Annotated in this window: 54 protein-coding genes; 33 read left to right on the forward strand and 21 right to left on the reverse strand. The window is 33.1% G+C overall.

The genetic code is table 11. The features are described from left to right. Window positions 1–710, forward strand: a 710-nt coding sequence (locus ACN6NE_RS19375) for a pyridoxal-phosphate dependent enzyme (RefSeq protein WP_474326680.1), incomplete at its 5' end; no start/stop codon positions are given. A 544-nt stretch (window positions 711–1,254) separates the two neighbouring features. On the opposite strand, the gene ACN6NE_RS19380 is transcribed toward ACN6NE_RS19375, so the two are convergent. From ACN6NE_RS19380 to ACN6NE_RS19400, 5 genes are all read right to left on the reverse strand, one after another. Then, window positions 1,255–1,491, reverse strand: a complete 237-nt coding sequence (locus ACN6NE_RS19380) for a hypothetical protein (RefSeq protein ID WP_336122871.1) — start codon at window positions 1,489–1,491, stop codon at window positions 1,255–1,257. Window positions 1,492–1,593: 102 nt separating this feature from the next. Beyond that, window positions 1,594–2,289 (reverse strand): hypothetical protein, encoded by a 696-nt coding sequence (locus ACN6NE_RS19385; protein WP_474326683.1) that lies wholly within the window; start codon window positions 2,287–2,289, stop codon window positions 1,594–1,596. After that, the gene (locus ACN6NE_RS19390) at window positions 2,286–3,419 is read right to left on the reverse strand and encodes an FtsK/SpoIIIE domain-containing protein (protein WP_474326686.1); all 1,134 of its coding nucleotides are present in this window, start codon (window positions 3,417–3,419) and stop codon (window positions 2,286–2,288) included. Before ACN6NE_RS19390 ends, ACN6NE_RS19385 begins: the two co-directional genes overlap by 4 nt. Window positions 3,420–3,430: 11 nt before the next feature. Continuing rightward, window positions 3,431–3,730 carry a hypothetical protein gene (locus tag ACN6NE_RS19395; protein ID WP_474326689.1) on the reverse strand — a complete coding sequence of 100 codons (300 nt, stop codon included), beginning with the start codon at window positions 3,728–3,730 and terminating at the stop codon, window positions 3,431–3,433. 731 nt (window positions 3,731–4,461) lie between these two features. Further along, complete coding sequence (locus ACN6NE_RS19400) at window positions 4,462–4,671, reverse strand: alpha/beta-type small acid-soluble spore protein (RefSeq protein WP_047934289.1); 210 nt, start codon at window positions 4,669–4,671, stop codon at window positions 4,462–4,464. 488 nt (window positions 4,672–5,159) lie between these two features. Here ACN6NE_RS19400 and ACN6NE_RS19405 point away from each other — a divergent pair, with 488 nt between their 5' ends. The 3 genes from ACN6NE_RS19405 (at window position 5,160) to ACN6NE_RS19415 (ending at window position 7,479) form a co-directional block, all read left to right on the forward strand. Beyond that, window positions 5,160–6,296: a YibE/F family protein gene (locus tag ACN6NE_RS19405; protein WP_474326755.1), complete on the forward strand. Its 1,137-nt coding sequence runs from the start codon at window positions 5,160–5,162 to the stop codon at window positions 6,294–6,296. Beyond that, the gene (locus tag ACN6NE_RS19410) at window positions 6,293–7,078 is read left to right on the forward strand and encodes a YibE/F family protein (protein ID WP_164798451.1); all 786 of its coding nucleotides are present in this window, start codon (window positions 6,293–6,295) and stop codon (window positions 7,076–7,078) included. The genes ACN6NE_RS19405 and ACN6NE_RS19410 overlap by 4 nt, the downstream gene beginning before the upstream one ends. A 119-nt stretch (window positions 7,079–7,197) precedes the next feature. Beyond that, window positions 7,198–7,479 carry an AbrB/MazE/SpoVT family DNA-binding domain-containing protein gene (locus ACN6NE_RS19415; protein WP_474326693.1) on the forward strand — a complete coding sequence of 94 codons (282 nt, stop codon included), beginning with the start codon at window positions 7,198–7,200 and terminating at the stop codon, window positions 7,477–7,479. 34 nt (window positions 7,480–7,513) lie between these two features. On the opposite strand, the gene ACN6NE_RS19420 is transcribed toward ACN6NE_RS19415, so the two are convergent. Beyond that, complete coding sequence (locus ACN6NE_RS19420) at window positions 7,514–7,825, reverse strand: VOC family protein (RefSeq protein ID WP_474326696.1); 312 nt, start codon at window positions 7,823–7,825, stop codon at window positions 7,514–7,516. 191 nt (window positions 7,826–8,016) lie between these two features. On the opposite strand from ACN6NE_RS19420, the gene ACN6NE_RS19425 reads away from it, so the two are divergent. From ACN6NE_RS19425 to ACN6NE_RS19445, 5 genes are all read left to right on the forward strand, one after another. After that, a complete protein-coding gene (locus ACN6NE_RS19425; protein ID WP_088568044.1) occupies window positions 8,017–8,220 on the forward strand; it encodes a helix-turn-helix transcriptional regulator in 204 nt (67 codons plus the stop codon). Further along, window positions 8,221–8,652: a branched-chain amino acid ABC transporter substrate-binding protein gene (locus ACN6NE_RS19430; RefSeq protein ID WP_328262111.1), complete on the forward strand. Its 432-nt coding sequence runs from the start codon at window positions 8,221–8,223 to the stop codon at window positions 8,650–8,652. It begins immediately after the preceding gene. A 135-nt stretch (window positions 8,653–8,787) separates the two neighbouring features. After that, the gene (locus tag ACN6NE_RS19435; protein ID WP_474326700.1) at window positions 8,788–9,579 is read left to right on the forward strand and encodes a hypothetical protein; all 792 of its coding nucleotides are present in this window, start codon (window positions 8,788–8,790) and stop codon (window positions 9,577–9,579) included. A gap of 13 nt (window positions 9,580–9,592) precedes the next feature. After that, window positions 9,593–9,745: a hypothetical protein gene (locus ACN6NE_RS19440; protein ID WP_427599253.1), complete on the forward strand. Its 153-nt coding sequence runs from the start codon at window positions 9,593–9,595 to the stop codon at window positions 9,743–9,745. A gap of 479 nt (window positions 9,746–10,224) precedes the next feature. Next, window positions 10,225–12,813: a Spaf_1101 family AAA-like ATPase gene (locus tag ACN6NE_RS19445; RefSeq protein WP_474326703.1), complete on the forward strand. Its 2,589-nt coding sequence runs from the start codon at window positions 10,225–10,227 to the stop codon at window positions 12,811–12,813. Window positions 12,814–12,969: 156 nt separating this feature from the next. On the opposite strand, the gene ACN6NE_RS19450 is transcribed toward ACN6NE_RS19445, so the two are convergent. Both ACN6NE_RS19450 and ACN6NE_RS19455 read right to left on the reverse strand, forming a co-directional pair. Further along, on the reverse strand, window positions 12,970–14,100 hold the full coding sequence (locus ACN6NE_RS19450) for a DUF6602 domain-containing protein (protein ID WP_310331733.1): 1,131 nt from the start codon (window positions 14,098–14,100) through the stop codon (window positions 12,970–12,972). Between the two features lie 758 nt (window positions 14,101–14,858). Beyond that, window positions 14,859–15,014, reverse strand: coding sequence for a hypothetical protein (locus ACN6NE_RS19455; protein ID WP_474326707.1), 156 nt, complete (start codon window positions 15,012–15,014; stop codon window positions 14,859–14,861). 516 nt (window positions 15,015–15,530) lie between these two features. Here ACN6NE_RS19455 and ACN6NE_RS19460 point away from each other — a divergent pair. The 10 genes from ACN6NE_RS19460 (at window position 15,531) to ACN6NE_RS19505 (ending at window position 25,749) form a co-directional block, all read left to right on the forward strand. Continuing rightward, a complete protein-coding gene (locus tag ACN6NE_RS19460; RefSeq protein WP_474326710.1) occupies window positions 15,531–16,244 on the forward strand; it encodes a response regulator transcription factor in 714 nt (237 codons plus the stop codon). Next, window positions 16,234–17,271, forward strand: a complete 1,038-nt coding sequence (locus tag ACN6NE_RS19465; RefSeq protein ID WP_474326713.1) for a sensor histidine kinase — start codon at window positions 16,234–16,236, stop codon at window positions 17,269–17,271. Before ACN6NE_RS19460 ends, ACN6NE_RS19465 begins: the two co-directional genes overlap by 11 nt. Window positions 17,272–17,347: 76 nt before the next feature. Continuing rightward, a complete protein-coding gene (locus tag ACN6NE_RS19470; protein WP_474326716.1) occupies window positions 17,348–18,268 on the forward strand; it encodes an ABC transporter ATP-binding protein in 921 nt (306 codons plus the stop codon). Continuing rightward, the gene (locus ACN6NE_RS19475; protein WP_474326719.1) at window positions 18,261–18,998 is read left to right on the forward strand and encodes an ABC transporter permease; all 738 of its coding nucleotides are present in this window, start codon (window positions 18,261–18,263) and stop codon (window positions 18,996–18,998) included. The genes ACN6NE_RS19470 and ACN6NE_RS19475 overlap by 8 nt, the downstream gene beginning before the upstream one ends. 30 nt (window positions 18,999–19,028) lie before the next feature. Beyond that, a complete protein-coding gene (gene bacA, locus ACN6NE_RS19480) occupies window positions 19,029–19,826 on the forward strand; it encodes an undecaprenyl-diphosphate phosphatase (protein ID WP_474326722.1) in 798 nt (265 codons plus the stop codon). A 1,130-nt stretch (window positions 19,827–20,956) separates the two neighbouring features. Further along, a complete protein-coding gene (locus ACN6NE_RS19485) occupies window positions 20,957–21,118 on the forward strand; it encodes a hypothetical protein (protein WP_171843289.1) in 162 nt (53 codons plus the stop codon). Window positions 21,119–21,356: 238 nt separating this feature from the next. Continuing rightward, window positions 21,357–22,046, forward strand: a complete 690-nt coding sequence (locus tag ACN6NE_RS19490) for a response regulator transcription factor (RefSeq protein WP_061859955.1) — start codon at window positions 21,357–21,359, stop codon at window positions 22,044–22,046. A 13-nt stretch (window positions 22,047–22,059) separates the two neighbouring features. Then, window positions 22,060–23,061 carry a sensor histidine kinase gene (locus ACN6NE_RS19495; protein WP_061859956.1) on the forward strand — a complete coding sequence of 334 codons (1,002 nt, stop codon included), beginning with the start codon at window positions 22,060–22,062 and terminating at the stop codon, window positions 23,059–23,061. Window positions 23,062–23,147: 86 nt separating this feature from the next. Next, window positions 23,148–23,912 carry an ABC transporter ATP-binding protein gene (locus ACN6NE_RS19500; RefSeq protein WP_061859993.1) on the forward strand — a complete coding sequence of 255 codons (765 nt, stop codon included), beginning with the start codon at window positions 23,148–23,150 and terminating at the stop codon, window positions 23,910–23,912. Further along, window positions 23,887–25,749 (forward strand): ABC transporter permease, encoded by a 1,863-nt coding sequence (locus ACN6NE_RS19505; protein ID WP_474326725.1) that lies wholly within the window; start codon window positions 23,887–23,889, stop codon window positions 25,747–25,749. The genes ACN6NE_RS19500 and ACN6NE_RS19505 overlap by 26 nt, the downstream gene beginning before the upstream one ends. Window positions 25,750–26,432: 683 nt before the next feature. Here the strand turns inward: ACN6NE_RS19505 and ACN6NE_RS19510 are convergent. The 9 genes from ACN6NE_RS19510 to ACN6NE_RS19550 all read right to left on the reverse strand — a co-directional run bounded on the left by ACN6NE_RS19510 (window position 26,433) and on the right by ACN6NE_RS19550 (window position 37,155). Continuing rightward, window positions 26,433–26,846: a vitamin K epoxide reductase family protein gene (locus ACN6NE_RS19510; protein ID WP_061859958.1), complete on the reverse strand. Its 414-nt coding sequence runs from the start codon at window positions 26,844–26,846 to the stop codon at window positions 26,433–26,435. Beyond that, window positions 26,846–27,367, reverse strand: a complete 522-nt coding sequence (locus ACN6NE_RS19515) for a TlpA family protein disulfide reductase (protein WP_061859959.1) — start codon at window positions 27,365–27,367, stop codon at window positions 26,846–26,848. The genes ACN6NE_RS19510 and ACN6NE_RS19515 overlap by 1 nt, the downstream gene beginning before the upstream one ends. Then, window positions 27,364–29,538 carry a peptidase domain-containing ABC transporter gene (locus tag ACN6NE_RS19520; protein WP_061859960.1) on the reverse strand — a complete coding sequence of 725 codons (2,175 nt, stop codon included), beginning with the start codon at window positions 29,536–29,538 and terminating at the stop codon, window positions 27,364–27,366. Before ACN6NE_RS19520 ends, ACN6NE_RS19515 begins: the two co-directional genes overlap by 4 nt. After that, window positions 29,535–32,756 (reverse strand): type 2 lanthipeptide synthetase LanM family protein, encoded by a 3,222-nt coding sequence (locus ACN6NE_RS19525; protein WP_474326728.1) that lies wholly within the window; start codon window positions 32,754–32,756, stop codon window positions 29,535–29,537. The genes ACN6NE_RS19520 and ACN6NE_RS19525 overlap by 4 nt, the downstream gene beginning before the upstream one ends. A gap of 99 nt (window positions 32,757–32,855) precedes the next feature. After that, window positions 32,856–32,987 (reverse strand): type A2 lanthipeptide, encoded by a 132-nt coding sequence (locus ACN6NE_RS19530; RefSeq protein WP_061859962.1) that lies wholly within the window; start codon window positions 32,985–32,987, stop codon window positions 32,856–32,858. Window positions 32,988–33,196: 209 nt separating this feature from the next. Beyond that, window positions 33,197–34,522: an FtsX-like permease family protein gene (locus ACN6NE_RS19535; RefSeq protein ID WP_474326730.1), complete on the reverse strand. Its 1,326-nt coding sequence runs from the start codon at window positions 34,520–34,522 to the stop codon at window positions 33,197–33,199. Window positions 34,523–34,735: 213 nt separating this feature from the next. Beyond that, entirely contained in the window at window positions 34,736–35,476 is a 741-nt protein-coding gene (locus ACN6NE_RS19540) for an ABC transporter permease (protein WP_061859964.1), read from the reverse strand. A gap of 23 nt (window positions 35,477–35,499) precedes the next feature. Next, a complete protein-coding gene (locus ACN6NE_RS19545) occupies window positions 35,500–36,231 on the reverse strand; it encodes an ABC transporter permease (RefSeq protein WP_474326732.1) in 732 nt (243 codons plus the stop codon). Next, window positions 36,232–37,155: an ABC transporter ATP-binding protein gene (locus tag ACN6NE_RS19550; RefSeq protein WP_061859966.1), complete on the reverse strand. Its 924-nt coding sequence runs from the start codon at window positions 37,153–37,155 to the stop codon at window positions 36,232–36,234. Between the two features lie 323 nt (window positions 37,156–37,478). On the opposite strand from ACN6NE_RS19550, the gene ACN6NE_RS19555 reads away from it, so the two are divergent. The 11 genes from ACN6NE_RS19555 (at window position 37,479) to ACN6NE_RS19605 (ending at window position 47,115) form a co-directional block, all read left to right on the forward strand. Beyond that, window positions 37,479–38,225: an ABC transporter ATP-binding protein gene (locus tag ACN6NE_RS19555; protein WP_061859967.1), complete on the forward strand. Its 747-nt coding sequence runs from the start codon at window positions 37,479–37,481 to the stop codon at window positions 38,223–38,225. Window positions 38,226–38,303: 78 nt separating this feature from the next. Next, a complete protein-coding gene (locus tag ACN6NE_RS19560; protein ID WP_061859968.1) occupies window positions 38,304–38,690 on the forward strand; it encodes a GntR family transcriptional regulator in 387 nt (128 codons plus the stop codon). Window positions 38,691–38,922: 232 nt separating this feature from the next. After that, window positions 38,923–39,672 (forward strand): ABC transporter ATP-binding protein, encoded by a 750-nt coding sequence (locus ACN6NE_RS19565; protein ID WP_061859969.1) that lies wholly within the window; start codon window positions 38,923–38,925, stop codon window positions 39,670–39,672. A 283-nt stretch (window positions 39,673–39,955) separates the two neighbouring features. Continuing rightward, window positions 39,956–40,114 (forward strand): hypothetical protein, encoded by a 159-nt coding sequence (locus tag ACN6NE_RS19570; protein ID WP_171843290.1) that lies wholly within the window; start codon window positions 39,956–39,958, stop codon window positions 40,112–40,114. A 113-nt stretch (window positions 40,115–40,227) separates the two neighbouring features. Further along, window positions 40,228–40,578, forward strand: a complete 351-nt coding sequence (locus ACN6NE_RS19575) for a MalT transcriptional regulator family protein (protein ID WP_061859970.1) — start codon at window positions 40,228–40,230, stop codon at window positions 40,576–40,578. Between the two features lie 259 nt (window positions 40,579–40,837). Next, entirely contained in the window at window positions 40,838–41,095 is a 258-nt protein-coding gene (locus tag ACN6NE_RS19580; protein WP_061859971.1) for a hypothetical protein, read from the forward strand. Then, the gene (locus ACN6NE_RS19585) at window positions 41,095–41,586 is read left to right on the forward strand and encodes a hypothetical protein (RefSeq protein WP_061859972.1); all 492 of its coding nucleotides are present in this window, start codon (window positions 41,095–41,097) and stop codon (window positions 41,584–41,586) included. Before ACN6NE_RS19580 ends, ACN6NE_RS19585 begins: the two co-directional genes overlap by 1 nt. A gap of 1,134 nt (window positions 41,587–42,720) precedes the next feature. Continuing rightward, on the forward strand, window positions 42,721–44,007 hold the full coding sequence (locus ACN6NE_RS19590; protein ID WP_474326735.1) for a replication protein: 1,287 nt from the start codon (window positions 42,721–42,723) through the stop codon (window positions 44,005–44,007). A gap of 107 nt (window positions 44,008–44,114) precedes the next feature. Then, entirely contained in the window at window positions 44,115–44,885 is a 771-nt protein-coding gene (locus ACN6NE_RS19595; RefSeq protein ID WP_474326737.1) for a ParB N-terminal domain-containing protein, read from the forward strand. A 1,060-nt stretch (window positions 44,886–45,945) separates the two neighbouring features. Beyond that, window positions 45,946–46,551: a winged helix-turn-helix domain-containing protein gene (locus ACN6NE_RS19600; RefSeq protein ID WP_474326739.1), complete on the forward strand. Its 606-nt coding sequence runs from the start codon at window positions 45,946–45,948 to the stop codon at window positions 46,549–46,551. Between the two features lie 342 nt (window positions 46,552–46,893). Beyond that, complete coding sequence (locus ACN6NE_RS19605; RefSeq protein WP_078082474.1) at window positions 46,894–47,115, forward strand: helix-turn-helix domain-containing protein; 222 nt, start codon at window positions 46,894–46,896, stop codon at window positions 47,113–47,115. A 1,090-nt stretch (window positions 47,116–48,205) separates the two neighbouring features. Here ACN6NE_RS19605 and ACN6NE_RS19610 read toward each other — a convergent pair. Further along, window positions 48,206–48,790: a DJ-1/PfpI family protein gene (locus tag ACN6NE_RS19610; RefSeq protein WP_474326741.1), complete on the reverse strand. Its 585-nt coding sequence runs from the start codon at window positions 48,788–48,790 to the stop codon at window positions 48,206–48,208. 137 nt (window positions 48,791–48,927) lie between these two features. Between ACN6NE_RS19610 and ACN6NE_RS19615 the strand changes: the two genes are divergently transcribed. Beyond that, window positions 48,928–49,371: an Lrp/AsnC family transcriptional regulator gene (locus tag ACN6NE_RS19615; protein ID WP_474326743.1), complete on the forward strand. Its 444-nt coding sequence runs from the start codon at window positions 48,928–48,930 to the stop codon at window positions 49,369–49,371. A 178-nt stretch (window positions 49,372–49,549) separates the two neighbouring features. Then, on the forward strand, window positions 49,550–50,134 hold the full coding sequence (locus ACN6NE_RS19620) for a DJ-1/PfpI family protein (protein WP_474326745.1): 585 nt from the start codon (window positions 49,550–49,552) through the stop codon (window positions 50,132–50,134). Window positions 50,135–50,242: 108 nt separating this feature from the next. On the opposite strand, the gene ACN6NE_RS19625 is transcribed toward ACN6NE_RS19620, so the two are convergent. From ACN6NE_RS19625 to ACN6NE_RS19635, 3 genes are all read right to left on the reverse strand, one after another. Then, window positions 50,243–50,950 (reverse strand): class I SAM-dependent methyltransferase, encoded by a 708-nt coding sequence (locus tag ACN6NE_RS19625; RefSeq protein ID WP_474326747.1) that lies wholly within the window; start codon window positions 50,948–50,950, stop codon window positions 50,243–50,245. Window positions 50,951–51,092: 142 nt separating this feature from the next. Then, on the reverse strand, window positions 51,093–51,914 hold the full coding sequence (gene pheA / locus ACN6NE_RS19630) for a prephenate dehydratase (protein ID WP_474326749.1): 822 nt from the start codon (window positions 51,912–51,914) through the stop codon (window positions 51,093–51,095). Between the two features lie 172 nt (window positions 51,915–52,086). Beyond that, complete coding sequence (locus ACN6NE_RS19635) at window positions 52,087–52,974, reverse strand: LysR family transcriptional regulator (RefSeq protein WP_474326751.1); 888 nt, start codon at window positions 52,972–52,974, stop codon at window positions 52,087–52,089. Between the two features lie 158 nt (window positions 52,975–53,132). Here ACN6NE_RS19635 and ACN6NE_RS19640 point away from each other — a divergent pair. Continuing rightward, window positions 53,133–53,713 (forward strand): threonine synthase (locus ACN6NE_RS19640; RefSeq protein ID WP_474326753.1); only part of this gene is annotated, 581 nt, incomplete at its 3' end.

The raw sequence follows: 53,713 nt of genomic DNA on the forward strand, positions 1-53,713 counted from the left end.
CTGGAACGTATGATGATGGGATTGAATTTTTAGAGAAATATAGTGAAGATTTAGGTTTATATGTTTGTAATTCAATTAATCCGTTTAGAATAGAAGGTCAAAAAAGCATTATTTATGAGATTGCTCACTACCTAAATTGGAACCTACCAGATTGGATTGTTGTACCTGGTGGAGCTTTAAGTAACGCAACAGCATTAGGTAAAGGATTACAGGATTTATTGAAGCTTGGATTCATAAACAAACTACCAAGGATTGCAATTGTACAGGCAGAAGGGGCGAGTCCATTTCACCAAATGATAGATCAGAAAATGAAAGAACTTATACCTAATGGATCTCCATACACCAGAGCTTCTGCATTGAATATTGGAAATCCACCAAGCTGGAAGAAGGCCAAACATGCTTTAAAAGAAACAGATGGAATTACAGCTTCAGTATCAGACACTGAAATTCTTAATGCAAAAGCTATTATAGATAGAAGTGGGATCGGATGTGAGCCAGCCTCTGCAGCTACAGTTGCCGGGTTGAAAAAGCTAGTTGATGAGAAAAAGATTGATAAGGATGAGACCGCATTATGCATTCTAACAGGGAATATTTTAAAAGATACTGATGCTTTAAAGGAATATCATTCTGAAGATAATATGGCCGCAGCTTTTAAAAATACACTACAAGCAATTTCCTTAGATTACAAAACTATTCAAAGCTATATATAAATCCTTGTAATAGTTCAGAAACCTCCTGTTACTTTGTCAGGAGGTTTCCCTTTTTATGCTGTATACCATATATAATCTTAGTTAACATAAAACGGCTTATCGGTACTAACCTCTAATAAACTCTTCTTTGAGAATACTAAACCTATAACGATCTACAAATTCACTTCTTTTAATCTTACAATAAATTAAATTTAATAGCTTAGCTATAAGTGTATATTATATTCATCCCTAGTTTACATAAACACTCTTAAAGGAAGCAAGAAAACAAAAGAACCCTTACAGGAAAAGGGTTCTCTCGTGGGTGCCTTTAATCGGATATACAGTCTTTTATACACCTTTAATATGACGGTGATCTCTCTAAGTGTATGTGAAGAAAAGGCGTATACAAAGACTACCTTTTATACATATGATAGTTTACCTAGCAATTAGTCCTTATGGCAAAAATGTGCTATTGTTTACTTGCGGTTATATTTTGGTACTTTATAATTAGCAGTCCTAATAAAAAGCTATCTCATTCTACGAGATAGCTTTTTACTTTTATCTTTTACAGCATGCTTTCGGGTAAGAAATCCAAAGAAAAAATTAGAATAATAAGAGCTAAAAGAAAAGAAATAAGATTAATCCACCATTTATTTTTTGATTTAATACCCCAAATGCCAACTGGTATTACAAATAAATATTTTGCAACAGTCTCATTTACATTCATTACTTCAGGGAGAAAAACACTTGCTAAATAAAGACAAACAGCTATTATTAAAGAATTTCTAATTACGATTAACAAAATAAGTATCCTCCGTAAAACCTATCTTTTGTAATATTTTACCGTATCTTTAATAATAACTGAATTAGAAATTTTGCATACCCTAGAATAGCTTATGTTAGCTTATGTTAAGTTAATTCTAATCCCACCAGAAGAATGAGCTGTTTTTGTTCTTGCTTCTTTTTGAGAGTTTGCTGAACTCTTGTATTTCTCCATAAGTTCATGAATACTGGCTACTTGTATAATGCGGATATGGTCAGAATTAACAGCATAACGAACAGGTGTAATCAAAATGACAGAAGGGAAGATAGGTGCCCGTTCTTCTGGTTGCCAGTGCAAGGATTTCCATTCATCTGAAAAGAAAAACTCCTCATAGAAATTGATCTTCGCTTGCATTTTCTGCTCCGAATACTGATTACGTTGAATTTCAATCCAAAACGGAGATCCTTTAAAAATACAAAACAGATCCGGTTCAATTCCTCCTTTTCGTCCGGTAGGCTTATCTTCCACAATGACCTGTTTAGGTACACTATACGTACACATTTGCTTATAGACATCCAAGATAGAAAGGAAGTGTAATATTTTTTGAGAGTTCTTTTTGATCTTGGCATCCACAGGTAAGTAGACAGTCGGAGAATACTGCTGTGTACGTTCAATTAGTTCTAATCGATATAAACGTACCATCACACTATTGCATGCATTTATAGGCGATTTAAGCTGTTTAAAGAAGAGGTCAACTAAAGAGTCACGATCCACGGCTCTAAATTGATTAATAAACGCTATGATGTCTTTATCACGTTGAGATAAACGGAAACTCATCGCTGCTCCTCCTTCTCTAATAACCCAAAGATGGACTGTGATACCACTTCTAGTTCTGGTTCAGGATCTTTCACGAGCGTTTTATAAGGTGAAAGTATTTCCTTACAAGCTCCTTCATCTAAGAAATAGGCTTGAAACTCTTTGACCTCATCAATTTTAATTTTCATGCGTCCCCTGGCTGCGGCATCGATTTCTTCGGCACCGATTACTCCAGCTACTTTTGCATTTATCGCATCGGCCTGCCTTCCAGAGATCCGAACCCGCAAGTTTGCTTTTAGTGCTGAATTCAACAAATCGGCATCTGGACGCTGCATGGCAATAATCGTATGAACACCTAGCGCACGACCTTGACTCGCAAACTGTTGAATCATCTCTACGAGATCCGTTTCTCTCTTCACTATGGACATTTCATCAATTACTACAACGATACGAGGCAGCTTAAAAGGTAGCCTGCTGATGTGTGTCACACCATGCTCTAACAATAAATCACCTCTTCGATACATTTCAGCTCGCAATAAAGCAAAAGGTTTTCTCATATCCTTTGCTTCAAAGCAAAGCGCATCTACATGCTCAATCCCATGAAACAGCCCTAAATCAGCTCGTTTGAGATCGACTAATACTAATCGCAGATCATCAGACGACGTATATTTCACCCATGTTGTGAGGATCACACGCATCAGGCTGCTTTTTCCAGCTCCAATTTCGCCAGATATCAATAAGGTTTCTAAATCAGCAAAATCCCATGAAACGGGACTTCCATAGATATCTTGACCAATGCATATCGGAAGCTCCATTTTTTCAATATAAGAATGAATACCTTCATAACTATAATTAAGCACCTTAGGTAGGCTTTTGTGATGAACGGTAATACTAAAGTTCTTTAAGCTGCCATTCACTTCAATATTGCTGCCTAATACTTGTCGTAATGCCCATCTTTTTTTATTTAAAAGTTCAGGATCAATGCCATTAAGTAAAGAAAAGGCATACCGAGTATAGTTATTCTGGTGATCGATCTTATGAATTTTAGGAAATTGGTAGGAGGTACGATCCCCATGCTTTATGACCCTATAAATTTCTGCTGTACGAAACGCTTTAATTAATTGACCACGCAATTTTAGTTTTTCAAACATAAAAACCCTCCTCAAAACATAAATGTCGCAAAAAAGTAAAATAAGGCCCCATAAAAGGTGACAGGCAAAATAAAGCGCATTATCTTTGAAAACTGATCGACCAGATCAATCACACCCCACCGTTCTAATATTCGTTCGATGATCGCAATCCCTAAGACAATGCCTCCTAGAGTCAGAATAGTGGGGTCAAGCATAGCAAATGGACTAAAAGGGACAAAGGAATAAGCCTTGAAGGGACGAGGTCTCGTAAGAGCTAATTTGAGGGTTAAGGGGAAGATATTTCGAAAGGTTAATTCTGTTGTTTTTCTCATGTTGGTACCTACTTTCATTTTTTTTATTTTTTCGCTTTTCATGTCTCATTTATTTCAGCTCAACGCATCCGGTCGCCCCCTTCGCCTCTTCGGCTCAGCTCCCTTACAGATTCCATCAAGGGCCTCGCTAGGCGTATACAGCTTGTATAACCGAGGTAACGATACTGAACCAGATACTGATTAGCGAATGGAGTTACAATTCTTTAGATACTATGTAGCTACTGCGGTAAGCTTGCCTGTCCAATCCAAAAATAACAAAGAACCCTTAACGAAGTAGGTAAAGGTTAGCTAATTATGTAAGAAGTGATGGTTTTTTATATGCTAATGCCTGTCCTAGTTACGAATATTTAATACAGAAAGGACGGCAAGTTAGAATTGTTTCAGAGGATGGGGGGAATGGATCTGAGGATCAGCAAGAAATTAAAGAGTATATTGTGTTAATATTTATACCTTATTTTTATTATCTGTTAAGGTGGTATATGATGAGTACAGAGCTAAAGCAGACTTCGATAGTTTGTATGGCTACTGCAAATGGTTTAGGTTTAATGAAATAAACCGGGATACATAAAGGTAAGGTCTCACAAGGGCAAAAAAGTTATGTTCTACTGAAAAAGCCTCCATCAATATTGATGGAGGCTTTCTCATATTATGCACATGTCTTTTGTTATTTAAATTATAGAAAAGAGAAGAACGATGTTCCTTCTTCCCTTAGTCACTATTATAAGACTATTTTAGAAGCGTCCGCCGCCAAGTTGTTGCTCAGCCATTTGTACCAGACGTTTTGTAATCTCTCCACCTACAGATCCGTTTGCACGAGCAGTTGCGTCAGGCCCTAGGTTAACACCAAACTCACTAGCAATTTCATATTTCATTTGGTCGATTGCTTGTTGAGCACCATATACTAATAATTCATTTGTGTTGCTATTTTTATTGTTTGCCATTTTATCCATCTCCTTCATTTGTGATAACGTTAATATGTGTAGAAAGAGAATTAGTTATTCATAAAATAAAAAAATATAACGAAAATGTGGGTTTTATAAATCTTATATTGAGTATACAAACTTATTTTCTATCTTAGTTTGTATGCAACGACGGTGAAGCATAGACAAGCTGCCTAGCGAAAAAATTGCGTTTTAATAAGTTTCTTTGGCATGCCTATCGTTCCATCACTCGTTAGTTTTGAGACAAGGATCTTTTCGTATTTAGTCATTTACGTTGTTAGCTTGATGGGCATGTGGTGGAATCCCTTACTGTACTTTCGCTAAAGAAATTCTGTTCCCTTTTTTAAAGCTATCAATCTTATAAAATTTTGTTTCGACCCTTCATCCATGATACAATGCATTGTTCTCTCTTTTTTCACTAAGTAAATATAGGCTATAACAATTCTGATGAGTATAGAACAGACCCCTTCCGAACGGAGGAATTCGAGATTAAAATGATCATTAATAAATTGAAAAAGATGTCTAGAAAACAATGGGTGGTTTATTCCCTTATCGTGTTTTGTTTTGTCCTCTCCATCATTTTTGTGAATCATAATAGCTCATTCTACAAGCAGCCGATCGCTGAAGTGTTGAGCACCCATTTGCAAAGTAAAGAGAAAGTGACCGATCAGCATAACAATAAGGACCAAACCTATAAACAAAGTATCAAAGCCGAAATAAAAAACGGCAAAGACAAAGGGAAAGTTATTTATTTAGAAAATGAGTACTCCTCATCTGGCGCTTATGATCAAAAGTATAAACCCGGTAATGAAATCTTCGTTATAATTGATAAACATTCAAAAGAAAAGCACTTAACCGGATCCATTAAGAATGCCAAGCGAGACAAGTACGTTCTGCTTGTCGGATGGCTTTTCATCTTCACGCTCCTTTTTGTCGGTAAGGAACGGGGATTCCTTGCCTTAATCAGCTTGGTGGTTAATGCTGCTCTGATGTCCTTCGCATTGGATATTTACGTGAACAGTTCATACAAAAGCTTAGTTTTCATCTGCAGTATATTGGTCATCTTGTTTACAGTCATTTCGTTGCTGCTCCTCAATGGTGTAAATGAAATGACGTACGCTTCGATCACATCCACACTGCTGGGCATCTTCCTAACGTTAGGAGTTATGTATGCCGTGGTCCATTTTACAAATGGAAACGGATTAAGATATGAAGGAATGCAATTTTTGACTCGTCCGTATGAAATTGTCTTTGTGGCTGGCTTGTTGATTGGATCATTAGGGGCGGTCATGGATGTTTCAATCACCATTTCCTCTTCCCTCTTTGGGCTTTATGAAAAGAATAAAAAGATAAGCTTAACGGTACTTCGAAAATCAGGAATGGACATTGGGAGAGACGTCATGGGCGCATTAACCAACATCTTGTTTTTTGTTTATGCGGCGGGATCCATTCCGTCCATGATTCTGTATTTAAAGAATGCTTCACCATTAGGGTTTACCCTTTCCATGAATCTTTCTTTAGAGATTGCACGTGCACTGGCAGGAGGAATTGGTATTATGCTAACCATCCCAATCGCCGTGTACACATCTATCTATTTTATTAACCAAAAGAGGAAAAGAATATGAATGCATTAGTCATCCTGTCACTGATCCTACTTGTTTTAATGATTTTAATTGGCGGATATAGAGGAATGCGCTCTTTTATATCTTTGTTTTTGAACTTTGGTGTGCTTATGTTTACCATTTTTCTTATGCTCGGCCCGCAAATGAATCCAGTCATCATCACTTTAATTTCGTGTGCAATCATTAGTTGTATTAATCTCTTTTTCATTAATAACGTAGATCGAAAAACAGGAACTGCTTTTCTTTCTACAATTGTCACGATTGTTCTTTTGATTGTATTAATTGAGGTGATCGTGAACGTATCTATGATTCAAGGGTACGGTGAAGAAGAGACTGAAGAGCTTGCTGTCTTCTCCCTTTTTGTAGGCATTGATTTTGTTAAAATAGGAGCTTCTGTCATGATCATCAGTACAATCGGTGCGATTACGGAGGTTGCCATATCAATCACTTCATCAATGGGCGAAACAATGAAGCATCACCCTTCAATCAGCAGAAAAGACTTATTCTTGTCCGGAATGAGGATCGGAAAGGATATTCTTGGCACTGATACGAACACGCTGTTCTTTGCCTTTTTTGGAGGCTATCTCGCACTTCTCATCTGGTTTAAGGATTTACATTATTCCATCGGTGCGATCGTGAACTCCAAAATCTTTGGTGCGGAAATGATGACCATTTTCTTTGCGGGGATTGGAGTAGCTCTCATTATTCCGATTACAGCTTGGATCAATACCTATTTTTCTGTGAAAGCGAGAGAAAAAGCATTGAAAGAAAGCAAGGAGAACTAAATAGAAGAAACAAAAAAACCTCTTCGAATGATACGAAGAGGGTTTTACTCATATTATTAACCGATTGAACCTTCCATCTCAAACTTTAATAAGCGAATAAATAGGAAGGAAGATGGACGATGAAGAGTACAGGTATTGTAAGAAAGATAGATGAGTTAAGTCGTGTCGTTATTCTAAAAGAATTAAGAAAAGTTCTTTCTATCCAGGAAAAAGATCCTGTAGAAATTTTTGTAGACGATAATCAAATTATTTTGCAAAAGTATAAGCCTTACAATGAATGCATTATCACAGGCCAAGTGAGCCCGCAGAATCGAGAATATGCAAAAGGGATCATATTAAGCCCAGGCGGTGCGGAGATTCTAAAGCATGAGATTGAATTTAGATATGGTATGAAGGCTTAATTGATGAAGTTTTTTATTAAGTAAGACTTATTTGTCAAAGTGTAAAAAACTTCCTAAACGATAAAATAAATGCATAAACGTAAATTTTGATGTTACGCCATCCCTTGAGCGCCAAGGGATAGCGTTTTTGTCTGATTCCTCGACCATATGGATGTTTAAGTTCCCAAGTTTGCCAATGACCATTACATTCTTCAATCATTATTTGAGCTCCATCAAGTGAAATAAATGCGAATTTTTCTGTTACGCGCTCATATATAAGTTGAAGTTCAAGAATTTCTAAATAAAATTCTTTTGATCTGGTTATATCTTTTACTGATAGTTCTAGTATTAGTTTATTAAACTTCATATACTTTCCCCTTTTATACATAAATCTGCTTTTATATTAATGATACATTAGATACAGGTTAGATTCTGGTTTTTAAAGAATAAGGTACCTATAAATCGTAGTAGATAAATTCAATTTGAGCACAATGTAATATATATATTGAATAATGTAATGTATATGTTACACTTAAATTAGGAAGGAATTGGTTTATATTGAAGAACAATGTAAAGATATTTCGTGTACAGGCTGATTTAACCCAGCATCAATTAGCTGAAAAAGTTGGTGTTACTCGTCAAACCATTAGTTTAATTGAAAAAGGCAAATATAATCCTACATTAAAACTTTGCTTAGAAATATGTTATGCAGTTAATAAAAACCTAAATGAAATTTTTTGGGTTGATCGGGAGGAAATTTAAATGAAAGTAATAACAGACGAAAGGCTTGTTATTAAAAATTTAAAAAATATTCGTTTTGCGTTTGCTTTTCAAACTTTGGCACTGGTAGGAATTTTACTATACGATGGGATTACTAAGGGGTTTAATCATATTACCGATAACCCTTTATGGTTAGTCTTAATACTTACTAGTGTTATATTAGGGTATTTGAACTTAAGTATTTCTGTTGACTCATACGAAAATGAGAAACAAATTAGAAAAATGCCTTATTACTTACTAGTATTATGTTGTTTAGCTGTCGGAGTTATCTTTGGCTTACTAACAAAAATAACGTCTAATACTAGCTTGGCTGATAGTGTTATAATCGGTCTAGTTATATTCATATGTTTTTTAGGAACTTTTTCATTTGGTTATTTTTTAATAAAAAAACGTTCTAAAGATGAAGAAGAATAAGTCTATAAATATTTACACGGACTAGGTAGAAGCCTAGTCTTTTTTATTTTTTATCCATAAATTGTTACAAGAATAATTATTACAATCTATAATCGAGTTAAGGGTTTGGTGAAAAAAGTAACATAGGGGGATTTTATGAAAAAAATATGTTTGTTGCTTTTATGTACTGTATTTTTGGCTTTGGGAGCATGTAGCAGTAAGGATACTGCTACCACTAATGGTGACGAGTCGAAGGCTGATGAAACAAAACAAACAGTTACAGAAGGTACTGAAAACAGCGCAGTGAAAAAGAAAGAAGAAGCCACCGGAACGCCTGAACAAGAAGAAACAGCAAATAATGAGGATGCTTATGGTCCAGCAGAAAATTTTTTGACGGAAGCAGAGAAAAAGGAAGGGTTCAAATATCGTGATGATTTTGGAGGTACTAGAGACTATGGGTTTGGTTACAATGATGAAGTTGGTATTGATGGGACTGATAATCCGTTAAAACCTGTGAAATTTGGTCCTGTTAACATGACGATTGAAAACGTCACAGTAGCCGACATTATTCCGAATAGCGATGTAGCTTCCTTTTTTGATGATCGCGACCGGGTGCGTGCTGTTATTATGACTGTGAAAATTGAAAATACCTCTGAACAAGATGTCTCTTTTTTCCCAGATAGTTCAGTTATGACAACTGATACAGGAGAACAAGTAGATGCCGACTCTTGGATGTCCAATGAAACCGGTGGAGATATGCTGGGGAAAGTTAAAAAAGAAGGACAGATTTGGTATGTGTTAAAGAATGAGAAAGCAGATATTAAAAAAGTAAAGTTTGTTATAGACCCACCTTATTTAACTGATAGCATGGATGATTTAGGGCAACAAAAACGATTAGAGTTTGATATTTTAGATCCTAAAGCTGCTAAAAAGAAGGATACTCAATAGGGGGGATAGGTAAATGGATAAAGCGAAAATATTATACTGGTTAGAAATTGTCGGAGAGGTGTTTATTCTTATTGCTAGAGGACTTACTAAAGATAAAGCAGTAGGTATAGTGGCTAGAAAACATTCTGTAGCTCCTGAAGAGATATATAAGCAAATGAATCAATAATTTTGAGCAGAAAGAACCAGATGTTAACTGGTTCTTTTTTTATTCAAAAAATTATACCCTTGGAGCACCGGGTATACCATAGATACATGAAAATACCATATATATTTTCCAACTTAAAACCACCTATATATGAAATGATATTATTTAAAAACGTTCGTAAAAGTGGTGTGTCAATATAAAGTCGTTCGTATAGTGTTTTTATACTTTTTCGAACGCTGAAAAGCGTTCGCTAATTGAATTTCATTTTTGTTCGTAAAGGTATACTTTTGCAAACACTATTATTTTCCAGATGTTTAATATTAAATGTTTAGTTAGAAATAAAGTGATAACAAATAAAATTACAATTATTTGTCTTTATCTCAAGATTTATTAACTCTAAATATAATATAATGGTAATACAAAATTTTGGATTAAATCCATTTTTGAGTAATGATAATGGCATTAATCATATTATATTTTAAATTAGTGGGTGTACTTATATGGAAAATAATAAACATGATTATATTCAGAAAATATATGAGAGAATGAATACCTCTCGAAGAAAATATGGAACATTAAAAAAGTGTGAATTTCACTTACATACGCCAGCCTCATATGACTATAATTTCTACAAAAACTCTTCATATTCTCAGTTAAGTACAAGGGATATCATTAACATTGCTGAAGAGGTTAATTACATAAATTCTACTGTGAAAGAGCAGCTAATGAGTAATCTTGAATTCTATGAAAGTGAAAAATACAGTGAGGAGCTTTCTAAAGAAAACAAGCCCTTCACAAGTTTTAAAGAATATTTTTCTTATATGCTAGTAGCACATAAATTATATGAAAGTGACATTGAAGTAGCTGTAGTATGTGATCACAACACGGTTAAAGGTTATAAAAAATTAAATTACGCCGTAGATGAATATTTTAAAATAAGACTTAAAAAGTATAGTCGCACCAAGCAATGTGTAAGAATTTTTCTTGGAGTAGAAATATCATGTTCAGAAAGAAATCATTTAATTGCTATCTTTAATGAAAATAACGAGCGTCAGGTAAACAGTTTACTGGACGAAATTATAAGTTCCGAGAGTGGAGGAACGTACCACACTAGCCAAGCTGTTATTGACATAATTGCAAGTAAAAATTTAGAGGCAATAACATATATAGCGCATCTCAACTCATCGAATTTTATAGGAACCTTAACTTACAATAAAACTTTGTTTTCATCAAAATCTCTAAATGTATTTGGCCTAACTGAACTAAACGAAAATGTTCGACAACGAGTCTACAAAAAACTTAAAGATTATGACAAGAACAATTTTGAAAGGTATGGAATAATACACGAGGGAGATTCACATGCAATAGACACAATAGGAAAAAAGAACACATGGGTAAAATTCAGTAGAATTGATTTCTCTTCTTTGCGAAAAGCCTTTAACGATCATAAAATAAATATATATACTGAGAAACCTGAAAAATCCGATAAGTTCATTAAAGGTTTGTTGATATACCCTGGAAAAGAAGGATTTCTAGGACAGGACCCTTCTAAAAATGATAAGGATTTCTTCATTGACTTTTCAAGAGATTTAAATTGCATAATTGGTGGAAGAGGTACAGGAAAGAGTACCATTCTTAATATAATAGAAACAGCGTTCACACTTGAAACTCAAAATATACAAGCATTAGAGATGCTTTCCAAGCATGAGAGAATGTATATACTTTTTTTTATGAATAGTCAAAACTATATCCTAGAGTTTGTTCCTCAAGTAAAGGATAAAGATAAGCATTATTACATTGAAAATGTCTTTCATGATAAGGCAATAAAGAAGAGTGAAACTACGGGAAAATATGAATTAAGTCAAAACTGGATTCAATTATTTAGAATAGATAAAGATAAAATTGAAAAAATTAATTATAATAATGCTCATAAAACTTTGACACGTTTTTATAAAAGAGGATATTCCGTAAATAGAATAATAAATCAGATCGAGAATAGCCAAGAGGGAGAATTTATTAAGGCCTCTATATTATCCAGTATTAATAACCAAACGATAGATACTTATATTAGTAACATTAGAGATAAACGTAGAAACTTGTCAAAGTATATCAAAGAAAATGCGAACCGAATTATTGACACAATGAATACAAGAGAGTCTGACTTGAAATCTTCTTTAAAGAAATTTAATGAGGAATATAAGAATCATTTAGAAATAGTCTACGCACCTAATGCAAAGTTTAGCGATTTATATCTTAAGGAACTTTTAGAGAATATAAGTAGTAAAGGTCACATTCTAAAAACAGAATTAACTTGGGATGATGTTGCAAGTTTTATTCAAAGTGCGTCTAATAAATTAGGCTATATTGATTTTTTACAGTTACTCTTTTCTTCTAAATATAAAGAGATTGAAACTCAAATAAATATAGCTTCCTTTGTAAACCTTACAAAAGGAGAGTATAAAAGAGACGGGTATTCTGTTATAGAAAGAGAATTTAAAAAAATAGATCATAATAATATTAGAGCTATTTATGAGGAAATAAAAAGTGAATTGATCCGAAAAAGGTATTTCTTAGAAAACAGTTTAATTAACTGGTTTAAGATTATGGATGATTTCACTTTAAACTTTAACATCAACTTAAAAGAAAATTCGTTACAAGAAAAACCTTTAATGAAAAATATAAAAGAAATGTCCTTGGGACAAAAAGTTGCAGCTATTTTATTTTTTGTATTCAATTACGGATATTTTGTTAAGGATAATACTCCACTAATTATAGATCAACCAGAAGACAATTTAGATAATCAATATATATATAAAAACCTTGTAACTAGCTTGAAAAAAATAAAAAATAACCGTCAAGTTATTGTAGTCACCCATAATTCAACAATTGTAACTAATTCAGATACTGAACAGGTTATTGTCCTCAACTCGGATGGCAATAGGGGGTGGGTTGAGAACAAAGGATATCCAACGGATAAAAGAATAACTCGCCTTATAATCAATACTTTAGAAGGTGGTATAGAATCTTTCAACCATAAAATGGGGACCTATACTTTATTCTTAAATGAATTAACAAATGTTAAGCACTAATAAGTTAAGATTTATATTTATTAACTATTGAATAGAAAAAATTAACCAAGATAAAAGGAGCCCCCGTGTCTTAATTTGGGGAGACTCCTTTTATTTAATTACTTTAGGTTAACTTTATTTTAATGTTACACCTAAAGTAATTGAAAAAGTAATTCTTTATTGATTAGGAGGTTGTAATTGAGACTGATATTGTGTATACATATCATCGCTAAATTTAGCATAGAAATCTATATCTTGTTCATCAACTTTTTCCCCATTATTTAATTTATTAAAAATAACTGTTGCTTTTTTTATATTAGAATATAGATAGAACTTTCCCATGAATATCATACCATGTTGGGGCGATCCAACAAAATTTTCACCATGTCTAATTATATTTTCTATTTGTCTGCTAAAATATAACATTAAATCCTCCGAGTTAGCTTTACCATCTTGCATTTTTTTTTGTAAATCTGAGTCCTTCATCATTGCATTAACAATATCTAAATCAATTCTCCCCCCATTTATTTCATAATAACTATCTAATGGGATATGCTTTTTAGGTATAGAGTATTCTATATTTAACAACTCCCCAGCACTTGCATATTTCAATAAGTTTGGTACAGATACACTTGACTGATTAAGGTATTGCATCAGCAAGAGATAGAATAACATTAAATTATTTTCAGGTGTATTTTTAATTATTGCAGGAGTGGTATCTTCATTTGGTATAAGAGTAATGTCTTTTAACCCTTTCTTTGATACATTTACAATTAACCCTTTATCTAACACACACAACGCACTAATCTGTTTATTTTCTTCCACTTCTTTATTTTTTTCGACTAGATTATCTAATAATGTTTCTAGTGTTGTAGATGAAGTAAAAGCAAATACAAATCCGGCTGTGGGTGAATTTATTCCATCCAGACTATCTTTAACTAAAGATTTAACACTTAAGATATTATTTACACACTTGTTTATCTCAGTTTTATTTAATGATGATTTAACTTCAATTACTGAAAAAACACTCTCTATGGGTACCATTTTTGTAGACTGCATATTTAATAAAACAGGACTGTTAAATGAATCATAGATGATAATATCTTGTTGCCTACTTTGTTCTCCCGTTGCATCGATTATTACTCCATTATTCATCTCATATTTAATAGGAATATAATCTTCTAAATATTTGAGTAAGATCTCTTCTCTGCTACCCCCTCTTTCTCCCATATGGTTAATGTTTTCTGTTACTTCCGCAAAATCTATTTGCATTTTCTTAGCTGCGGCATGAATAGACTTTTTAAGCATTCGTTTTCCCCCTACATTTTTTCTATATAACGTATAACTTTACTTTAATTCTATAATTGTTATATATTTTCCTGAATTATTTATTGGAAAATAAAAAAGCTAAATCCTTTAATAAATTACTTTTAATAAAAAAAGAATCCTTTGCCATAAAAGCAAAGGATTTTCAAATTTATTGGAATAGGGGGGGAATACGTTATTAGTCTGTACAGTTTTATAGATTGATATACACATATACTTTGAAAATTTTCTCTTAGTAATTTAGCGTCGATAATAAATTTTATGTTAAGTAAATCATAAAGTACTTCATGAAAATAATTAGTTTTACTATTTACTCTAAGTGACGACAAATTGTGGGTTTTTCTACAATATGTGTAATTATTAACGCTATTTTTAATAAAATATATTAATAATTATTTTTATGTAAGAAATGTTATACATTTAGTGTTTATATTATTCGTTATAAAACAATATTAAGTGTATATTACGAGCATAATCTCTAATTTGTCATCACTAAGTGTAAATGATAAAACTTTGATTTTTATAAAAGGATTTATTAATTTACTTCTTTCTGCGAAAGACCTTTATTTTGTATTTCTAATATAGGTTATATTATTGAAAATATATCAACATTAAATACTCATAAATTTTCTATTATGTTATTATGAATACAATAATTTCTTAAAAGGCAAGTATTTTATCTTTTATTTAAAGGTATAGACTTTACATAAGTTTTTCTCTTTATATTTTATATAATCACTTCACCTTTCTCCTTGCCTAATATAACCCTTAAATGTAGCGTTTTTCACTACAATCTCACCTTCACATTCATCTGCCATTTGTTTCGCAATAGACTCTTCGTTAATGGGAAATGCGACCAATTCATTATCTGTAAATTCATAACTAAATCTCTCCATCTTTTTTACATTCCTATATGAATCCTTTACATAGTATAACTTACAATTTTTTTGATTAATTAGAAAATATGTTATTTTTTAACTTTGTTCAGCAATCGAGCCATATAATTTAATAAAAAAGGGATTTTTAGATAGTATATTGAAGCTTACGGTTGTTTAATTAGAGTGAAACAAGGAATATCCTACTTATTAAAAACGATTTACAAAAGATTCATCAAAATAATGTAAAAAATAACCCTTTAAGATATTGTTATATTAGAGGTGATTTTTAATATAAACGAACTATTCTATTGAAAGAGAAGAAGAGAAAATTAAAGGTGGTAGTAATGCAACTACCGATGTAGATTAAAAATCTTATTTAATCATCTAAAATATTCTATCTGAAGGTCAGTTATCTGAGAGTAAAGGAGTAAAAATCAATGTAACCAAAAAGAACTTATTGATAATAAAAACATTCTATTATTGAGGTTGAAATATGCTATAGTACACTGCAATTAAAGAATAGTAGGTGAAAATATGGAAGATATTCGAATACTAATAGCTGATGATGACAAAGAAATTAGAGATCTGTTGAAAAAATATCTAGAAAGAGAATGGTATAAAGTAGATGTGGTAGCAAACGGTGAAGAAGCCCTTGCTTTATTTGATTTGAATATATACAACTTAATAATCTTAGATCTAATGATGCCCAATGTTGATGGTATTGAGGTATGCAGGAGGCTTAGGAATAAAACAAATGTGCCTATACTTATGCTCACTGCAAAGGATCACGAAGTGGATAAAATTTTAGGTTTAAGTATTGGCGCAGATGATTATATCACTAAGCCTTTTAGCATCAATGAAGTGGTCGCGAGAATCAAGGCTCTTATGAGGAGATTTTTGATATTAGGTAGTAATTGCACACCTCGTGAAGATACACTTATAAGATTCAAAGGCTTAACGGTTGATCTAAAAAAATACACAGTTACTGTAAGAGGAGAAGAAATATCATTAACCGCAAAGGAACTTGAACTGCTGAAATTTTTCGCTTCCCACCCTGAACAGGTATTTACCAAGACACAATTATTTCGTAATATTTGGGACAAAAACTATATAGAAGATGATAATACAGTGATGGTACACATTAGAAAACTTAGAAAGAAAATAGAAATAGATCCCTCAAACCCGCAGTTCATTCAAACTATATGGGGCATAGGATATAAGTTTATAGGTGAAAAAGATGAATCATGACAAGTATATCTTGCTTATTACCTTTCAATTTATAATGATTACCGGACTCTTTTTTTTAGATATGTATGATCATGCAATAGGACTGTTCAAGGGGTCTTTATTTATTTCATTATTGACTGTAACATTCATTGTTTTAATAAAAGGATTTCTTACTCGCGTTAGGTTAAAACACATGGCTGTGGAGTTAAGGCGGGCAACTAAAGGAAACTTTAAGACCAGATTATTAGCCAAGGACGATTACCTATTTGATGAAGTCGTTTTTTCTATTAATGAATTAATTGAAGAGCTAGAAAAAGTTCAAGTTCAGTCGGCCAAATCTCAAACAGCTAGGAAAAGCCTTCTATCTAGTATTTCACATGATATTCGAACTCCTCTTACCTCAATTATTGGATATATTGATGCCCTCAAAGATGACATAGCAACGTCAGAAGATGAAAAACAAGAATATCTTAATATTCTTTCTAAGAAAGCAGGCAGTTTAAAACAATTGATTGATGAAATATTTGATATGGCAAAGCTTGATGCAGATGAAATCCCAATGAAGGAAGAATTCCTTGATTTAGCTGAAATTGTTAGGGAATCGTTAATTGAGTTTTTGCATGAAATGAAGAACAATCGTGTAGAGCTACATATTAGTATTCCTGAAAAAAATTGCTTTGTCATGGCAGATCGTCTAAGCCTTATCCGAATCATACGTAATATAATTAAGAACGCATTGGAATATGGAAAAGACGGGCAATTATTAGGGATAGAGCTTATAGAAAAAGTGAATGAATATCAACTGCATATTTGGGATCAGGGACCTGGTATTCCAAAAGAGGATCTAGAATTCGTGTTCGAAAGAATGTATCGGGGAGATCAATCTAGGACTCCTTTTAGTACGGGAAGTGGACTAGGACTTGCCATAGCTAAAGCACTTGTTGAAAAAAATCAAGGGGAAATATGGGTGGAGAGTATTCCGTGGGAAAAAACTACGTTTGGCTTTTCGATCCCAAGATATAACCACATGAACAGATTTAAGAAATAATTAAGAAATAGATAAGAAGCATTTAAATGTGCCTTCTTATAATGTAACTATGCTTACTACAAGGAGGTGTTACAAAATGAGTGTAATCATAAAAACCACTGATTTAACGAAGATATATGGCAATCAGACATCAGTAGATCATTTGAATATGAATGTGAATGAAGGGGAGATATACGGTTTTTTAGGGCGAAATGGTGCAGGGAAAACGACTACAATTAGAATGTTATTGGGGTTAATCAAACCAAACAATGGAAAAATCGAAATATTCGGAGAAGATTTGTTCAAGAATCAAAAAGAGATTTTGAGAAGAATCGGTTCTATGGTCGAAATGCCTGGGTTTTACGAAAACCTTACAGCCAAAGAAAATCTACTAATTAATGCTAAAATCATGGGGATTTACAAGAAAAATGCAATAGAAGAAGCGTTAGAGATTGTTGGCCTTCACAATGAAACGAAAAAGCTAGTGGGTAAATATTCTTTAGGAATGAAGCAAAGATTAGGAATTGCCAGAGCTCTTGTCCATTATCCCGAAATATTAATATTAGATGAACCTACCAATGGATTGGATCCTATTGGCATTAAAGAGATGCGTCGCCTAATTAAATCATTAGCCGAAGAAAGAAATATAACGATATTGATTTCTAGTCATATTTTATCAGAAATAGAGCAGTTGGCAGATACGCTGGGGATCATTCATGAAGGGAAGATCTTAGAAGAGATCACATCTGATCATCTTAGAAAAAGAAACCAGAGATATATAGAGTTCCAAGTATCTAACGACAATAAAGCAGTGATGCTTCTAGAGAAGCACTTTAATATTTTAGATTATGAAGTTCATGATGATGGCAATATCCGAGTCTATTCTCATCTAGGACAACAGGGGAAAATGACTAAATTGTTTGTACAAAACGATATTGAAGTATTCAAGATTATGATGAGTGAAGACAAATTAGAAGACTACTTTACTAAATTAGTTGGGGGTGGCACGATTGGTTAATCTATTATATACGGAACTTTTAAAACTTAAACGCTCTAAGATGTTCTTCATTAGCATTCTAGGATCAGTGGTAGCCCCCTTTATGGTGGTAGTCGCATCCTATGTCCACATGAAAACTGAAGATCCGGCACAACTAATTACTTTTTCTGAAATTTTTTCTGACACTAATTTGTATACTGTATTAATAATAGGGGTTCCTTTATATGGAGTCATTACTGCTTATCTCTTTAGCCGTGAATATATGGAAGACACCTTGAAAAATCTTTTAACCATTCCAGTGTCACGAATAAACTTTATTATGAGTAAATTAATCATTTTATTAATGTGGATCATGCTATTGACATTAGTTGCTTGGGGATTAACTCTACTTTTAGGGATATTAGGGCAGTTCCAAGGTCTAAGTACCCCATTGATGGCTGAATACTTAGGGAGATTTATTACGGGTGGAGTACTTGTTTTTATTCTATCAACCCCAATTGTACTTGTAGCAGTTGTGATGAAGAATTATGTGCCAACAATTATATTAACAATCGTAATAACCTTGATTAACGTAATGAGTGGAAATTCGGAACATAGGGCGCTATTTCCATGGGCAGCAGCAGGAGATATCGCAAATGGTACTCTTCTACCAACATACCCTGCGGAAATTTCTTATACCACTATTTTTGCTACATCTATCATTGGATTCATTGCAACAATTGTCTACTTTAAAAAGGTGGATATTCATTGATCAATAAAAATATTTTTTAGGAGTAAAAGGATGAATGATATTGTAATTGCCATTATATTAGGAATTGTCGAAGGGTTAGCAGAATTTTTACCGATTTCTTCCACAGGTCATCTGATATTAGTTGGTCATTTATTAGGTTTTGAAGGTGAAAGAGCGAAAACATTCGAGATTGTTATACAGTTAGGGGCAATACTTGCTATTTCTGTCTTATATCGCAAGCGCCTCATTTCATTATTTAATATTAGGCCAATTTTAGAGAAACAAAAGAAATTCAATGCTTTACACATCATATTAGGTGTTCTACCTGCGGTAATTGCTGGTTTGTTATTACATGATATCATTAAAACATATCTATTTCGTCCAAATACTGTTGTAATTGGTCTTGTAGCAGGTGCTATACTTATGATTTTTGCAGAAAAAAAGAAACAAGAACCTATTTCCCATTCATTAGATGAATTAACTTATCGACAGGCATTAACAATTGGCATATTTCAATGTTTAGCAGTTTATCCTGGTTTTTCAAGAGCAGGGTCAACAATTTCTGGAGGATTATTGACAAGGGCAAGTTATAAAACCGCATCAGAATTTTCATTTCTAATTGCTATTCCTGTTATGGTTGGTGCAACAGGTTTAGATTTATTAAAAAGTTGGAATTACTTAAGTACAAATGATATACCAATGTTTGTAACGGGTTTTATTACTTCTTTTATTGTAGCAATGGTGGCTGTAGTAACCTTCCTAAGGATACTTAAAAAATTGGGATTAACACCTTTTGCCTATTATCGTATGGTGTTAGCTATTGTATTTACGGCATATGTATTGTTTTAAATGAAGCTTCTTTATAAAAATGAAGGATAATGGTAATTAAATATGATTAACAAATAATATTAGTTTTGAGTCATGAAAAGGCTATTTCTATTAAGTAATGTATGACCTTTTGGTGATCCAGCAATAGGGTGCATAGAGAAAGTTAAAAACTGATTCCTTTTTCCAGAAAAGGGCGCGATTACTGAACAAAGAGCGTTCGCTTTTTTTACAAATAGTTCTATAAATGATTGGATGTAAATAATTAAGAACCCCAGCTAATCTTCTCATGTGAAGTTAGCTGGGGTTTTAAAATCGGATGTGCAAAATAACACTTAAAATATACGCAAATTATCAATTAAAGTGACAGAAAGACCGTAAAAAGTATCCAGCACGAAAGTTTAAACAAACATTTTATTCCAACAAAAATAAGCTCAAAAGCCTCCCTCTAGAAAAGAGGCTTTTTTTGGTTACATAAAGCATTTTATTTTTGTCTTCATATATAATTACTTATTAAATAAAGTTTTTAGGAGATTATTGATATTGGAAAGTAAAACAGGTACAGTAAAATATTTTGATGATGAAAAACGTTGTATTTGTCGTCCATTAGTGTAAATATTAAAACTATATTTTTATAATATAGTTTTAATATTTACATATATTTTATGGATAATTTTAACCTATATTTAAATATAAATTTACTATGATAAATTACTAATCACTACAAATACAAAGAAATATTAATTATTATCTTTAATAACAGTAAAGTTATCACCATTTAATAAATGATTTATATCATATCTATTTTATCGAATATAATAATTTGTACATTTATCTTAACAAGAAAATTCAAACTCTACTAATAAAGACGACTAGCATATCGAATGTGTCGCTCGTTTACACGAGGAAATAAGAAAGCTTGAACTTACAACAAAAGAGGTAGCGCAACAACCAGATATCTCGGTTACACCAGTCAATAAATATATTAAACAAGAACTGTGACCGGCGTTCTAAGAAGAAAACCGGGGAATCAACTGTTATTTTGTAAATGAAGAAGATTTAGAAACGTTCAAGCATACGCATGAAGTGGGGGCAAACCTAGTAAGCGTCATTTTTATCATACTGAACAAAATATTGCACTGTTTCAGCTTTTTGTGAAGAAAGATGAAGAAAAAGAGCAAGATGCCCGTATTATCTCGTTAGAATATCCGATTATGGCGGTTACAGAACAACATGAAGAGATAACATTAGAAGAGTTACTTCACCGAGGATTTGAAGCACCCTATGAGAATGATGTCTTTATCACGCTAGGATAAACGTAAGCTCCCCCTTGCTTCTCCCTCTCCAATAATTCAAAAATAGACTATGACGTCAACTCAGGATTATGTACCAAGGTCTTATAAGGAGAAAGTATTTCCTTGCAAGCTCCTTTATTTTTAAAAAAGTAAAATGTTCTTTTAGACAAAAATAAGGATATATTCCTTTAATTGTTTATGTGTTTTGAATTCATGTATTTTTTGTGGCATAATTTTCTAGAGAAGAGGGAGTGAAGAGATGCAGAAAATATTAATCATTGAGGATGATCCCAAAATCGCGGAGCACCTTCAGTCTTATATAGGGAAATATGGCTATAATGTCATCACCGTGGAGAATTTCGATTATGTGATGGAAGAGTTTTATAAGCAAAAGCCAGACCTTGTATTATTAGATATTAATCTTCCTAGCTTTGATGGGTATTACTGGTGTAGGCAAATACGAAACAAGTCTATCTGTCCAGTTATATTTATATCGGCACGAATAGGGGAGATGGATCAAGTGTTGGCACTTGAAAATGGTGGCGATGACTTTATCACAAAGCCGTTTTATCCTGAAATTGTAATGGCGAAAATCCGTAGTCAGCTTCGCCGCGCCTACGGAGAATATTCTTCAAAAGTCCAAGAACGAATATTAGAGGTAGAGGGATTAAAGCTGTTTCCTGAAAGATTAGAATTATCATTCCGCAATCAAACAATCCTGCTGTCAAAAAAAGAAAAAGATATAATTGAAAGTTTACTAGAGCGATATCCTCGTGTTGCCGGACGTGAAGATTTGCTAGAAAAACTGTGGGATGAACAATTCTATGTAGATGAAAATACCCTAAATGTAAATATAGCAAGAGTAAGAAAGAAATTTGAGGAAGTTGGACTTTCAGGTTTAGTAGAAACCGTTAGGGGTGCTGGCTACCGCCTGATCGTTACATGGTGAAAGGTGGAATGAAATGAAATTATTCTTTAGGGAGCATACTTTTTTAATTGCTACACAAATCGTACAATTTTTTGTAGTTCTTTCCATTTATTGGCTTGATGGTTATCGACATCTTCTTCCAGCCTTCTATGCAGTCTTTCTTGGACTATTTTTTCTCACAGGTTACCTTGCTTACCACTATTCAAGCCGCCGCAAATTTTATAGGAGATTAACAAACGAACTTTCTTCCTTGGATGACTCTTTTCAGACGACGGAAGCTTCTCCAATTTCCCAAGCGCTTGACTATTTGCTAAAGAGTCAGTACAAGCATTATCAAACCAGAATAAAAGGGTTAGAGGCCAAGCAAGACGAGCACTTAAAGTTTATGGATCAATGGGTCCATCAGATGAAAACACCTCTTTCTGTTATTGAACTAATTGCTCAAAACTTAGATGAACCTGAATCTTCAAGTATTCGTGAGGAGACAGACCGAATGAAAACCGGCTTAAACACAATCCTCTACATGGCAAGACTCCGGACCATTGAACAAGATTTCCATATTAAACCTGTAAATTTGTCCACGGTAATTAAGGAAGTAAATAGTGAAAATAAAAGGTTTTATATACGGAATCGAGTATACCCCAATGTCCTGCAGCAAAAAGAAGAAGTGATTGTTGAGACGGATGAAAAATGGCTGTTCTTTATTTTTTCACAGTTGATTAATAATGCAGTCAAATACTCTAAAGGGGTGAGTAATAGAGTTGATATTACCATTTTTGAAAAAGAAGGAGAGGCTGTTTTAGAGGTGAAAGACTTTGGTGTTGGGATTCCTGAAACGGACAAGCGCCGTGTGTTTGACCCCTTTTATACAGGGGAAAACGGAAGGAAGTTTAGAGAATCTACAGGTATGGGCCTATATTTAGCGAAAGAAGCAGCTGATCACCTTGGCCATCGACTTGAATTTGAATCCAAATTGAGCCAAGGGTCAGCCTTTCAGGTGATTTTTGGGAAAACACAAAACCTTACAAGGATGTAAGATAAGTGAAAGGAAAAACGATTTTTTTAAGATTACATAAAAGATATACTAATCACAACTCAAGTACATGGAGGGGAGAGCTTGTGATGTTAAAAGTAAAACAAGTGAGTAAGATTTATGAAGGGAAAATTGCCTATCGTGCGTTAACGGATATAAATTTGACCATTGACGATGGGGAATTTGTAGGGGTTATGGGTCCATCAGGAAGTGGGAAAACAACGCTCCTAAACATAATTGCTACTATTGATGAACCCACAACAGGGGAAATCCTAATTAATGAAAAGAACCCCCATATATTAAAAAAAGACGCATTAGCAAAATTTCGCCGTCGGGAATTGGGATTCGTCTTTCAAGACTTTAATTTACTTCATACCTTAACCGTTGAAGAAAATATTGTCTTACCATTAACATTGGACGGAAAAAAAGTGGGTGAAATGAAGGAAAAGGCATATGAAATCGCTGAGAAATTAGGAATTACGGGCATTATGAAAAAAAGGATTTATGAAATATCTGGTGGACAGGCACAAAGAGCAGCTGTGGCGAGAGCTATGATTCATACTCCTAAGCTTTTACTGGCAGATGAGCCAACAGGAAATCTTGATTCCAAGTCTTCAAAAGACGTGATGGAAATGCTTGAGTTTATCAATAAAAATGAGAAAACTACAATGATGCTTGTGACACATGAGGCGCAGGCAGCTAGCTATTGTAATCGTGTCATCTTTATCCGTGATGGTAAATTCTATTCAGAAATACATCGTGGTGATAATCGTCAGGCCTTTTTCCAAAAGATTATAGATACACTTTCTTTATTAGGTGGTAATGCACATGACCTTTCGACAGTTCGCGTTTAACAACGTCATACGTAATAAGAGGTTATATGTAGCCTATTTTCTTAGCAGTTTGTTTACGGTCATGGTCTTTTTTACCTTCTCTATTTTTGCCAACCATCCTGTATTAAATGAAGACGATATGAGCTCGAGCGTAACAACAGGAATGAATGCGGCAGCAGGAATTATTTATGTGTTTTCCTTATTGTTTGTCTTATATTCCATGAGCTCTTTTTTACAATCCCGTAAAAAAGAGTTTGGTTTATTAATGATGCAAGGTATGTCAATGAAACAAATTCGTTTGATGGTGTTTATAGAAAATATGCTCATTGGATTTTCAGCAACACTAGGCGGTATATTTCTTGGCCTTGTTTTTGCAAAGGCCATTTTACTACTAGCTGAAAATGTATTTATTATTGAACATGCGCTATCTTTTTATTTTCCAGCCAAAGCAATCATAGTTACTTTTGTTTCTTTTACAATTTTATTTTTCTTCATTTCCATATTTGTCACGTATATTCTACGTAGTAAAAAGCTAATGGAATTAATTAAAGGCAGTAAAATATCTAAGGGTGAGCCAAAATCGAATCTTTTTTTAACAGTATTAGCTGTACTTTTATTAGGAGCAGGGTATGTTGGTGCCTTATTAGCACAGGGAGCAATGGTTGTAGGTGCAATGATTCCAGTTAGTATCGTTGTTTGCATTGGAACTTATCTGTTGTTTACGCAACTAAGCGTATTTATTATTGGAAGACTAAGGAAGAATGAGCGTGTTTTTTGGTTTAAAACCAACATGTTGCTATTTTCGGATTTGGCCTTTCGTATGAAAGATAATGCGCGAACTTTTTTCATGGTAGCTATGGTTTCAACCGTCGCATTTTGTGCAATTGGTTCTTTATTCGGATTTCAAACCGTTATGACTTCAAGCGTAAAATCTACTTATGCAGCTTCATTTTCTTATAAGCCATCTAAAGATAACGAGAAACAAAATGTAGCATTTATAAATAAGACTTTAAAGGAAGAAAACATTAAGGCATATTCAGAGCACACAATGTTAGATTATTATAAAGTTGGTAGAGACAAAACCCTTATTGTTAATCAGTCTGATTTTAACAGATTTGCCTTACTTACTGGAGAAACTCCTATTAACTTAAAAAATGGTCAGGTTATGGTTGTTGATTTTATCGGTACAAACCTCAAGCCAAAGAGAGATTTACTAAATGAAACAATTAAATTAACTTCAGGCTCTACTTTAAGAGTAAAGGAAATCATTCAGTCAAAATCCCTACCTGTATCTGGTTCATACTATATCGTATCCGATGAAGACTATAGTCAACTTCCTAAGCCAGAGGATGAGCAAAGCTATTATGCTTGGCAAGCACAAGATGGAAAAGACAGGGTGATAGCAGCCTCTGAAAAGCTATACAAGAAACTACCAAGATCTGAGATTACAGCAGTAGATTATGAAATATATGAAATAATGAAAGGCTACGGTCCCATCTTATTTGTTGGACTATTTATTGGTATTGTCTTTTTTGTATCAGCTGGTAGTTTTCTATACTTCCGACTTTATATGGATCTGGATGAAGATAAACAAAAATTCAAGTCTATATCAAAAATGGGATTAACTGATAAGGAATTAAAAAAAGTATTAAATAGGCAAACCATGATTCTGTTTTTCGTACCAATCGTTGTGGCGCTTATTCATGGTGCTGTAGCTCTTACGGCATTATCACACCTGTTCTACTTTAATCTATTTAAGGAATCCGTTATTGTTCTAAGTGTTTTTCTAGTCATTCAGATTGCTTATTTCTTCATTGTACGCTTTTTCTACACAAAGCAGATTAAGGCGTCAATTTAAGTTTAATAACAATACAGTAAAAAAGGATTAGACTTTGTTTAATTCTTTTTTTGAAAGGAAAAAGAAAAACTCCAGGGTTTACTTAATTTAAAAATGCTCTTTCGCCTCTCCTGCTTGACTCTTTTTAAGCACAACTCTATTTTCTTATCTAATGTCTTATGTACAATTTGGCTAATTACGCATAACAATAGTGGTATTCCAGTGATAATTATGGATTTTGATAGTTACGAACAAGAACATTAGGAGAACTAAAGGTGTATAATTTATACATCTTAAACTCAGAAAAATTCCTCCATTAGTTAAGGAAGGTGTCTCTAACCCTGCATAGTAATTCATTCATACTGTATCTCGCCATTATATGGTTGAGTTTTTTCTCCAATCACCTATAAAAGATAAAAAAGCCTGCACCATTTTGATGCAAGCTTTTCTTTTTGGCGCCCCTGAAAGGCTCTTACATTAAACATATCGGTTCATAACTAAAAAGCCTTGTGTGAGATAAGAATATCTACTTCAACTCAAGTTAATATGTTTACTGAAGTCACTGCTAAGTCTTTCAAAACCAACCAGTCCTTCATTAAAATAAGTATTTAATCTTTCACAGCACTCAATTTTAAGTAATGCTAACGCTTTGCTATATGTGTACTACACTTTTTAGAATTAAAAAGCGAAAAACAATTCTTATTTTAAACTTCACTTACATTTTTCGAAAAAGGGGAAAATGCTACTATACTTCCTATAATAACAAGAGAAAACGACATTACACACCAGAAACAAATGGCTTTAATTACAAATAACTCTAGATAAGTTAAATACATAGAGAACAATAATCCGATTACTAAGGAAACCTTAATAATCAATTTGAAGAAATTTCTTTTTAGGAAAAAAGTTAATACAAACAAGAACGCATAAAAAGAAATACCTAATATAGACATGGGGATATTACCTACTTCAGCGTATTGACTACTATTTACCTTCAAACAATCTCCTACAGGACAGAAATAACTACTAGCAACATGAGATAGATATAAATAGATACAAATGATCAAGCCTAAAATCGCAATTACTTGTAAAGTTATAATTTGTACACTAGTTTTCATCAAGACTCACCTTCATTAAGAATGTTCTGTAATTTCTCCTTATCAAATCCATTTAATCTCTTAACAATAACACCATCTTTGTCAACTAGATAAAAAACAGGAAAAGTTTTGAAATTCATTTGCTTTTGAATATCCTTGCTTGCCGAAATAAGAGGAAATTCAAAACCATGTTCTTTTTTTACCTTAGCATAAGCTTGCGGACTTCCTTGTCCTATTAATACAAATCGGGTATCAGGGTGTTCTGCTTTTAACTTTTCCAATGTCGGATAAGCTTTTTGACACACTTCACAATCAATTTTACCAAGCATAACTACGAATTTATTACCCTCATACTGTTTTAAAGATATAGTATCTCCATTCACTTCTTTTCCAGTTATAAGTGGAATAGATTCACCCTCTTCATTACCACCCATATCAAAAAATGTCTCTATAGCAGCTTGTGGATTATTATATGCCCAAATTCCAAATCCAACTATGATAATTACAAAAGCTAAAGCTCCAATTTGAAAATACTTCTTCATCTAGATACCTCCATAGTCCTTTTTGTTAATTGATTTTCATAAAGATTCCTATACTCACGACCCAGGTCTAGTAATTCCTCATGACTTCCAGTTTCTATAATTTCTCCATTATCTACGACTATAATTTTATCTGCTTTTTTAACTGTACTTAATCGATGTGCAATAACAATCCTCGTACAATTTAATTTCTCTAAATTCTGATGAATCTTTTGTTCTGTAACTGTATCTAGTGCGCTACTCGCTTCATCTAATAACAAAATTTTGGGTTTATTTACAAGAGCCCGGGCCAAAGCAAGACGTTGACGTTGTCCACCGGATAAATTGCTTCCTTCCTCAGAAAGAACAGTTTCATAATTCATACGTAAACCCATTATGTCCTCATGAATTTCTGCAAGTTTTGCAGATTCGATTATCTCTCTAGAAGTAAGATTTTCATTATGGAATGCAATATTTTGAAAAATAGATTTGTTAAATAAATGTATTTGTTGGGTAACTACGCCTATCTGCTGACGAAACTTGGATTTATCCATATATTTAATATCTTGCTTGTCAAATAGTATTTGTCCTTCTGTAGGTTGATACAATCCTAGTAAAAGCGAAGCTAAGGTACTCTTCCCAGAACCTGTAGTTCCTACAATAGCTATAAATTGACCAGGATGAACTTTTAAAGATACATTCCTTACAATGGTAGGACCATACTGATTATATTTGAAGCTAACATTTTTAAGTTCAATTTCCCCCTGGAGTTCAGGCGGACTTACAACGAGCTCATCATTTTGTTCAGGAGTAGCTTCAAGTATATCTAAGATACGTCTAAAATAAGTTCCCATTAAAACCATCTGGTTAGAAGTTGTAACTAAAGAGGTTAAAGGAGTAAAAAAACTAATAGATAGCGTGTAGAAAGCTAACATTGAACCAATTGACATATTTTTAGAAATGACTTCCTGGGCTCCTATCAAAAGAACAATTAGAGGTGCAGCAATACGTAAAGATTGCATAACACTGTCTACATAAGCACTAAAGATTCCTCGTCTTTTAGAAGCTTTAATTTGTTCCAAAAACATATTTGCCCATTCATTATGTACCCTAGATTCTACCCCTACTGATTTCACTACCAATATACCTCGTAGCACCTCAGCTAAGTAGCTTGAAGCCTTTGTTTGTTTCAAAATCTCCTCCTGAGATAATCGACTAGTATAACGGTTACCAATCAACATTAAGGCAACTTGAATTATTCCTATTGCTACAACATAAATACTCAAATACGGAGACTTATAAAACATATAAAATAAAAAGCATATAATTAAACCGCCGTCCAATAACATTGTTACCGTTCTAGTGGATAAAATCTCCCGAACAATCATATTACTGTTCGCCCTCAGTATTAAGTCCCCACTTGATCGCATTTGGAAGAAGTGAAAGGGTAATTTTAATAAACTGCTAAAAAAACGTTCCATCAAATTCCAATCAAGACGGTTTTGTAAATAAACAAGAGTTCTTGCCCTTAATAAGAAAAAAATAAATTGAAGAGCCACTAATAGTATCAATGCAATTGGTAGTATACCTGTAAAATTATAGTTATCTTCTTTCATTATTACGTTATCTACTATGAATTGGACAGACATGGGCGTAACGATAGCAAGAAGCTGAACACATAATGAAAATAAGATAATAAAACTGACTAAACGAGGCTCCTTCATTAAAAATTTTATATATTCATGCCAAACTTTTTTTATCTTACGACGTTTTAAATCTGTAGTTGGCTGAATAGACAGACAGATAAATTCTTGGTTGATATTCATCTCTTCTAAATTTATGACTCGACGCCCCATTGCTGGATCTACTATGTGTATGTTATTATTATGAATTTTTTCTATTACCACAAAGTGATTTCCCTGCCAATGTAAAATGGCAGGGAGTTGAATTTTATCAAGGTTTTTAGCAGATACACGCTGAGCAGCTGTTTCTAAATTCAAGGATTCTGCAATCTTTTTTATAATTAGTAGGTTTATGCCTTCACGTCCGCCACCCCAATTATCCCTTAGCTCCCATAATGTGTATTCACTTTTATAATATGAAAGAATCATTGCTAAACAGCATAGTCCACATTCCGATTGTTCCATCTGTTCGATGAAAGGAATACGGTAACGTCTATTCCTGCTCTTTATCATTTTCCATTCCTCAGAGGAGTTCCTAAAGTGACTACTGGGGGAACTGTATTAGGATTAGCAAGCCTTAGCAAGCCATATCCTACTCCAGCTAACCCTAGCATAAATCCAGGAGTCTCTTCATTTTGGGGAATTCCACAGAACCATCCACTCTTCTCAGCTTCTTTTACGATAGACGAACCAATCTGCTGTGCCTTCTCTAACAAGTCGTCATTACATAATATATCTGATGCTAATAAAAGAACTTCTATATTGCCAAAATCTCCATGACATTGGCAATGGCTGCCTCCAAAACCTTCCTCTAATGTAGTTTTTATAGCTACATCTATTTCCTTATTCATTTCAGCATCTTCCCAATGAAGTTTTGTCATTAAACGTCCTAATGCTATACCTGCGGAACCGTGACACCACTGAACTGGAGTGCTAATTCCTAGGTTTTTTCGTTCCTCACGGTATCTTAAATCCGCCCAATTTCCTTCATCAGGAATAAACATACTACGCTCATATCTAATAGCTTGCTTGCTAAATTCTAGAAATCTTTTGTCGTTAGTTTGGGCATATAACTCTGATAAAGCCCATGCAATCCCGGCAGCACCATGAGACAATCCTACTAAAGCAGTCTCATTATCCATAAAGGAGACCCATCCATAGCCTTCTTTTTGCTTTCTTGCATTTTTGATAAGATGTTCACCACATTTAATGGCAATATTCAGAGCTCTGCTACAGCCAGTTAATTTATAAAGTCTTAAAGATACTAAGAGAGTGCCTGCTACTCCCCCTATTAAGTCGTACATGTTATCTTTTTCAATCCATTTTTCACATTGGTAAAGAGCTTGAAGAGCCTCATTCATATATTTTTCATCATTCCATAATACAGATAAATGACTGAAAACATAAGAGATTGATGCATAACCATGAAATGCAGATAATGAACTTAATCCATCGTACCTTTCGAGAAAATCATTGGCAGAATTTACAGCAGCTTTTGCTACATTCTTATAAGATATTTCCCCAGAAACTTCCGATAAATAAGCGTAAAACAAGGAGACTCCTAATACTCCATCATATAAGGTTGCATCTAAAGGAGTGAATAACCATCGATCATTAAGCGAAGCACCTATGCCGATCCAGTTAATGTCTTTCTTATCATCTCCCCAGAAAGATGATTGTAAGAGTTTGTCGCCAATTTTTCTTGCTTCGTTTATAAAATCTTCTCTTGAAGATATTTTCTCTGGAATAAATTTAGAGCTATTGCTTCTATATTCTTTAAAGTCCCATCTTTTTAACATCGTAGCCATAGAGGTTTGAATATATCTTATTTGTTTTTTACAATCCTCTAAACTAAAATCCTCAACTCTACGTAAAGTATGATCAAGCGCAGAATTCAGGAAGAAATTTTTTATTTCTTTCCCCTGACTATCCCAAACAGATAAAGAGTCGACTTCAGATACAAAATAAGGAATATCTCCATTTAATAAATCGCGAGTTTCAGATGAAATAAAGTGTTCCATCTTTGAATTAAATTTAACTATTCGCCATAAATAATCGAACAAGTGAACACGATCCAAACCATTCTTTAGTTTATCTGGATGTAATGAAGCTTCTAGCATAGTTGAGTAGGATTGTGTGTGACGGAGAATTGAACGCACTTTATCCCCTTTAAAATTCATAATAGGTCCTTGGTGACTTAAAAGTTCGTCTTTATTTTCTAAAAATATCATATAGGCTTTTTTAAAACCTTCAGTAATTTGAGGGATATAGTTTTCTGGTGCTACCTCTTCACCATTTAACATTACACGATTTTTTGCACCGGTATGAAAGCCAACTTCCTTTATCATTTTCATCTTATCTGTATTCTTATTTGCTAATTTATAAACAGGTCTTGGAAGTCTTTGGCCAGCGTGTCCCCCTATTCCACTTATTTCGATAGAACGAAAAGAACCTGTTTTAAAGAGTGAAGCAGGTAAAATAGCCGTTCTCAGAACAGATTGGGATAATTCTTCTGAAGTTTTTTGTAAAGCTGTAAGTTTGGTTTCAGCTATTGCATCTAAGTTATGAAACAAAGACTCTAAATCTATAAACTGGGGGTGTTCTCCGGATGCAATCATATTTTCCATATGCATGTCTGTAGCATGTAACATATGAAGAATAGCAACATAAGCACCTAACCGTTCATAAAATTTATTGCAAGCATCATTGCTTTCGCACTCTTCATAGTTTGCAAATTCCTGCCATCCATACTGACCGCGATTTATTACATGTGGAGGTTGTAAGATAGGTTTAAATCCTTTACTATTCACCCACTGAATTAAATTGTTAAAGTGAACGTCAATTGATAAAGATCTTGGCTTGTAAACAATTTTTTCTCCTGTTGCAAATTCCATTGATAACACGCTTCGTCCATTACAATGTAAGTCACCTTGCCCAGTATGAATTTTCACCAACTTATCAAAATTCCCTTTAAAAGAATGATTAATTAATGAATGGTCTTTTAAAAGTCTGTCAATCGCTTCAAATATGGCGTGTTGCCATTTTTCCATTGTTTCCACTAAAAGACGTGCTAGTACAGGATATTTAGTTAAAAGTATGTATATATTATGGTGTTCTGATATGTGATTTCTTATAAAATCTTGAAAGCGTAATTCAGAGGATTCACCTTCTAAACGATTTTCAACTCGTGCTAAGTTTAATTCGTAAATTAATACTCTCATAGATAAAGTTAGTAAACCCTTACAAGTGGGTTCTATAACTGCTTTTTCTAGAACATCAGCTGGTATAATTGCTTCGTATCTAGTAGATTTATAGCCATTATATTTTTTATCAATGATGGATTTAGTATATTTTAAAAAGGGCTGCAAAAAAGGAAGAAAAGGATGTTTATCTAACTCTTTGTTATCAAACAATACATTTTCAAATTCCAAATTTCCCCTATTAAAAATAGCTTCTAATGTTTTAATCCAACTAGGTTCTTCTTGTGAAGAAGTGGGGTCATCCCTATTTGCTAAAATATTTTTGAATTTTTCTCTATTCAAGCCATCATCTGAAAGACGCTTTTCTATATATTCCAAAGGTAACCCAGTTTGTTGAATCCATGTTGTTTCTTTATTTTCATTTTCCATCAAATTATTTGTAAAACTTATCTGTACATCACGTTCGGTTAAATATAATCCCCTTTTCAAATCTTTAAGATTTATTTCTTTTGAAAAAGTACTGACCATCATCTTCTCTCCCTCATATAGAGATAAATTCTACAAAACAATTAAGACAAGAGTGATAGATCCCCCTCTTGTCTTAACTTTACTTACAAATTGGTTTTTTAATTAGCAACAAACAAATACACTGTTTGGACAATCATCAGTAATTGTGCATGACCATCCACATCCTGCTGCACCTGCAGCTTCTTCTAATTCCTCGTCAGTAAGTGAAACTAATACATTTTTTAACTCTTCCATGGTTAATTCCTCCCCGTATTTTTATGTATCAGGCGCCTAACAATTCTCATTATACACATATTTTGTAATTAATCTAGTACATTTTGTAAATTTTATGTATATTTTTGTAACAATAATGAACTTTATGTAAAAATAAAGATTAATTTACCATTCAAAAAGACCATTTTATATAAAATGGTCTTTTGGCAAAAATACTATTATTTTTATAATTATTCTACTCTTTGCTTAATAGTAATTAGGTGTTTATAGCGCATAATGGTAAAATATATAACTTGTATTATTATAAAGGAACTCAATACAAGAATTGACTCTCTAGCTAAATTAAAATTAAATAAATGTTGTAAAGCAGTTAATGCAACAATTCCATGAATGGTGGCTACTATAATTGGCACAAAGAAGATTGCCGCAAGTTGGAATGTAACGATACGTGATAGCTCTTCACTAGTTAGCCCAAGCTTCGTTAAATATTGATATTGTTTTATTTCATCTTCAAGGTCACTGTAAATACGGAAATAAACAAAGCTTCCAGCTGATATAAAGAAAACAGCTCCTATAAAAAAGCCAATAAATAAAACTATATTAATTCCATTTTCATTAATTTTATTCGTTTGTGCTATCATCGAACAAACCCCTACAAGCGTACCTATAGAACAAAATGTAACAGTTAAAACGATTGTAATTATAAAAAAGAGACGAGCATTATCTCTCATTTTATATATAAGATTTGATATCACTATCAAATTTATATTATTTTTATAAAATTTTTCTATCTTTCTTAACTGATGTAAAACAAACACGTTTAATTGTGAGAAAAATAAATAAGTCCCAATGATCACAGCAATCGTAACAGGAACCATCACAACTATTACAAGAACCTCTTTAGATATTAACGCTATTACGTAGCTCACCCCTAGTAACAATAAAGAAATAATACATAAAGTAATGGAGGATTTAGGCTCAGGTTTTGGCTTACTATCACCTTTTAACAAGTCAATTAAATTATTATCTTTTACAAAGTTAGTGGTAAAAAGAGATATTATAAAAAAGAGCATTAAAAATGCTGTGAATGTTAGAATGAGGGCTTTTATAGGAAAATAAAATGATAGTTGTCCTCTCATTCCAAGAGTATTTTCACCAACTAATAAAAGTAATTTAGCTATAAGTAAACCACCCACAACTCCAAAGATTATTGAAAAAAATCCGATAATCATATTTTCTAAAAATATTAAATATCTTAATTGATTATGAGACATTCCATTTATAACTAAAATTCCAAATTCTTTTCTTCGGGACTTTAAGAAAGTTCCCATTGAATATAAAACGAAAAAAATAGAAAAAAGATAAATAATAAACTCGGCAAAGTGTAAACCTAAAGAAACATATCCTCCTATAATATCTACGGAAAAAGCTGGATGATAAGCGAATAAAGCATACATAAAAAAAACCATTATAGAAAAAGAACTACTAAAGAAATAAGCACTATATGTCCTTTTATTACGAAAAATATTTTTACATACTAATTGATTAAATGTCATATTTCTTTCTCCTTTTAGTTAAATACAGGAACTTAAAGAAGAATATAAAATTGAATTTCACTTTCTTTATTAGAAAAATAAAATTCAATTTTATATACTGTAATCAAAAATCACTTCTTTGTTTAGCTAATTTTCATAAAAAAACCATTGTTTAAGTAAAGTTAAGACAAGAATAATTTATTAAAATCACTTCATAATTTTGTATTTAAATTATCATTGTACTTCTTGCTTTCGAAATTTAAAGCAACCCATTAATATAACAATTATAAATACACAAGTGGAAAACACCATCATATAGACAGGAGATATACTACCTGCTTTCTCATTATTGGGTAGTAATGAAAAGTATGGAAAAGACCAGAAGTAGTATCTACCAGCAGCACTGTTAGAAATAATTATGGTAGCTATAGAGGCAGCTAAGCCTACTCCTACAGGAATTCCTATATTAGTAAAACGTATGCTGAGTATCATTTGAATAGCTAATAGTGGTAAACAAGTTACCCAGCAAGATAAAATCTTCAGGAACATGGTTTGATAAGGAATATCCCCTACACTTACAAGTTTACCTGCAATGATAATACCGACATATAGTATTATCATTGATAAACCTACTAATAAAATATGAATAATCGTTTTAGCAATATATATATATGTTCTATTGATAGGAAGAGTTAATAAATATTTCCAATTATTTTCTGCATGCTCTATACGAGCTAGCCATACTGCTAATACTCCAATTGATAAGGGTAATAGCAATAAACCATAAAAAGTAACAATTTGACTAATTAATTTCTCCCAAGGTACAGCATTACCTTGCAGAAATACATCTTTATAACGAACAAAATTGTAGGCTCCAAATGCAACCATTAGTAAAGGTGCTGTAAACATTAGTAACCAAGAATAAGATCGTTTTAATTTACGGAATTCCATTTGTAGTATCTGGATAAAATGCACGGTCTAATGAACCTCCTTTTTATTTATACATCTTTATTTACAAATTGACGTAGACCAGCTCCAAAGCATAAAAATCCTAATATAACAGATTGACATACATACCATATAATATTGATTCCTTCATTTAATTTGATAGGAAGAGTTAAATATGGATACACCCATGGTAACCAGCGTGTAAACGTAGATTGTAATAGGAATAAAGCTGTGACTGTACCACAAATTGCAATTGCTAAAGGAATACCAGGGTTTTCAAACTTCGTACTCAACCAAAATTGAATGTTTAAAATTGCAAAAACCCCAACCAATGCTCCCAATAATGTTTTTATAAGAAATACTATTGGTACTTGCCCAGGAAAATCTAGAAGGCTTGCACTCACAATCATACCTAACCCAAGTAAAATGGAACTTACTACCAATAGATAAAAGATAATAGAAAGTTTAGCTAAATAAATATATCCACGTTTAAAAGGTAGGCTAAGTATATACTTCCAATTGTTATCTGTATTTTCTACTCCTATTAATATGCTAGACAATACCGCAGCTAAGATAGGAAGAATCATTACTGCCCAAATAACAGCATGTTGCTCAATAAATTTAACCCAAGGTATATCACCTTTCCTGACTACACTTTGATAACGAAACATAAAGTTTGCAAATTGAATTAGTAATACAAATAGGGGCGCCATTACAACAGAAAAAAGGACCCAATTACTTTTTAATTTCATCCGTTCTGCATTTACTATACGCCAAAACATTTAGACCGCCTCCACTTGCCCTGTTATATCTAGGAAAATATCTTCTAAAGTTCTCATCTTAACAACTAGGTGCTCAACATCTATATTATTTGATACTAACTGTTTATTAATTTCTGACGCTTTCCCAGTAAAATTATTAATAAGTAGAGTGTCACCTTCTATTTGAGAGATAACATCAAACTTTTGAAGAATGTTTTGCGCCTTATATAAATTATTTGCTTTTATCTCCAGAACAGGTTTGTTCCCTTCTTTAATTTCGTCTAGAGTACCCTGAAATTTCAATTTTCCAGATTGAATAATCCCAACATGCGAAGCAACCATTTCAATTTCTGCTAAGTTATGGCTGGATATGATAACGGTAATTCCAAACTCTTGGGGCATGCGCTTAATTAATTGACGAATCTCGTGAATACCATTTGGGTCCAATCCATTAGTTGGTTCATCTAAAATAAGTAACTCTGGTGATCCCAATAAAGCTAATGCTATTCCTAATCTCTGCTTCATCCCCAGAGAATACTGTTTTACCTTTTTGTTGGCTGCTTCTGTGAGGCGAACAATATCTAGAACCTCATGAATTCGTTGTTCTGACACCCCTAAAATCTTACTAGATAACCTTAAATTTTCGTATCCTGTTAGATTTCTATAATAAGAAGGGGCCTCTACTAGGGCACCTATTCGTTTTAATATCTCTAATCGACTATTACTAAAAGTTTTTCCAAAAAGTTCAACCTCTCCCTCTGTAGGCTTCATTAGACCTAAAAGCATTCGTATGGTTGTCGTTTTTCCTGCTCCATTTGGGCCAAGAAATCCAAAAATTTGACCACGCTTAATTTCTAAGTCAAGATGATCTACTGATATTTGATCTTCAAACTGTTTTGTTAATCGTTTTGTTCTTACTAGAACCTCATTAGATATACTTCTCATCTATCTCGTCTCCTTTTTAAAATAAAAATGTAATATTAAGTTAAATTTTTTAACTTTTTTCTATTTAAGTATAAATTTTATATAATTTATCTTACCATCCTTTCACCTTAAATTTTACTTACATTCTTGTAAGGTTCCATAATATGTAATTTTAATCAGAGAAATTAATTCTTTTAATGGTTTACAATGAATCCCCTTATATCTTTAATTTCCTTACAAAATTGTAAGATTTGAAAAAGACAATCTCTCTAGCCAATTGTAATGTTTTCCCTTTAAAATAAGACTATCACTGGGAATAAGAATGATGATAAGGAAGTGTATTTATGAACATATTAGAAGTGAAGAACTTGACAAAAATTTATGAGGGTAAAGTACCCTATAAAGCATTAGATAGTGTTGAATTCTCTATCCAAAAAGGAGAGTTTGTAGGAATTATGGGACCTTCGGGAAGTGGAAAAACCACTCTTTTAAATATGGTTTCTACAATCGATTCTCCCAATTCTGGTGAAGTGATAATTAATAAAAAAAACCCCCATCGATTAAGTCGAAAAGATATTTCTTTGTTTCGTCGACGTGATTTAGGATTTGTTTTTCAGTATTTTAATTTACTTGATACGCTAACAGTAGAGGAAAACATCCTGTTACCTCTCACTCTCGATAAAATTAACGTGAAAGAAATGAACAAGCGTGTGGAGATAGTCACACAAAAACTCGGTATTCATACTATTTTAAAGAAAAGAACATATGAAATATCCGGTGGACAGATGCAACGAACAGCAATTGCACGTGCTATCATTCACTCTCCACAACTTATACTAGCAGATGAGCCCACAGGAAACTTAGATTCAAAAGCCTCAAAAGATGTAATGCAATTATTACAGCAATTAAATGAACAAGAAAATGCAACGATGATGATGGTAACACATGATACTGTAGCAGCAAGCTACTGTAATCGAGTTATTTTTATTAAAGATGGGAAATTTTACAACGAAATTTACAGCGATGGAAATCAGAAAATTTTTCACCAAAAAATTATTAACTTATTATCTACATTAGAAGGAGAATCTTAAAAGGCCCCGCCAAACCCAATTTAGATCCAAATAGTAAGGGAGTTTTTCTTATGACTTTTACAGGAAGTAGTTTATATCTTGAAGTATAATCAGCGTAAGAAAGAGCCTATTTATGAACAGATAGCTAACTACATAAAACAGTCAATTATTGATCAACGGTATAAAGAAAATCAGCCTCTTCCTTCACTAAGATCACTTGCTGATTATTTAGGTGTTAATATTCATACCGTACAAAAAGCATACAACCAGTTAGAACATCAAGGTTATATTTATACGTTAAGAGGCCAAGGCAAGTATATTGATAAATGTGATAAGGCCAATAAAAACATAAGAGCAGAAGTTTTAAAAGAAGAAATACTAAAATTATTTACCGAAATTTTATACTTGGGTACGAAGTCGGAAGAATTGTCATCACTTGTATATTTCAGCAACAAAATATATGGAAAATATTCAAAAGACATTTAGGAATTTATTTATAAAATAATAGATTTTAAGATTAGAATTACACATGAGGAAACATGTTGGATTTCTAATCATCTTTTTAAATTAAATGACCTTCTTTAAAAGCAAAGCATGTGACAAAATTGTCACATGCTTTGCTTTTTTGTTCGGGAAAAAGATGGAAATAGCATGAATTTTTTTTATAATAAAAATAGACTTTTCAGAAATTATTTAAATACAGAAATGGAGTGTATCTATGAATATAATAGAGGCAAATAATATCCATAAAAGCTATGGAAATAAATTCAATAAGCAAAAGGTATTAAAAGGCATAGATATTAACGTTAAAGAAGGTGAAATTCTAGGAATTATGGGAGCTTCAGGTTCGGGAAAAACAACTTTACTTAACGCCCTTTCCTCTATTAAGAAAATTAGTAGAGGAATCATTAAGTTTGAGGGAATCGAAATTAGTAGTATGAAAGAAAAACATTTAGCAGGTTTTCGAAAAAAACAACTTGGATTTATTTTTCAAGATTCCAATTTATTAAGTACACTTACTGTAAAGGAAAATGTTCTTTTACCTCTATCTATAGCAAAAACTCCTTATACGGAAGCTAATCAAAAATTTGAGGTGTTAGCTAAACAGCTAGGGATTTTCGAGCTGAAAGATAAATATCCAATTGAAATCTCTAAGGAACAAATACAACTTTCTTCTTTAGCACAAGCCATTATTCATCAGCCTAAGGTTATATTTGCTGATGAACCTACTGGTAATCTGGACTCAATTGCCACAATTAATTTATTAAACAAATTAGTCAAAATAGTTAAGAAAAGAAATGTTACTCTCGTAATAGTTACACATGACCCTGAAGTAGCAAGCTATTGCAACAGAATTATCTTTATAAAAGATGGTCAGACATACACCCAATTGTACAGAGGAGAAGAGGATAGGACAAATCTTTTCAAAGATATTTTACAAGTACAAAGATTATTAAGTGGGGTGTAAGAAAATAATAACTGACTACTTCTACACTAACATAAATTTGAGAGAAACAAATGAACGTTTAACCTTTCAATAACTACCTTTCTTTTATTTATAATCCTTCTTATTCAAAGCAATGCCATTATAGTAGGTGCTCTATGGAATAAAGATCTAAATATGGTGAATAGTGTCCAATTTTCAGATGTAAAAAACAACAAAAAATTATTAAACCTGGTAATTATATCCTTTAGACTAAATGCAAGTCACTTATTTGAGTGACTTGCATTTAAAAAGTGTGAGGGATTACATGACTAAAACACCGTCTGGATTTAAGCGTTTAAATGCTAATATTCCCGAAGAATTGTTTAAAGAATTTGCGAAGAGATGTATTGAAGAAGGTGTGAGCAAAAAAGAATTTCTTGTTCAACTTTTGGAGAAAGAACTCTTTAAAGATTCAAAGAAGTAAGGAAAAAAACAAAATAAAAGGGCACTTTCCCTGCTAGGAAAGCACCCCATGTAGAACTCGTAAGGACTTCTATTATAACATGGGTTGCCCTCAAAAAACAGGAGGGTCTTATCATGGATCAAAGTGAAAAACTTTTAATGGGAATTGAACACATTTTGAGTGTCGCATCTGATTTAGTGGATGAAGTTGCTCGACTAAAACGTGTAGAAGAGGAATGCAAAATCTTGAAAGAAAAAGTATTTCTCAATCAATTTACCGTTGCTGAACAACAAGTTTTTGAGCTTGCTTTGGATGGATATTCCGGACGGGAAATGCAGTTGATTTTGTCTAAAGAAGAAGCCACAATCAAATCACAAAGACAAAATATTATACGCAAATTAGGTGTATCTACCATGAAAGAAGCCGTTAAAAGATTTCAACATTTAGAGTACGAATCATCAAGAAAACTTCTTCAATCCCGATAAACTGACGTGACCTTCAGAGGGACTTTACATCATCAGAATATACACAATAAGTTACTTGTAAAGGGGACTCTATATCTACACTATATACTCATAAACGAACCTTAAGGTGTGCACCTAAGCAACTTTCGTGGTATCACGGTGAAGCTAGGCTCTGCCTAGCCCCACACACCCTGTGGGGGCAAAAACTCCTTATGCTCTTCACCATGTTTTTTACGCTTTTTATGTTGACCCGATAAAAACACAGAAAAGGAGAACAAACATGGAGATTAAAGTGAGAAATGTATGTCCGGTTGCTGTGAGTAAAGTAGATCGTTTAGCTAAAGAGAAAGGTGTTTCTAGACAAGCTTTTTTAAAAGAACAAATCGAAACATTATCCATTATGGAAGAAGTAGAAAAGAGAGAACAAGCTATTGATGATTTGTATGATCGAACGATAAATACAATGCAAAGATGCTCAGATGCGATGACAAATATGGATCGTACATTCAATAAACTCTTTGGGGAGGATGAAGAATAATGACAGCAAGCAAACACAGAAGAATGATTTCTTTAAGTGAAGAGGCTGATGAATATCTTCATAAGCATATGAAAGAAAGAGGCTATCGTTTTCCGGGGGATGCCATTGCAGATATCATTCGAAAATATGAACGATTAAAAAATAATGAGCCTGATGAAACATTTTTAGACACTGCTACGATTGACGCAATAGGTCAGGCTTACCTGAAAAGAGCAAGTGGATTTTATCAGTACTTAGACGATGAGTTAAGTGAGATAAAAGAAACGACAAAGAACACACAAATAGACACTCGGGTATTAATGGAACTCGTTAATAATTTATATGACCATTTAAATATTCAAAAGTTTAAGTCCACACAATTCGGTGAAACAGAAGCTACTAAGAAGGCCAAAAGAGTTGCACTACACAAGATTCAAGAAGAAAAAATGCAGTTCAGGGAAAAAAGAAAACGGGAAGCAGCAGAAGAAATGGACCATTTATTTGAAGATTAATCGTAGCGTTTATAAAAGCAGGCCTTAGCCTGCTTTTATAGTATAGTGAAATGAAGATTTGTAGTAGCTAAGTTCAACAGGGCCATTAATGAGTAAAAGTAGCTTTCATACCTATGTCTTGATCGATACATTACGTTTGTTTGATCGGCAAACTTCTAAGCTATTTAGTTTGTTACTGAGACTTTTAACAGGCATTGTGAGCTTCTAACCATACAAAAAGCGTTAAACTATTCAGAGTATATTAAACGAGCTTATATAAAGCGTAAGAACCTCACAGAGCTATCTTAAGGAACAAGATAAAATATACGCTTCCCTCTCACAAACAATACAGTAAAAATTAAATGGACTGTATAGTAGCGCATTACTTTTTACTAACTCTAAGTCGTTTACTCCTCTATTTTTAAATCTAAACACAAGAGTTTAACTTAGGATCAACTTATAACTTCTATATAACTAATAAAGGAACCTCCTGTACGATCTTTGAGGCCAAAACTACCCTTCTGCCTTTATAGTTAAAAGCTACCTATATCATATTATGAGCATATTGAATAGGGTGATTTTTTCTTACCCCATCTACCAAAAAAGGATTAGAAAAAATCACCCTACCCAGAATAGATATTTACCATTATCATTAAAAGTATACTAATTACCAGATCTTTAATATTATAAAAATGCAGCATTATAACACACTTCTAACTATTTAGGGAGGGGTAAAAAAATACCCCTCCCCAAATTCCACAAATTCAGCTATGATGAAGTCGACTCCTAAAGAAATAACAAACAGATCGTAGCTAAAAATACTTGTTTTGATATATTTTGCTAATTTTTATTGAATTATGAGACTAGTTAACGCTATAATAAAACTAACAAAAACGTGCGGATAGAAAAAAGACTTCAACTGTTTAAGTAGTGCGTCAACACTCTTAAACCGTTCCCCCTAAATACGGTAGGGAAAACACTTGTCGAAGTCTCTTGTTAATAGAGTTAGTTTTGTACAAAATAAAACTTATGGTTTTATTTTATACGATATTGACATCTATTTCAAGGGCTTAGTTTATCTTAATCGAGGCATTGTTTTCCTTTTACAAGGGAGATAATGTCTTTTTTGTGTTCCTTAAAGGAGAAGATGAACAAATGACAAAGATATTGACTTGCTATTTACCCGATGTAAACACCTTCAACGGACGATTCAAATGGTTATGGAAAGAAAAACCGACCCTTCGTAAAAAGAAAGAAGAGTTTTTAGAAACCCTTCGTACTTATTTTAAACAACAACAAGAAGCCCTACATAAAGTATTCCCTAAAAAACGTATGGAAATGTTAGATTACGTGATTTATAACCTTGTGGCTACAGGCATTCAAGCGATCCAATCCAAAACACTTATGCAAAAATTTGATGTATCTCAAAGTACCGTTTCTCGTTTTGTGAAATCGTTAAAGGAAACACCTTTTATGCTTGTGGCACGTTATATCAAAGAAGATGCAACAGGAGCTCATCCTGACAGCTATGTATTTGTTCTTAAAAGTCATAAGAACTTTAATCAGATTTGCAATGAAATCTTTTTTGCACACGATACAACAGGTATTCAAACGCTTCAACAAGAAGAAATGACAACTCCTGTGACAACTCCTGTGACAAGTCCAGAAAGTGCTAAAAACGTTGATACACCAAGCTTTGAGGACGAAAAAACATCGTCCCCCTTTATTAACCTTGATTTACCTAAAAATCATTTAAATAATCATTTAATATTTGCTTCCCAGTCATTTGCTTATATCGTAGGTGTGCCTAAAAAAGTAAATAACGTGTATGCAGGGAAATATGGTCATCAACTAAAAGACTTTTATGCTCGTATTCGAAATGCAGCTAAAGCAGTAAAACGAGATACAGAGATTGAGATTATCAAAGAGCAAGTTCATGAAGTCGCTTATACAGCCATTGTAGGCTTAGATAAATATGTGCATGAGGCGAATCATAAGGGTACTCCCCTATCACTGGATGAAATGTGTCGTCTTGTTTATCAAATTGCTTACAATCAATTTATCAATCTATTAAAAGGGAATACAGAAGAACAAGCATCTAAGTCAGACATACATACTGAAGCTGAAACAGCAGCCTTATTTACGCCTAAACAGATCATCCGTAAGGAATTGGTTCCTGATTGGTTACAAGCTGAACAGGAGCAAAAAGAGTGTACACAAGAAGCAACTGTTTCTTTAGATCAACAGCTTGAAATGATCCAATTAAAGCAAGATTTAGGGCAAGAACTAACGTCAGAAGAAGAAAACATACTCAAAGAACACAGTTCTACGTACAGTTCGTTAGAAATGGCACAGCTGAAGCAGGATCTAGGACAAGTCTTAACACCAGAGGAACAAGCCTTATTGCACCAACAGGACCAGTTAAAAGGTTCAGTTTCGTAATCAAAAAGTGAAGAAATCCCTTAGAAGCTGATGTTTAGTAAGAGTATTATTATTTAGAACATACTTCTAAATAATTAATATATAAATCTATGTAGGAGGAGATCACCATGCCACATAAAATGACCCTAACAGGCTCTGCGACAGGACCACTACGAGAATATGATCGCTACGTTGCCTTTGATATGCGTGAAAAAGGTTCACCTTCTGCGCCTAAAGGTCTGAAAAAGAGCACCTTTATTTCGTATACGGTGTTTGTTGCCAAGAAAGCCTTTAATAAAACCGGACTGACAAAAAAGAGTATTATGCATGAAAAGATCTTAGTTCAAGGGGAACCAACGTTAGATATTCCCATTGACGAGTGCCCTGGAGAAATTGGTATCATCTGCTTTCAGATTACCGTTCTCCCGAATAAAAACGAGAAAGAAGCCAATGAGTCAAACGATAAAAAAGAAGCTCAACAAGAGGTTTCTAAGGCTCAACAAGAGGTTGCAGCTACCAAGCAGGAGGAAAAGCAAGATCCTGTTTCTCAACCTATAGCAAAAGAAGAGAAAAAGGACGCTGAAACAGTACAGCCAGAAGCGAAAAAAACACCTGTACAAGAGCAAAAGGCTGCGCCACAACAGAAGCAGCTACCTACTCAGCCAAAAGGGACAAAGGATGTCGTGAGTTTTGATGACATTATCGTTCCTGAAGCCTTCTTAAAGACACGCCCTAACCCTGTGAAAACAGAGGAAGTCATTGAATTTGTGAAGCGTACAGGACACCTCGACAAGCCGTTAACGATTGAGAAAGACTCTAAGGTCTTAAAAGATGGCTATCGTCGTTATATCGTGGCCAAAACTGTGAAAATGGATAAAGTACCAGTTGTATATGCGTAGGAGAAATAATTTGCTTTTTCACCGTTTATGACTACGTAGCAGTGTCTATATGTGTTGCTGCATCCAAGATAGAAGAAATACTTTCAATATTGAAAAATTTATAAACTGATAGAATGAGTAACTTGTGCTGTTGTAGCTTTAAAATGAAATATAAACCAAACTTTTTTATGAAAAGTTAAAAACCTTTAAGGTTAATTTGTTGATTGAAGTCAACGGATATTTAAGACAGTAAAAGCTTATATTTTTATTAACTAAGTTACCTTATTTTCAGAAATTCCATTTCTAAAATAGGTAGCTTTATTTTGTGTTGCTTTAATTCACAAAAAATACAGACGAGGTTGAACGCTCCATTTAGTTCAACCTAAGTCAAACTAAAAATGGTCACTAGTTGAACTAAAGATAATCTAATGATAGATTTTCTTAATTTTTTAAACTTATTTGGAAGAATGATAGAATCAAGTTTATCTTTAATTGAACTTAAAGGAAGAAATTATCGTATTTTTCATGAAACGCACGATCTGATATATCAGATGAAAGTATCTGATACGTTATAAATGAATGAAGTATCTGATACAATCTGATACATAGCGTGCGGATTTATTACAGAGCTGTTTTTGGTGTGTTTAAATAAAGAAATGCGATGAAATCATCCGATACATAAAGGATAGACTATCTGATACCCGTAAAAAATAAGAAAAATTGATTCCTTTTAAACAAGGTTAAAAAATTATCGATTATTGAAGGATATCAGATGCGTGTCAGATAATTTTATGAAACGCACGATCTGATATATCAGATGAAAGTATCTGGTGCGTTATAAGTGGATGAAGTATCTGGTGAGATCTGATACATAGCGTGCGGATTGATTGCAGAGCTGTTTTTAATGTGTTTAAATATACAAATGCGTTGAAATTATCTGATACATAAACGACACACTATCTGATACCTGTAAAAAATAAGAAGATATGATTCCTATTAAATAAAGGTTAAAAAATTATCGATTATTGAAGGGTATCAGATGCGCGTCAGATAATATTAAAGGAGAGAGAGGTGGTTTTTTATGGACAATGCCTTTGAAGTTGAGATAGGTAAGAGTAAATATAAGAAACCCTCAGAGGTAGCGAAAATATTTTATATGCCAGAAAGTACGTTAAGAAAATACTCAAGGGTATTAGAGGAAGCTGGTTATGTTTTTAGAAAAGGCGAGAAAAGAATGCGCCTATATAGTCCTGCGGATGAATTAGTCCTGTACAAGATGCTTAAGAGGATTAAAGAAGAGGATGAGGGTTTAGCGAAGGCGGCTGCATTTGCAATAGACGGTCAAGACTCAAAGGTAACTGATACGGATCTGATACAGAGTGTATCAGAAGAAGTTGCGACAACAGTTCAAGAAGAATCTTTACAACCTTTTCTCGAACAGGTTATTAACAAACTGACATATATCCAAGAGAATACAGTGAGCAAACAGGAATTTAATGAGCTAGTAAAGCTAACGCAAAAAGCATTGGATGAAAATGTAGAATTAAGACGCCAAAACAAAGAAAAAGAAGACCAACTAGACTTTATGTCTGAAAAATTTGATCGTGTTATAAATCTCGTAGAACGTAACGAACGTGAGAAGGACACAAAGAAAAAAGGTTTTATGTCACGTTGGTTCAGTAGTTAAGTAAACATCTAACTGGTTCATGTTTTTTATCGTTGTAAAGAAGAAGATCCTGTTTTCAAACAGGATCTTCTTCTTTTTATATAAAATGTTTAAAATCATAGTATATCCGTAACAAAGACCGCCCATTATGTATTAGTGTATAAGGCGGTCTTAACTGTATTCATGCTATATGATTATGACAAAAATATCGACATTATTCCAACTCTTATATAGGCAATATCATATTTCATTTGTTTTATAGTTTATTATATGTGGCAACTTAAATTTTTTGCCTGATTTTTCATTAAAAAAATGAATAGCTTTTTTAAATGTGTCAATCCTTATAAAAAGGAGTGTGTTAATATGCCTAAATTAACAAAGAAAAGTAAACTAGGAAAATATTTAATGGGAAAAGGCTATACTCAAACAGAATTTATGAAAGTAACTAATTTAGGTAGACAAACAGCTGGTAAGATTTTTAATGATGCAAATTATATTCCTTCAGGCTCAACCATGAAAAAAGTTATAAATCTTTTAAAGAAACTTGATCCCAAGGTTAAAATAGAAGACTTTTTTAATTTTTAAAAAGTCACAATTACATATATTTACCTATTATCCTCGATAATTAAAAGAAATGACCCTCTACGCTATTAAATAGAAGGTCATTAATCTGTGCCTGCCTGTCATTAGTCAACCCTCGGAAGGTGACATCTCTATTCTTATCCAAAATAAACTCAATCTAAACTGTCTATATAAACATATATCTTTATTTCCAGTTAAGTCGGGTAAGCGAGGGGCATCACTGCCCCTGACTCCCCTAAGAACCGTACGTGAGCCTTTCAACTCATACGGCTCAAGCCTCCCATTGCAGGTCCATTTGCTGTCGTATCCTCATCACACACCACATCGGTAAGTAAAACGTACGCCGACGCTCCAACTGGAGGTATACATAACAGTACGTTTCTTTCGTCAGAAGATAGCCACAACCTTATGTTCCTACGAGAGACCAATGAGAAGTCAGCTCCCATTCGGGCCTATCATGGGCTTGTTCGTAAGGACGATAGTATCCATCCAGTTATACAGTTTCCTGCTTTCCTGTTCTCTTTCGAGATAATGGCATTTGCTTTCTCTCATATCCTTTACCCTCTGCCACATTGTTTGACTTTGCAGTCATCCTACTGTTTACACAGATGACAAAGGGCTTACCAAGTTCCGCATCTTATAGATACGACGAGGTTAGGTGGGTTCTTTACTCCGGGCAAGATACGGGACGCGTCACAGCAGCATTATGAATCTGCTTTTCCTCTTACCAATACCCAGGCAAATCTGTGCACTATCCCGAGCTAAAATTTACGAAGCTTACAAACCTTCACTAATGTTCACCATACTCATCTTCCCCTAGCAGTGTTCCGAGTCGTGCACTGACTCTCTGTTTCCGCATTTCCGCATGCAACCCACGAGCCCGTTACCAGACCCGCAGTTTTGGACGGGGATAGTTTTTGCGTCTAAACCAGTGGCGTAAGCCACACTATATAAAAGCGACTTCTTGTCGCACCATAAAACGTGTTATAGGAAATAATAAAGAACCCTTTTTTGATAAATAAGGATTCTTTATTATTTAAAAGTTATAAATTTTCGTCTCTCAACTAAAAACACTTTTTGTTCTAATTCTTAATTATTGAAATCCCATTAATTCTTTAACTTGTTTAACATTTTCTACTGAAGTTAATTTTTCTAATAGTAAAAATGACACATCAAATCCGGTACTAGGGTTTGAGGAAGTAATGATATTATTATCTACAACAATATAATCATCTTGAACAAATGCACCCATTTCTCTTAACTGTGCCTTTCTTATACTGCTAGGGTGATTATATGTAGTAGCTTTTTTACCTTCTAAGATTCCACTTTTTCCAAGTGAAAGAGCCGCAACACAAATACTAGCTATAGGTTTTCCCATTTCATGAAATTCTCTAATAACCTGTAAAAACCTCTCATCGTAAGCATCTTCATAAAAATTTGCTTCTTCAAAACCGCCAGGTATCGCAAGAGCATCAAATTCTTTCACATTAATATCTGATACTAACATTTCTGGGGTTACAGTAAAATTCCATGTGCATGTTAGTTTTGGATGTAATCCAGCTGTCACTAATTCAGTTGTGCCGTCTCCCTCAAATTTATTCCATCCAAACACATCTGTAAAAACACTTGCTTCTACAGCTTCAAATCCATTTGCTAAAAGTAATAATATTTTCTTCACATTATCAGCTCCTTTAAATAAATTTTAGTAAATATCTATAACATTTCACATATGAATGATTAGGTTATTTCCAAAGATAACTTTACTAAATTAGTTAATTATTCAATAATAATTAATAAAAAAAGGTTGAGGATAAAATGGACTTAATAGATAGAAAAATACTTCATGAATTGCAAGTAAATGCTAAGATCTCAATGAAAGAATTAGCTCAAAAAGTTTACTTATCTTCTCCATCTACAATTGAACGAGTTAGAAGGTTAGAGGAAAACGGTATTATAAAAGGGTATAAAGCAATTATCGATGCAGAAAAATTAAATAGAAACATCACTGCATTTGTTTTATTTGAAACAACAAAATGTAAGGATCTTGCAGCATTCTGTAATCTTCACCCAGATGTAATGGAGTGTTATCGTGTTGCTGGACAAATAAGTTACGTAGCAAAGGTATGCACGGAGTCAGTACATACCTTGGAAGAGTTTATTGATAAAGCAATGGCGTTTGGTACCCCATCTACAAATATAGTCTTATCATCAAATGATAATATGGAAATCAAATTGTCCAAAGATAATAGCAATCAATAACTTTTTAAATGCAATTACTTCTGCTAAATATGTACGCTCTACACAATTTCATTTACTATAAGGTTCCTTACAAAAGCGTCATACCTGGTTATATGACAAATTAAAAGATTAAGAGGATATTAGAAAAATATGGAGAATTAAATTACACTGTTAACTATGTTAAGGAAGGTGTAATTTAATGAAAGTTGGTTTTATTCTTTTTGATCAATTAACAGCTTTAGACTTTATTGGGTTTTATGATGGCATTACACGCTTAAAAACACTAGGATTTAAAAAAGATTTAACTTGGGATCTCTGCGCATTAAGCAATGAAATAAGCGACGATCGTGGAATTACATTTAAAATAAATAAAGTTTCACCAGACCTCTCAGAATATGATTTAATCTTTGTGCCAGGTGGAATGGGTACTAGAGCTTTACAATATGATACTGAATTCATTAACTGGTTAAAAACAGCAAAAGATGTTCCTTATAAAGTTTCTGTGTGTACTGGATCACTTCTCCTAGGAGCAGCTGGCTTCCTAAGGGATATAAAAGCTACTACTCATCCAAATGGATTTGATTTATTAAAGCAATATACAGACAAAGTAGAAAAAGAACGGATTGTTAAAGATTCTACTATTATTACTGGTGGTGGAGTTGCTACTTCTGTAGATCTAGGACTATATATATGTGAATTAATTGATGGATCAGAAACTGCAATAAAGATTCAAAAACAAATGGATTATCCTTATTATAAAACTGGTATTGTAAATAAGCATTAAAACCAAAAGCCTTCAAAATAAGCTTTTTTGGTTATGGTTATCCGAAATCATTTACAAGTTTCAAAAAAACAAGTCTTTCTCCATTAGAGAAAGACTTGTTTTGTATCGTTATAATTTATTTATAGTTAAAAGTTCTGTAGCTGCAGGAACAAAGCGAAATGTTGTATCTGTGATTTTAACTACTATGTTTTCATCATTTACAGCTTCTACTAATTCATCTAAATAAGGATATCGTTCATTTTTAAATCCTACTAACGGATAAATTCTAATCATACCGCCTTTTTTAGTTACTCGAATCATTTCTCGAATGGCCTGTAAATGAAACTCAAGATCAAACTGCTCCTGATAAAGAAATAAGAAATGATTACATAACACAAGCGAAAACGTCTCATCATTAAAAGGTAAATTTGGTAAAGTTCCAGCAATAAAACGTTTTTCTATTGAATTTTCTTTATAATGATTTAAAAAGAGTTTAAAAGATTCTTCTCTTATCTTATCGTGTTCCTCCAGACTCTTATAAGAATCCCAAGATAAGAACGAAATATTTTTAGCCAGTTTTTCAGTGGCTTCTTTCATTTCTTTCTGCCCATGTAAGGTCATTTGCTCAACTGTTAAATTATAAAGAGGATCTACAGCAACAGCATCATAGCCTCTTTCGTTAGCTTCTGCTACAAATGAAGAAGCTCCAGCTGCAACATCTAAGATTTTTCCTTTTTTAAGACAATCGTCTTCTAGCAAAAACATTTTTTCGTACTCTCCATAAGACCTACATGTCATGGCTACCCCAACTTGCTCATAAAACTCTGCTTTACTCATCTCAACTCATCTCTCCTCTACTAAAACTTAAAGTTAGAAAAATCTAACAATTATGATTTTACCCTTCCTCATTCCTATTTTCAACAGTAACTTGATGTATATTTTATTTATTCTAAGTTAACGTAATATGCTTTATCTATTTTTATAATTTTGTTGTATTATAGCTTCCTAACACTAAAACACCATGGCCGTACGTTTCTAAAATAGCAATGGCTTTACGAACACTATCTTCCTGCAAACTCTTTTCAGTTTCAATAAAAAAACGGTATGTACCTAATTTCTTCTTAGTAGGGCGAGACTCAATCCATGTAAGGTTAATAGAGAGAGATGAAAATACATTTAAAATTATCGCTAATAAACCAGGGCGCTCCTCATTAGGCGTTACCACTAACATTGTCTTCTTTCCTTTAGTTAATTTATTTTCATGCCTTCCCACTAAAACAAAACGAGTACAGTTCTCGCCATGATCTTGAATATTACTTTTCGTTACTTGTAAATCAAACATTCTTGCAGACCATTCAGAACCAATGGCACCTACATCTTTTCTAGCCTGATCACGTAAAGTTTTAGCAGCAGAGGCTGTACTATTAAAATGCTTACTTGTAGCTCTTAGTTCTCGAATGTAGTTTCTACATTGAGCTAGTGCTGGTGGAATTGACCAAACCTCCTCAATTTGATCAGACTCGACACCTTTCATTGTAAGTAAGTGCAAAGAAACAGGGAGAATTACTTCCTCTTCAATAAAGAAATCATCCATTAATAAGCCATCTGCTGTCATATTGATTGTACCTTCAATTGAATTTTCAATTGGTACTAGGCCTTTATCAACTCGATGTTCTTTAACAGCATCAAGTACATCTAAAATGGATTCACACATAAGCCATTCCACTTTATTAGGTGAAAAATAACGAAATGCAGCTTCTTCTGAAAATGTACCTTGGGGTCCTAAATATGCAACTTTCACGTTCAAAACTCCTTCAGTTTTGAACCAAGTATAACCTAAATTTCTATTGAAAACATATAAAATTACATATTAATCCAATTATCCATAGGGGAAAATATGTTTTAAAAGATGAATAGGATATACAAAATTATTTGATACAATGCACTTTACCGGCGCTTGAACATTCAGTCTTCTAATTCATGTCATTTTTTATAGAATCGATAAAGTTCAATGCAATGTTGGAAAGTCCATCTTTTTCTCTTGTACATAACGAAATAGGATTTTTTAAATTAACTTCTTCTACATGTACAATTGCTACTTGCTCTTGAGCTAAATGCTCATTGACTTCAAGAGAGGAAACAAAAGTAACTCCATATCCTGCAATCACCGTTCTGATTGTTTCATTCAATCCATTAATTTGTAATCCGATAATTGGCTTATTGACGTTATAGATCTTACAGAGAGAAAATAATTTTTCCCTTGAAGAGCTGCCTTCTTCACGAAATACAAAAGGTTCTCTTACAATTTCAGACAATGCAACTTTCTTTCCAGCAAATTTATGATTTTTATGTACGATAAACAACATTTGATCTTCAAATAGTTCATTACTCGTGATTAATGAATGAAATTCCCTTCTACCGCCTATCAAAGCGATTTCAGCTTGGTAATTAATCAAATGGTCAATTGCTTTACTAGAATTAGTAGTTGTTAATTCTACCTCTACTTCGGGATATTGCTGTTTGTACAGTCCAATCCATTTAGGCAGTAAAAAGTTCGCAGGAAGATATGTTGCGACAATACGTAGCTTTCCAGCTGTACCGTCTCTGTATTGTTTGATAGAAGATTCAATCTCACATTCAAGAGAAAATAACCTTTGAGCGTGCTTAGCAAGTTGTTCACCAGCAGGGGTTAAAAAAATCCCTCTCCCTTTAGGAGATACTAAAGTTAAATCAATTTCTTGCTCTAATTTTTTTATTTGAGCTGTTACTGCCGGTTGACTTATATTCAATTCCTCAGCAGCACGGGTTACACTTCTTTTTTTAGCTACAATGTAAAATAATCTTAAAGCATGAAGATTCATATTTCGCTCCCCTAATCATAAATAAAAGTTATTAATACTAAATAAATATATATTAGATTTATAAAATCTCTTCCTTTATTCTAAAACTATAAAATGTAGTGCTCAAGAATATTTCTTAATAAAGAGGTGAGAAGGGAATAGAGACTTCCCTTATAAAAATGAAATTAGTATGCATTGAATGTAGTAAATCAATTTCTTATGATAATTTTAGTTATCACTGTGAATGTGGTGGATTGTTGGATATTATTCAGGACTTTCACAACCACGATGCAGAGCGATTAAAACGCTTATTTAATGAGCGTCTCTCAGAACGTATGACTCCTTATGCTAGTGGCGTATGGAGATATAAAGAATTAATCTTTCCTGAGTTACCTGAAGAATGTATTGTGACAAAATATGAAGGAAATACAGAGTTATATACGCATCAACTAATTCAAGATTATATTGGTATGAGAAAAATCTACTTAAAAGCACAGAGCGAAAATCCTAGTGGCTCATTTAAAGATAATGGAATGACCGTAGCTGTTTCTCATGGAAAATCCCTAGGGTATAAAAAATTCACTTGTACTTCAACTGGAAATACCTCTTCATCCTTAGCTATGTATGCTTCCATAGGAAATTCAGATTCTTACATTTTTGTCCCTAATAAGGATATATCGATGAACAAAGTACTACAAACGATCGCATATGGTGCTCATGTATTTAGTATTCCTGGAACGTATGATGATGGGATTGAATT

It is taken from the genome of Priestia sp. 53B2 (genome assembly GCF_056099005.1).

Excerpts from the sequence above, each read along its gene's own strand:
- ACN6NE_RS19385 (WP_474326683.1), bottom strand. The coding sequence starts at position 2,289 with ATGAGTTTCCGTTTATCTCAACGTGATAAAGACATCATAGCGTTTATT.
- ACN6NE_RS19390 (WP_474326686.1), bottom strand. The coding sequence starts at position 3,419 with ATGTTTGAAAAACTAAAATTGCGTGGTCAATTAATTAAAGCGTTTCGT.
- ACN6NE_RS19395 (WP_474326689.1), bottom strand. The coding sequence starts at position 3,730 with ATGAGAAAAACAACAGAATTAACCTTTCGAAATATCTTCCCCTTAACC.
- ACN6NE_RS19400 (WP_047934289.1), bottom strand. The coding sequence starts at position 4,671 with ATGGCAAACAATAAAAATAGCAACACAAATGAATTATTAGTATATGGT.
- ACN6NE_RS19410 (WP_164798451.1), top strand. The coding sequence starts at position 6,293 with ATGAATGCATTAGTCATCCTGTCACTGATCCTACTTGTTTTAATGATT.
- ACN6NE_RS19415 (WP_474326693.1), top strand. The coding sequence starts at position 7,198 with ATGAAGAGTACAGGTATTGTAAGAAAGATAGATGAGTTAAGTCGTGTC.
- ACN6NE_RS19420 (WP_474326696.1), bottom strand. The coding sequence starts at position 7,825 with ATGAAGTTTAATAAACTAATACTAGAACTATCAGTAAAAGATATAACC.
- ACN6NE_RS19430 (WP_328262111.1), top strand. The coding sequence starts at position 8,221 with ATGAAAGTAATAACAGACGAAAGGCTTGTTATTAAAAATTTAAAAAAT.
- ACN6NE_RS19435 (WP_474326700.1), top strand. The coding sequence starts at position 8,788 with ATGAAAAAAATATGTTTGTTGCTTTTATGTACTGTATTTTTGGCTTTG.
- ACN6NE_RS19440 (WP_427599253.1), top strand. The coding sequence starts at position 9,593 with ATGGATAAAGCGAAAATATTATACTGGTTAGAAATTGTCGGAGAGGTG.
- ACN6NE_RS19445 (WP_474326703.1), top strand. The coding sequence starts at position 10,225 with ATGGAAAATAATAAACATGATTATATTCAGAAAATATATGAGAGAATG.
- ACN6NE_RS19450 (WP_310331733.1), bottom strand. The coding sequence starts at position 14,100 with ATGCTTAAAAAGTCTATTCATGCCGCAGCTAAGAAAATGCAAATAGAT.
- ACN6NE_RS19455 (WP_474326707.1), bottom strand. The coding sequence starts at position 15,014 with ATGGAGAGATTTAGTTATGAATTTACAGATAATGAATTGGTCGCATTT.
- ACN6NE_RS19460 (WP_474326710.1), top strand. The coding sequence starts at position 15,531 with ATGGAAGATATTCGAATACTAATAGCTGATGATGACAAAGAAATTAGA.
- ACN6NE_RS19465 (WP_474326713.1), top strand. The coding sequence starts at position 16,234 with ATGAATCATGACAAGTATATCTTGCTTATTACCTTTCAATTTATAATG.
- ACN6NE_RS19470 (WP_474326716.1), top strand. The coding sequence starts at position 17,348 with ATGAGTGTAATCATAAAAACCACTGATTTAACGAAGATATATGGCAAT.
- bacA (WP_474326722.1), top strand. The coding sequence starts at position 19,029 with ATGAATGATATTGTAATTGCCATTATATTAGGAATTGTCGAAGGGTTA.
- ACN6NE_RS19490 (WP_061859955.1), top strand. The coding sequence starts at position 21,357 with ATGCAGAAAATATTAATCATTGAGGATGATCCCAAAATCGCGGAGCAC.
- ACN6NE_RS19495 (WP_061859956.1), top strand. The coding sequence starts at position 22,060 with ATGAAATTATTCTTTAGGGAGCATACTTTTTTAATTGCTACACAAATC.
- ACN6NE_RS19500 (WP_061859993.1), top strand. The coding sequence starts at position 23,148 with ATGTTAAAAGTAAAACAAGTGAGTAAGATTTATGAAGGGAAAATTGCC.
- ACN6NE_RS19505 (WP_474326725.1), top strand. The coding sequence starts at position 23,887 with ATGACCTTTCGACAGTTCGCGTTTAACAACGTCATACGTAATAAGAGG.
- ACN6NE_RS19510 (WP_061859958.1), bottom strand. The coding sequence starts at position 26,846 with ATGAAAACTAGTGTACAAATTATAACTTTACAAGTAATTGCGATTTTA.
- ACN6NE_RS19515 (WP_061859959.1), bottom strand. The coding sequence starts at position 27,367 with ATGAAGAAGTATTTTCAAATTGGAGCTTTAGCTTTTGTAATTATCATA.
- ACN6NE_RS19520 (WP_061859960.1), bottom strand. The coding sequence starts at position 29,538 with ATGATAAAGAGCAGGAATAGACGTTACCGTATTCCTTTCATCGAACAG.
- ACN6NE_RS19525 (WP_474326728.1), bottom strand. The coding sequence starts at position 32,756 with ATGATGGTCAGTACTTTTTCAAAAGAAATAAATCTTAAAGATTTGAAA.
- ACN6NE_RS19530 (WP_061859962.1), bottom strand. The coding sequence starts at position 32,987 with ATGGAAGAGTTAAAAAATGTATTAGTTTCACTTACTGACGAGGAATTA.
- ACN6NE_RS19535 (WP_474326730.1), bottom strand. The coding sequence starts at position 34,522 with ATGACATTTAATCAATTAGTATGTAAAAATATTTTTCGTAATAAAAGG.
- ACN6NE_RS19545 (WP_474326732.1), bottom strand. The coding sequence starts at position 36,231 with ATGTTTTGGCGTATAGTAAATGCAGAACGGATGAAATTAAAAAGTAAT.
- ACN6NE_RS19550 (WP_061859966.1), bottom strand. The coding sequence starts at position 37,155 with ATGAGAAGTATATCTAATGAGGTTCTAGTAAGAACAAAACGATTAACA.
- ACN6NE_RS19555 (WP_061859967.1), top strand. The coding sequence starts at position 37,479 with ATGAACATATTAGAAGTGAAGAACTTGACAAAAATTTATGAGGGTAAA.
- ACN6NE_RS19565 (WP_061859969.1), top strand. The coding sequence starts at position 38,923 with ATGAATATAATAGAGGCAAATAATATCCATAAAAGCTATGGAAATAAA.
- ACN6NE_RS19570 (WP_171843290.1), top strand. The coding sequence starts at position 39,956 with ATGACTAAAACACCGTCTGGATTTAAGCGTTTAAATGCTAATATTCCC.
- ACN6NE_RS19575 (WP_061859970.1), top strand. The coding sequence starts at position 40,228 with ATGGATCAAAGTGAAAAACTTTTAATGGGAATTGAACACATTTTGAGT.
- ACN6NE_RS19580 (WP_061859971.1), top strand. The coding sequence starts at position 40,838 with ATGGAGATTAAAGTGAGAAATGTATGTCCGGTTGCTGTGAGTAAAGTA.
- ACN6NE_RS19585 (WP_061859972.1), top strand. The coding sequence starts at position 41,095 with ATGACAGCAAGCAAACACAGAAGAATGATTTCTTTAAGTGAAGAGGCT.
- ACN6NE_RS19590 (WP_474326735.1), top strand. The coding sequence starts at position 42,721 with ATGACAAAGATATTGACTTGCTATTTACCCGATGTAAACACCTTCAAC.
- ACN6NE_RS19595 (WP_474326737.1), top strand. The coding sequence starts at position 44,115 with ATGCCACATAAAATGACCCTAACAGGCTCTGCGACAGGACCACTACGA.
- ACN6NE_RS19600 (WP_474326739.1), top strand. The coding sequence starts at position 45,946 with ATGGACAATGCCTTTGAAGTTGAGATAGGTAAGAGTAAATATAAGAAA.
- ACN6NE_RS19605 (WP_078082474.1), top strand. The coding sequence starts at position 46,894 with ATGCCTAAATTAACAAAGAAAAGTAAACTAGGAAAATATTTAATGGGA.
- ACN6NE_RS19615 (WP_474326743.1), top strand. The coding sequence starts at position 48,928 with ATGGACTTAATAGATAGAAAAATACTTCATGAATTGCAAGTAAATGCT.
- ACN6NE_RS19620 (WP_474326745.1), top strand. The coding sequence starts at position 49,550 with ATGAAAGTTGGTTTTATTCTTTTTGATCAATTAACAGCTTTAGACTTT.
- ACN6NE_RS19625 (WP_474326747.1), bottom strand. The coding sequence starts at position 50,950 with ATGAGTAAAGCAGAGTTTTATGAGCAAGTTGGGGTAGCCATGACATGT.
- ACN6NE_RS19635 (WP_474326751.1), bottom strand. The coding sequence starts at position 52,974 with ATGAATCTTCATGCTTTAAGATTATTTTACATTGTAGCTAAAAAAAGA.